This is a genomic window from Inquilinus sp. (assembly GCF_039594555.1).
Lineage (GTDB): Bacteria > Pseudomonadota > Alphaproteobacteria > DSM-16000 > Inquilinaceae > Inquilinus.
This window is the reverse complement of the sequence record NZ_JBCNNF010000003.1, coordinates 1-49451: the sequence shown is the minus strand read 5'-3', so window position 1 is coordinate 49451 and position 49451 is coordinate 1. Positions and strand designations below refer to the sequence as shown.

Genomic DNA, 49451 nt, shown 5'->3' with positions numbered 1-49451 from the left:
GCATGAGCAGGCGGCCGAGGCCATGGGCGTCTCGCGCGGGCAGTTCATCAAGCTCGAGCGCGGCGAGCGGCGGCTGACCGCCGACTATATCCGGCTGGCCGCCGACGCCTTCGGCACCAGCGAGCTCGAGGTGCTGAGCACGTTGGGCACGCCCCGCACCGTGCGCCTGGTCGGCAAGGTCGGCGCCGGGGCGGAGGTGCATCTGTTCGACGGCGACATCTCGTCCGAGCGAATCGACGAGGTCGAGGCGCCGCCCGGCGCCGACGAGGCCACCGTCGCCGTGATCGTCGAGGGCGACTCGATGTATCCGCGTTATCTTGAGCGCGAGACGATCTACTATCGCCGGGCCGATGCCACCGGCGACCCGGCCAGCCTGATCGGCCGCGAGGTTGTGGTCCGACTCGCCGACGGCCGCACCTTCGTCAAGGTGCTGCGCCGCGGCTCCAGCCCCGGCTACTTCACGCTCGACAGCTACAACGCCTCGTCGATGGAGGATGTCGTGATCGAGTGGGCCGTGCCGGTGAAATGGGTCAGGCGGGACTGACGGCCTCGCGAGGGGGACTTCGGATCATCCGGGGAAAGGCCGGTCCTCACGCCGCAGGACCCGCCGCGCCTCCCAGCGCAGCCGGGCCCAGCGATAGGCGTCGAGGATCGCCAGCGCCTGGACGAACAGGCCGCCGGCGAGGCGGCCGGCCGGTGACGCTGCGGGCGGCGCCAGATGGAGGCTGATCCAGCCGAACACCAGCACGAAGCAGGCGAAGGTCAGCGCCCGCTGCGGCATCCGCAACAGCAGATGGCCGACGCCCGGCAGCGCGGCGGCGGTCGCGAGCACCAGCCATGGATGCGGCAGCGCCTCCCCCGCGGCCGGGTCACGGTACTCGCTGGGTCGCCTCATGCCCGCAGCGCCTGCCTTTCGGGCGCCGCGGGCCTCAAGGCCCCGTCCAGCGCGTGCAGCCGGTCGAGCCAGTGCCCGAGCCGGCCCGGGTCGAGGCGGCCGGCGGCGAAGCGGGCTTGGCGGAACAGCAGATAGCCGCCGCGGTCGCCCTCATCCGCCTGCCACACCAGACGCAGGAAGCCCGGGGCGATCAGGACCTCCTTCAGCAGCGGGTCGCGCAGCAGCTCGGCGATCGCCTCCAGCGCCGCGCCGCCCGGCAGCGCGCCCGGGTCGTCGCATTTCACCACGGCCTCCCCCGGCCAGCCGGGCGGCGGGTCGATCCGGTGCGGCAGCCCGGCGGAGGGGGAGTAGAACTCGACGCCGAGCGGCCGCGTCAGCACGTCCAGCGTGCCGCGCGCGCCGGTCGGCCCGTCCAGCCGCATCGCCAGCCACAGCGACGGCAGCTTGCGCGGCGTCAGCGCCTCGACGAAGGGCAGCAGCGCGATCCTCCGGCCGCGATGGCGGCCGCGCAGCGTCGGATAGGCGCCGCCGCCGCGGATGACGGTGCCGCGCTGGAACAGCGGGCGGCAGTCGTCGAGGAAGCGGTCGCGTTGCCGGCGGGCGGCCGCCTGGTCGCGGCGCCAGGCCAGCCAGAGCGCCAGCAGGCCCAGCAGGGCGGTGGCGGGCGGGATGAGGTCCACGGCGCTCAATAGCCCTTCGGCCGCGGCCAGGGCATGGTGAACTGGTCGCCACGGCGGACGAACCTGTAGCGGTGGAAGGCGAACCAGGCCGAGGCGACGATATAGAACACCAGCATGGCCGCCAGCTGCGTGCCGTAGCCGAGGAAGATCGCGACATAGGTCGTCGCGCACAGCACCAGCAGCAGCACCGCCGGCAGCGGGTGGAGCGGATGGATGTAGCCGCGGGTGATGCTGCCCAACGGCCATTTCCTGCGGAACAGGATCATGTTGATCGGCATGAAGGTGTAGCCGAGCAGCCCGGACAGGATCGAGAAGGTGACGACCTGGTCGAGCGGCACGACATAGGCGAAGGCCACCGCGATCGGCACCAGGAACAGGATCGAGCGGTAGGGCGTGCGGTACCGCGGATGCACCGCGCCGAACCAGGAGGGCAGATAGCGGTCGCGGCCCATCGAGAACCAGGCGCGCGAGGCGTCGTTGATGCAGCCATTGGCCGAGGCGACGGCGGCGCACAGGGTGCCGACGAACAGCATCACCTCGAGCCAGGCATTGCCCGTCGCCAGCGCCGCGTCGTAGAGCGGCGTGATCGCTCGCCCCAGATACTCCCAGGGCAAGAGGCCGGTGCAGACATACCAGGTCAGGGTCGCGGCGATCAGCAGCGTGATCATGCCGCTCATCGTGCCGTAGGGCAGCGAGCGTGCGGGCGACCGCACCTCCTCCGCCGCCTGGCAGGTGCCTTCGATGCCGAGATAGAACCAGATGCCGAAATGCATCGCCGCCAGGACGCCGAGCCAGCCATAGGGCAGTTCGGTCAGCAGATCCTGGTGCCGCATCATGCCGCCGGCCTGCCAGGGTGCCGAGGCGAAGAAGAACAGCAGGATCGACAGGAAGGCCGCGGCGGTGATGACGAAGTTCACCGTCAGGGTCATGAACACGCCGCGATAGTTCAGCCAGGCCAGGACGGCGACGGTCAGCAGCACGAAGGGCTCGCGCTGCAGCACGTGGCCGGACTGCGCCGCCACGCTGGCCAGCAGGTCGCCGACCACCAGCGCGTCGCCGGCCTCCAGCATGGTGTAGGCCATCACCAGATACAGCCCGACATTGAACGCCATCAGCGGGCCGATGATGTGCTTGGCCTGGGCGTATTGCCCGCCCGCCGCCGCGACGGTCGAGGTGACCTCGGAATCGATCATGGCGACGCAGGTGTAGAGAATGCCGATCACCCAGCAGGCGATCAGCGCCCCGATGGCGCCGCCCTTGCCGACGGCGAAGTTCCAGCCCATGAACTCGCCGACCAGCACGATGCCGACGCCGAGCGCCCAGACATGGCCGGGGCCGAGCACGCGCAGCAGGCTGATCTTGCGGGTGTCGGCGGCGGTGTCCGGCACGCTGGTCATTCGATTTCGCCTTCGCGGGATGAGGTCAGCAGGTCCTCGTCGTAGCTGCGGTCGACCCGCAGCATGTCGGCCAGCAGCCACAGCAGGATCGCGGCCGACAGCGCCCAGGCGGCGTATTCCGCCAGGCTCCAGAAGCTCATGGTGCGCCCTCCCCTTCATCCTCGCCGAAGCGCTCGGCGATGACGTCCCGGTACTCCTTGCCGGAGAGGCGCAGGACGAAGCCGAAATAGGCGACCAGCAGGGCGGCGGTCAGGCCGAAAGCCAGCGGGTCGATCGAATAGTCGAAGCGGGTCAGGATTGCCGGCGCCGCCGTCTCCGGCGTCATGCCCAGGCTTTCCCAGGCCTGCTGCATCGCCGGCGTCTGGCCCAGATCCTGCCAAGTCGGGTCCGCCAGCGGCCGGGTCACGGTGCCGGCGCCGGTCAGGCCCAGGAATGCCGGGGCCCAGAGCGTGCCGAACACCAGCGCCAGGATGACGACGACGTCGATGACCTGGCCGGCCCGGCCCTGCTCAGGCGGATGGTACGGTCGGCGCGGCATAGGCTTCGCTCCCGGAAGCGCGGTCGGATCCGCGGGCTGCGTCGAGGTGGCGGAGATCGAGGCTGTAGATGGCCTCCTTGTCCTCGGCGTAGTGCCGCACCAGCGCCGAGATCGAGGCGCTGTTGAGGATCAGCACGCCGCCGCCCGCCACGGCCAGCAGCAGGCGGACCGGACCGTCGACCAGCGGCCAGATGGTGAGGAAGACGAACAGGATGGCGGCCCACAGGACGATGACGAACGCGACGGCGCCGCGGCAATCGGCGCGGAACATGGCTTCGATCCGAGGATCGGAGTTCGGCATGGACGGCCTCGCCCGTACGAAAATGGGGAAGTGGGCGCCGCGCCGGCGTGCCGGGCGGCGCCCGCGGTTGCTAGCGGCCGTGCGGCTGCCGGATCATCGGGTAATAGACGGGTGAGTTCCCGACCTGGACCTCGTCCACGACCCTCCATCCGAGGCTCTGGTACAGGCGCGCCGACCCGACCGTCGTTGCCTCCAGATACGAGACCCATTCCGCCCGGTCGGGACGTTGCAGCGCGTAGCGGAACAGCGACGTGCCCAGCCCCTGCCTCTGGAAATACGGGTCCACCGCGATGACCGAGACGTAGAAATACTCCGGCGGATGATACTGGTAGAAGCGATCGAACAGCTTGCGGACACTGTCGCGATTGGCCGGCAGCGTCGTCTTCACCAGAAAGTCGACCAGCTCGTGGTGATCGCCATGCTCGTCCGGCGTTTGCCACAGGATCGTGCCCTTGACCCCGTCCGGGATGTAGGCGCCGCTGCCATGCTTGTACGGCTCGCCGCAATACGCCCTGACGAAGCCCTCGAAATGCTCAAGATAGCGCTCCGGCTCCGGATAGATGAAGCGCAGAAGAGGACAGGTCGCGAAGCCGAGCTTCAAGGCAGAATTGCATCGGTCCTCGACCGAAATGGAAACATTGTCAATCGACTCGGTGCCGCTGAACGCATCCACGACGAAGCTCCTTTGATATCATTGCGCGAAAGACTTTGCTGTTCCGGCTGGAACGACAGTCATCGGATGGCGGATCCGGTGCCGAGGCGCTTCTTCGGGGAGCGCTCTGCCTGGCGTCCCAGCCTCGGATCGGCGCAACAGGCGTGATGACGCCGGCAATTCTTCACCTGATTCATATACAGAGAATGTGGATTAAGTTGCGATTCGACTGTCTTCAATCATCTAATTCTTCGGAAGAAACAGAGTCAACGAATCTTGATTCCAAGAAAATGCGATCAATTTACTTTAATGTATTGAGCATGCTGTCAGCTTGGATTTATGCAATTTTCTCTGAATGTGAAGGCCAATCGCGGCGACACGATCGCAACGGCGAATGGTTGATGTCGGGAAGGCGAGCGTCGGTCGCGGGCAGCACGGGCTCCGCGAACCCGCCCGAACCGCGGTCCGATCAGATCGGATATGGGAAGATGGCGACCCCGGCTGGACTCGAACCAGCGACCGTCCGCTTAGAAGGCGGAGCGAAGGTGAGCAGAATCAAGGGGCGCTCCAACAATTCCACCGGAAATGCCCATCAGCAAACCATTGATTCCGGGACGACTTTTCGGGCAGTTGGAACGCCATGCGTGCCTTGATCCTGCTTCTTCTCGCCCTCTCCTCCCCCGCCCTCGCCGCGGTTGAAGTGGTCGACGGCGACACCATCCGCGTCGACGGCCAGCGGGTCCGGCTGTGGGGCTATGACGCGCCCGAACGCCGGCAGATGTGCATGATCAACGGCGTGGAGCGTGCAATCGGCAATGAAGCGACCGAAGGGCTAAAGGCGATCCTGGCCGGCGGCGAACTCCGCTGCGTGACCAAGGATCGTGATCGCTATGGCCGGACCGTTGCCGAATGCTGGGCCGGGCAGCAGAGCATCGGCGACGCGATGGTGCGGTCTGGATGGGCTTGGGCATTGCCGCGGTATAGCAAGGATCGGTTCCTGCCGGCGCAGGAGGCGGCCGAGCGCGCCGGCCGCGGCGTCTGGGCCGGGCACGCCAGCTGCGAGGCACCGGCCCGTTTCCGGCAGGAGCATCGGCAATAGAAGCAGGCGTCGATCAGCTAGTTGATCGGCGCGACGGCTACCCCTCCAGCGTCCGCGCAAGCTTGGGCGGGCTTGGCGAGCGTCAGGGAGCCGACACGGCAGATGACGGCCCCCGAGGTGGCCACGGGTTTGCCTGGATCGATCTGCCGAGCAACGGCCGGGGATGCCGCGAGAATCGGACCGGCCTGCGGCTCCAGGGTCATAGTAAGCGTGGGCTCATACTTGTTCAGGGCGCCGGTGGCGTAGTCGATCAATCCGAAGTCGAGCGTCAGCGCTCCGGCAACTCCCCACCCGCTGGCAGAGGAGACTAGCGTCACGGTCTTGTCGCGGTAGCCTGGCGCCTTGCAGGTGAACAGGATGTCGTTGCGGCTCTTGTCCACCTTGTAGATGTGCGAAACAGGGTCATAGGTCCCGGTCGGGCTGCCCTTTCGGGCGCCGCTGCATGAGGCCACCGCCGGCGTGACATCCACCCGGATCTCTTGGCTCGTACCCTCAGTGATCGATGCGCAGCCGGACAGGCCAAGGGCTGCAATGGCAGCCGCCGAAAATCGCTTCATCGAAAGAGTTCCTAAAATGCGGTCGAACTTCTTCGAGAAAAGCAACCCGCAACGAAAAGCGCAAGGGGTGAAAATACCCGCCTATTCAGACCGTCGAGGCACATTACCCGCGGCCGAACCTCCGGTTCAGAGCCGCCAGGTCCGCCCGCGGCGGCAGGTTGCCGGGAAATCGGACAGCCTTCACTAGGTCGTCCACCTCTTCATCGAGGCTCTGGGCGCCGTCGCCGACGGCCGACTCGGGCGGGAACTCGCCCAGCGACTCACGCACGCGCCCGAGAAGGCTCCAGACCTCTTCCTCGTTGAGCATTGCTCCGGACATCGGCGCCTCCCATCGATGCTCGACCCGGGCCCACATTTTGTGCCCACACCCGATGCTACACCCAATCAATAGAATTTTATGAATCGATTCGACTCCGCGCCCTCCAAGGGCTAGAACATTTAGAGAACACGAACCGATCGAGGTGCGAGATATGGACTTGCTCCCACCGGTGGTCGCCAATGCGCTGAGAGGCCGCGCGCTCGACGCGGAGTGCCGAAATCTCGGGCTCGAATGCCTGAAGCTCATGGGCGACCGGATGCTCCTGGCGAAGGGCCAGGACCCGGAAGGTGATATCGACCCGCGCTACGCCCAGCCGCTCGGCGCCAATGAGCGAGCGACGATCTGGCAGGCTGCCCGCTGGATCAACGAGGGGGTCGACAGCCGGCAGCCGGCCAAGTTGCAGGAGGCCCTGACCGCGCTGCATGGGATGGCTCGGGCCGGCAGCCAACCAATCGACGTGGCCGCCGTCCCAGCGGAGGCACTGAGCTGCATGGATGAGGACCTATGGGAAGAGGTGCAGGCGTTCTGCATCGTCTTCGGAGCGCGCCTGTCCACGGGAACCTGAGCCATGTCCTATCAGGAGTTTCTGACCGGTCTGAAGTGGTCCATCTCGTTGGCCCTTCGCGGCCATGGGGTCGGACACCCGAGCCGCCGATCGCGGGGGCTGGATGAAGGCAAGGCGTCACTTCTCGCCTCAGCCGCCATCGAACAGCTTCGGGTGAGCGGCTACGTGCTTGGCCACCGTGAGCACCCGGTCGCGACATGGGTGAACGGCGGCCCCGACATCGCGGTCACCCCTCGCGAGAAGACGCCACCTCAGCCGACCGACTGGATGCTGCCCAGCTGCGCGAAGAAGGATTGAATCCATGCCGCGCGATCTGGAGACTAAGATCATCGACGCGGGAATCGAGGACGATATCCGTCGCAATGAGCTGCGGTGGGAGGCCCTGCACCTTGGCCTGCGTGAGGATGAAATCCGCAACCTGCTGGCCCAAGGGCTGGCGGTCGCTGAGCGGCACCTGGAGGCCCTGCGCATTGCCGGCCCTTACTGACACTAGAGCCGCTGCGGTCAAGGCTCGTTGCTTTTAAAAGGAGGCGCAATGTCTCGACGTTGACGAGCAGACGAGAATTACAAGCAAAACGGTGCATTTATTTAATTAATCAAGGAGCAATCATGGCAACAATTCATGGATCTACATCCAGCGACTTCTTTCATCCAGCAGGTGATGGCCTTGTCGCCCCTCCAGGTTATAACGATATTACCTATGGCCCAGGAGATGACATTTGGGGATTTACTGGCAACGACATATTCGTGGGGTCGGATATCAGAGCCTCTTACCATGGCGACGAAGATGGTGTTGAGACCGTTGATTACTCTCGCTGGACAAGCGCCATTATAATGGATGGAGGCGTTGTCAAGGACGCCGCCTCTGGTACCACAATGGCATATTACGATCCCATGTATCCGTCTGGTATAAAGCATCTTTCTGGAACTGCGTTCGCGGACACCATTGTTGCCAGAACTATTGAAAATTGGCCGTACCCATCCCCTCTATCCCTTCTCCAGGGGAATGGCGGAGACGACACATTAGTCGGCGCCAACAGAGGCGAGACGCTCGACGGCGGCTTGGGAGCCGACACGGCCGGCTATTGGTACTCACCTGCAGGTGTCACCGTCGATCTTGGCTTGAGCGGTCGGCAAATCTCGGGCGGCGAGGCCAATTACGACCTCCTGATCAGCATCGAGAACCTGGCCGGATCCGACTACAACGATCTCCTGCTCGGAGCCGATGGCGCCAACCAGCTGTCCGGACGGGACGGGAACGACACTCTGTATGGCCGGGAGGGATCCGATACCCTGCACGGAGATAGCGGCGACGACATCCTGGTTGGCGGAATCGGTGCGGATGTGCTCGACGGCGGTACAGGCATCGATACCGCGTCCTTCGCTGGATCCACGTCGGGCGTGACCATCAATCTGCAGACCGGCGTCGGCCTCGGCGGTGAAGCCCAAGGCGACGTACTGATCGCCATCGAACAGTTGAATGGATCGGGCTTCGCCGACACCCTGACCGGCGACACCGGCGCCAATCGGCTTTTGGGCAATGGTGGCGATGACGTCCTCACCGGCGGGACCGGGGCCGACACGCTGAAGGGGGGCGCCGGCAACGACAGCTTCGTCTACACCGCCGTGGGCGACAGCACCGTGGCCGCGGCCGGCCGCGATACGATCGAGGACTTCTCGACGGGCGACCACATCGACCTGTCCGCGATCGACGCCAACGGCTCCGGCGGCGCCTTCACCTACGGCACCGGCGCATTCACCGGCGTGGCGGGCGAGCTGCGGGTGGTGGCGCTGGCCAATGGCTACCAGACGGTCTATGGCGACACGAACGGGGACAAGAACCCGGACATCGCCATCATCGTCCTCTCGGATCACGCGCTGACCGCCAGCGATTTCGTGCTGTAACCCAGCGACCGGTTAGCCGCCGGCCCGCCGCGAAGGCAGGTCGGCGGGCCGTTTCCCTGTTAGGGCGCACTACCCGGATATGAGAAACGCATTTGCCTCCTGCCGTAGGAAGGCGGCCCTGTCGGCCGAGCCGCCCAGGAGGCGATCGACGCCGCGGTCCAGCCGCAGAGCGGGTCGTAGGCGAGACGCACCGCAGACGCTACAATCTCTCCCAGCGGACCGGCCATAAATGCCGGCCGCAGGAGACGCGCATGCCAGACGCTACGTCTGCAGAGCGGCCGCCGCGGCGCGCGGTACAGTATCTGAGGATGTCATCCGAGCACCAGCGCTATTCCCTGGAGCGCCAGGCCGCCGTGATCGCCGCCTATGCGGGTGCCCGCGGCTTCGAGATCGTCCGGACCTATGCCGACCCGGGGAAGAGCGGCCTGTCGCTGAAGGGCCGCAAGGCCCTGCAGCGGCTCCTTGCCGACACGCTGAAGGCCGACCGCGACTTCAACACCATCCTGGTGCTGGATGTGAGCCGCTGGGGGCGGTTCCAAGATCCGGACCAGGCCGCGCATTACGAGTTCATCTGCAAGCAGGTGGGCGTACAGGTCGCCTATTGCAGCGAGCCGTTCGAGAACGACGGCTCGCTGGCCAGCTCGGTCATCAAGGTCATCAAGCGGCTGATGGCCGGTGAGTTCAGCCGAGACCTGTCGGCGAGGCTCATGACGGCTCACCTCCGCCATGCGCAGCAGGGGTTCATCCAGGGCCAGAGCGCACCGTTCGGCATCCGCCGACAGCTCGTCGGCCATGACGGCCGGCCCAAGCAGATCCTGCTGCCCGGGCAGCGGAAGGCGCTGCAAGGCGATCGGGTCCAATGGATCCTCGGACCACGCTCCGAAATCGAGATCGTGCGGAAGATCTTCGACCTCTATGTCAACAAGAAGCTGTCCATGTTGGAAATCGCGCGCAGGCTGTCCACCATGCCGCAGTCAAGCATGTTCACGTGGAGCGATCATCGGCTGAGGACCATACTGTCGAACGAGATCTATATCGGCAACTATATCTATAATCGGACTGACAACAAGTTGCAGGGCAAGACCGTCAAAAACGATCCTTCCGCCTGGATCAGGAAAGCCATCGTTCCCGGCATCGTGCCGAAGCATCAGTTCGCCAAGGCACAGGAGATCCGCGCGCGCGCACATTTCATGCGACACACCTATTCCGACAATGACTTGAAGAAGATCCTGAGGGCGATCCTTGCCAAAAGGGGAGAGCTCTCCCACACGATCCTGCTGGAAGAACCGGATGCGCCCCATCCGGGGACCTTTGCCGCCCGGTTCGGCTCGATGGAGTTGGCGTTCCTGTCGATCGGCTATGTCCGGAACCACTTCAAGCGCGACGCGAACGGCAACCTGTGGACGGACGAGGCCATGCTCGAGGGGTTGCGCAGGCTCTACCGGCGGGACGGATATGTCTCCAAGGAATCGGTGACGAAATGCCCGGACCTCCCATCCTACGTCGCTTATTCCAAGCGCTTCGGATCGGTGAGGCTGGCCTCGGCCCGCGCCGGGATCCCCTCGCTGACGCCCCATCAGATTGGCATGATTGCCGCCTCCAGATCCCGCGCGATCAAGGAAGGCAAGCCGTGCCTCTCCTTCGGTGCCGATGGCCGGCGGATCTGGAAGCACTTCTCGTCCGAGCAACTGGTGCAACTGCTTGGCCAACTCCTGGACCGATATGCCTACTTGTCCGCAGAGTTGATCGACGCTTCCCCGGATCTGCCGTCACACGCCACGATCGCAAATCGCTTCGGCTCGCTGCCGAAGGCGTATGAAGCCGTGGGCTGGAAGGGGACACGATCCGAGATCGTGACCGAATCCCATAAGCGCAGGACGCCCGGTCAGCGCCAACCGCAGCGCCTCTGCCCGTAGTCGACGATCGGCACCAACCAGTCGCTACTGTGAGCATCCGGGCTGCACGGCCTGGGGCGCTTTCGGCACGCTAGGCCCGTGCGGAGAGACCGTCTGGCACTACCAGCAGTATGACCCGCTTGGTGGGAAGGGGAGCGATGGACGCAGCCATTCAGGACGAGCGTTCCAGGCTAGAACTGCCCCACCTCCTTAATAGCCACCAGAGACGACGATCTCGCCCTGACGTCAGGATCCTTATCATAGACCTCCGATATCCACTTTCGGACGCCGTCGCAGATGTCGGCGCAAAACATGTCGACCTGCAACTGCAGCGTATCATCGATCATGTTGCAATGCATTGTGAACCCCGGGCGCGGCGCGACTAGTACAAATCTTTCAAGTATTCTTCGTGCCCTCTGATCAAGTATCACATCAGTGCCCGCGTGGAGGTAAGCACATCGAAGTGCATAAAAGTCATCACCAGTCAAGAATACCGCCCTACCTCCGTACGCTCCAGCGCTATATGAGTATTTATCGCTCATAAAATCGTCAAACCAGGCTGCAAAGTTTTTGTGCCCTGATTTTTCCTCAAGTCCGATACATATATCCGGCAGCGTGAGTGCAAGAGCCAAGGCTGCATACCAATTTTTAGATGCCAAAGCTTGCTGCACAGCAGAAATGAACCTGTCCATCAATGCCTCCTATCCAAAGGCATCAATCATACTCGCGCGATCCGAAATGGCTAGGCGGGAGAGAATGGAGGATGTGACACCATATGCGTGGGCGCGACTTTCCACCCGCACACCTTGGCGCCGTTGTCCTGCAGCGCCAAGGTCCAGTCGACCTCGTCCTGCGTCATCGCCTCGACCGTGGCAGGGCTGACCGGTGGCGGGCCGCCCGTCAAGACGCAGAAGTCATGGACGACGCGCGGCTGCCCGCTGGCGCAGCAGCTCACGGCGAGCAGCAGGGGTAAGATGGCGAAGCGCTTCATCGGTCTTGACCTTGGTGGCGAGGGTGTTGAGCGCGTCGATCGAGGCCTGGGCCGCCTGGGCCGCGCGCTCGTCGTGGGCACCGGCGGCACGGATCAGGCGATAGCCGACCAAGGCCGCAGCGATGCCGAGCAGGATGCCCAGGGCCCAGCGGCCGGCGGCGGTGCCCAGAAGCTGGCTGGCGACCCAGGTCATTTCCGCCTCAGCACCAGCCAGGCGATGAGGCCGACCGCAGCGACGACACCGGCGACGATCAGCACCATCGGCGGCAGGCTCGCGACTTGCTGCACGACCGGCAAGGCTGGGGCGACCTGCTGCACGATGTCGACGGCCGCGGCAACCGTCACGGTGCCGCCGGCGGCCACCGCGACGGTCGTCTTGGCCCGGTCGGCCGCCTTGCTGACCACCGCCCGGCTCGGCGCCGCGATGCCGGCCCGCACCAGACCGTCGTCGATCTGCGCCTGGCCGTAGACGCAGCGCCCGTTCTCATGGGTGATGATGGCCTTCACCACCGGCGCCAGGTGGGCGTAGCTGTGCAGGTCCAGCAGCGTGTCCGGCCCGAAGCCTGTCAGCTCGGCGACATGGTCGACATAGGCCGACGTGTCGTTCGAAGTCTCGGCCGAGGGCGCCCACCGGCCGATGATACCGCGGAGGGTCCGCAGGCCGTGCCGGTCCTGATAGGCCACCAGCAGCACGGCCAGGGCGCGGATGCCGAACTCGACCTGATAGAAGACGTCGAACCGGCCGCCATTCTGGCGGGCCTCGGCGGTCTGCCGGTAGTCGGCATCTGACAGGCGCCCCTGCCACTTGTTCGCCGCGCTCCGCTCAATGTTGCCGGGGTTGTTGTTCCGCTCGCCGCGAGTGGGTCTAGCCATGTCGGTCTCCTGAAATGCGAAAGCCCCGCGCGATGGCGGGGCCGGTTGACGGATTGGGCTGCCGCGAGGCCGCGGCAGGCGGTAGGATCCCCTCGAGCATCGAGGGGGGAATCAGATGAGCGCGCTGTTGAGGATCGGGGCTGCCACGCTGCTGGTGGGGCTGTCGGGATGCTCCGGCGATTGGGGCCCTGCCCCGCCTCCGAAACCCAAGCAACCCTCCGTCGTTGACCGCGCCGCGGAGCCCCTGGTGAAGGACCTTGGCGGCAGGATCGGTCCGCAAGGCGGCATCGTTTTCGGGGGTCAGCCGCCGAAGTAGAGGGTCAGGAAAGGTCCTGGCGCGCGATCCATCGGTAGAAGACGACCTCCACCACCTGCGGGCCCAGGTAACCCAGCGTCGCCGCCAGGCCCCATCGCACCGTTTCGGCCGCGCCCAGCCAGTCGCCGAGGGCCCCGCCCATGATTCCCAGGCCGAGCACGCTCGGCAGCTCGAAGGACAGCCGCCGGAGCGAGAACGGCTTGCCGGTCGCCGCGCGCTGGGCGTGGCGCATCACCACACCTACGCCAGCCGAGATGACCGGACCGATCAGCGTGAGCACGAGCGATACCGTCCCGGGCGCGGGCGGCTGAGCGTCTGGCATGATGTTCTCTCCGCTATTGAAATGGGGCCACGCGAGGCAGGCGCGATGCTGCCCGACGTCGGCATTGCGATGCGCGCCCCCGCCTACCGCCGATACTTCCGGCGGCGCCGATCGAGGATCGCAGCGGTTCTGACCGTCCACGATGTCCAGCGGGCCGGATCATTCCGCCGGGAACGGTTGTTAGAGCATGGCAGCCGCCGACACCGGCATTGGCCGCACGCGCCAGGCTGCGATCGGTCGTCTGCTCTGGGCGCTTCAGGCGACGCGGTGCCGCCTGGTGTCAATCAGCCTCCGCGCCGCCTGCGTCAGCGGAACCTCTATGATTCGGTGAGCAATAAAGCCAGCCGCGATCGACGCCAGAAATGCAGCCAGTATGAACAAGGGCGGTGAGGCAAACCCGAGCCTCTGCCAGATGACGAACAGCAGCGTGATCGTGAAGGTGTGGCTTAGATATAGCGAGTAGGAAGCGTCGCCGAGGCGCTCCAGGAAACTGCTTATCCTGCCGCCTGCTGGCGACAGACCAAGGGCGGCGTAGACCATTAGGGAGGCCGGCACCCCCCAAAGAAGGAATCGAGCACTCCAGGCTGGACTCCATGGCCCTGCCGTTGAGAGCCAGATGACCAATCCTAAGGCTAGCGCCACAATGCTTGCAGCCGGACGCGGCCGCCCCCACCTCTCGACGGCCAGATAGAGGGCCATTCCACTTACGAATGCGAAGACGATAGTATTCCCAAAAAATGCGCCGAAGACAGGCCCAACATCAGCCATAACAGCCACCGCAAATAGACCAGAGAAAATAGCTATCATTGCAAGTGTTTTCTGCCATGCCGGCAGCCGCATCAGGAATGAGAATATTAAATAATAGAACATCTCATAATTTAGAGTCCAACCCACACCTAGTATCGGTTGAATATCACCCCCCGGTCGTTCGAACGGGATAAATAATAGAGATTTTGCAATAGCATCAACATTAATATCGACTGCCCTCAAAAGAGATGGGAGGGCCAATCCAGTCAAAACTAGAACCATCGTATAAAACCAGTAGTTTGGAGCTATTCTCGTAATTCGATCAATTAGAAAATCAATGCCGCCAGCATGTCGGCCAACACTAACCAGCATCATGATAAAGCCGCTGATAACAAAGAATATATCGACACCTATTCCAAGAAAGAGCCCAGATCGAGCCATCATTTCATCCGGCGGCCCTACTCTGCTATAGTATACAAAAATGCAGTGCAGCATGACAATAAAGCTTGCAGCAATGCCACGCAGTATTTGGATGCCGTGTATTTTACTCAAAGGAAACACCATGGAGTAATGCGAGCACGCTAATGTGTGACACTCTGCCATAGGCGCAGGAAATCAATCCATAACAGTTTCGGGTCAGGGCATCGGGTGATCGATAGGCAGTTCCCGCGAGTCAGCCGCCAACACCGACCACCGGTCCTGCTGGCCCTCTCCCGGCCGTCGGCTCGCTCAGCAATCCGGCAGTGGATGGCGCCAGCATCAAGGCTTTCAATCCGCCGGCGGCCGGGCGAAGATCGCGCGATTCAGAATGGACTATTGCCGATGGCCCAGCTTTCGAACTTCAGCCTGATCAACTCGCGAACGGTGACCCCGCTCAACGCGATCTTCGTGGCCTGTCTGGTTTGGGCGATTTTCTACCTGTTGGCGCCGATCAAGCTATACGTCGCGGCCTCAGGCTATCCCTACATCCTGCTGGGTGCTTGCTTCGTCGGCATGCTGCTCGGATTGACCCTCTTCGAGCCTCGTCACCGGCCTGCAGTGGTTGTCGATCGGGACGAGGCCACCCGTAGCCTTCGCAGGATCTACGAAGCCGCCTTCATGCTGGCGGCGCTCGGAATTGCCCTCCGGCTGGCTGACTGGATCTTCATTCGCGGCCTGACCATCGACACCGAGTTCATGCAGAATCGGGAGAAGATCGAAAGCGCGGGGTCCAACGCGATCTCGATGCTGTCCAGCGTGCTGGTTCCGTTGTGCCTTGTTCCCTACATGATGCACGCCGTCGGCAAGAGGAACGGCCTGCAGGTCGGGTCAGCGTGGAAGAGCATCGGCCTCGCCTGCCTTTGGCCCCTGCTCACAATCGTGATCGGCTCCCGCTCCAGCATGTTCATGAGCCTGGGAATGCTGATCCTGTCCAGGCTGATCATATTCCGCCGTACCTCCAAGACGGTGCTGGCCTTCTGCGCTGCGCTAGCCGTTGGGCTGGTCTACGTCGGTGGCCTGCTGTTCATTGCCCGGCTTGAGGACATTGGCCTGCGCGTCGAGAACGTGATCAGGCTGTCCGCCTTCACTCATCTGGCGCCTGTCACCCAGGAATACTTCAACATTCGATCCAATCTATCGATCTGGGGTCGCGACACACTTTTTATCATTACGACGTTCATTCAATATTATCTACACGGCGTCCCAGAATTCACATATCTCGTAGAGCATTACGATAAAGGAATGCAGCTCGGCACCTATACATTTACTGTTTTTGCACGGCTGGCATACACGCTCTGGGGAATCCCCTTCGACGGCAATGCAGCTCTCTCGCTGCCACCTCGTTCAGGGATCTACACCACACTGTTCGGGCCGCTCTACATTGACTTTGGCCCCTTCGTCCCGGTTTTCTGCGTAGCGTTTGGCGCAATGATTTCATGGACTCGCCGCAAAGTCCTGCTCGGCGAGGTCGCCGCCCTGCCCCTCTATATCTGCTTCCTGATGCAGGCCGGCTCAGCCATCGTGATCAACGCTATCCAGAGCGCCTACGGCATTTTCTACAACGTCGCCTTCATCGCGCTGTGGATCATCGTCGTGATCAATCGCCGCCGGCCCATCATGGCACCCCGGCCGGCCGAAGCCTAGCTACACCGCCATCGCGGTCACGAACCCTGGCCGCTTGTCCGGTCACGATCGAACGCGGCGGTACATCCTTGCTGACGACGGCGCCGGCCCCGATGATCGAGCCGGCTCCGATCGTCACGCCGCCGAGGACAATGGCATCAGCGCCGATCCAGACGCCCTCGCCGATGGTGATCGGCTTGTGCTGATGCGGATATGGCAGCGGCGCCGAGAAGTCGAGGCCGGCGGTCTCGATATAGACGCCTTTGGAGAGATGGACGTGGTCGTCCAAGGTCACCTGAGACGCGGCGCCGATCGTGCATTTAGGCCCGATGATGACCCCATGCCCCAGGGTCACCCGCTCCGGGAACTTTACCTCGGCCGACCAGTGGCAGAAGCAGTCTCGGGCGGACGGGAACAGCGCCGCCGTACGCGCGGCGCTGGCCAGGCGCCCCACCATACCGCCAGCCTTCATGGTCATCAGGCTGGCGGCGCGGATCGGGGCGGAGCGGAGGAGCGATTTCAGAAGGCTCAATTTGTGCTATCCCTTCAGCCGCGACCGCGCCTTCGCCCGGCCGCTGAAATGGATAGAGTATGAGCATATTCGCCGGCCTTTTCCTCATCGCATTTTCAGCCTGCGCGGCCTACATCACGAACCGGCACGGCTGGCTCCGGACCGCTCCGATCGAAGACCCTGACGAGGAATTCAACTCCCGGCAGTGGTGAAGAGACGTCGGCCTTAGGTCCCGTCGAACGTATTCGCCACCCAGGCCGCCACCACCTCGGCATACTGGTGCAGACCGGCTGGCGTCGGGTGCAGCATGTCGCCGTTGTCGAGGGTCTGCATGCCGGTGTCGGCATCGGTCGACACCACCACCTCGCTGCCGGCGAACGCCGTCACTTGGTTAATGTGCGCCCAGATGGGCAAGACCTTGACGTTCGGGTTGGCCAGCGTCCGCTTGTATTTTAGGAGCTTACGAATCGCGAGCCCATAGCTATCGTTCCAGCGGGAGTCGGCAGCCGCCATGCGCGGCAGTGTCGGCAGGGCGATGGCAACCTTGACGCCCGGCACCGCCGCCAGGATCGACGGGACCATGATCGAGATGCCCTTGTCGATCCAGTCCGCCGCAGTGGCGGGGTCGTAGCTCCCGATGTCGTTGGTCCCGAGGCAGATCCAGACATGCGTCGGCGCCGTGATGCCGGTGCCGGCCAGGTAGTAGGCGTAATCGAAGATCCGACCGTTATAGACGGAACCGGCCGGGTCGCTGCCGGTCGCCGCCCGAGTCCAGGGGTCCGCCAGCATCTTGGTCGCGTTGTCGGATGCCAGATAGGTGGCGAAGGAGGCGACCGGCGTCAGGTAGCCGGTACGCGCCCGGATGTGGTCGGTGATGGTCGAGCCCGGCCGGCCCTCGTTCAGGCCAATCGTGCCGGACATGGTCACAGTCATGCCGCGGGCCTGGAGGACCGACTGGACGTAGCTGGAGATGGTCTGCGACATGATGCTGTCGCCGATGCCCTGCACGCGCACCGTACCGGTGCCGGAGGCCGCGGCCTTGTGAACCGTGATGTTCGCCGATCGGTAAGACCGCCCCAGGCCGGCGCCGCCCGCGGCATCGCTGTACCGGTGCGACCAGATGTTGGCGACCGCACCCATCTCGACCGGGTCGATGACGAAGCTGCCGGCCTCCTTGGTCTGCTCGTAGGGCTTGGCCGCCAGATCGGCGACATTCGGGTTCGGCGCGATCAGCGTGGTCAGCACGCCTTTCCGCTCGGTCCGCTTCTCGAAGATGTTGTCGATGTGCAGCGACTGCTTGCGGCCCAGGATCAGCCACAGATCGTCACCGTAGAGGATCGACGGCACCGGATCGCTGACGGTCGCGGCGGCCTCCAGATTGGAGATCCGGATGCCGTTCGCCGGTGTGGTCGGGAAGTCGTTGCGCTCGACCCACTGCGCGCCCTGCCCGAACGCAAACTGCACGCCGGCGACGCGGACTTCCGTCGCGCCGGCGGAGAGGCCGGTGCCCAGCAGGACATAGGTGTATTCGCCGGCCGCCGGGTTGTTGGCCTGCCAGTCCGGCACGGCAGACGCCACGCTGTAGATCGCTGCCCGAGCGGAGATCGTCTTCTCCAGCACCAGCGGGATGCTCTGGAAGGTCGTACCGTTCGCCTTACCGAAGCGGATGGTCGGCGCCCCAAAGGTGCTGTCGACCGTCGCCTCGAGCCAGATGCGGGCGAAGAAGGGCTTGCCTGCGCGGCCGTCCGGCAGCTTGTCGCCGACATAGGGCCATGCCAGGTTCCAGTCGATCGACCGGATCGCCCGGGTGAAGCCGGCGGCGATCAGCGCGGAGTCGGCCACGTTGACCATCTCCAGCCGTGACGGCCGGTTCTCCCAGACGAATGGCGCCATAGCCAGACGGTCGCCGAACCCATAGGCGAAGTCGTTCTTGCCGGCAGCGACTCCCATCCGGCCGACATGGGGCCATTCGCTGAAGAACTCGTTGCCCCAACTCCAGCCCAACCGGATGCCGATCGTCGGATCGACCGTGAACGGCGCCGCGCCGCCCGCAGTCGCCTTGTATTGGTTCACCGCCGTCCGGAAGTCCCACCAATAGGTGATGCAAGCGGTGCCGGACGACGTCAGGCTGAATTCCTCGTATCGCTGGCTGCTGGCCACGGTGTGGCTGAAGACAGCGCCCTCGTTCCTCGTGCTGGCGCTGGGAATCAGCACCTTGTTATCGGCACGGGAATGCACGATTGGCGATGCGAGCATGAACGGGCCGAGCGCGGCACCCGGGTTGAGTTCGCGCAGCTTGTACGGCGACCACCAGCTCCCGGCATTGTTCGGGAACGTCAGCAGCGGCACGATCTTGTCAACATTGGTCGTCGGCAGCGTGAAGTCGCCGCCCGTGGCGGCAGCCATCTTGATCGTGTTGTCGGTCAGGTCGAGATATGCGAACCCGCGCAGCGAGGGGGAGAGAGGAACCGCGAGCTTCGCCGAGCCTGGCACCTCGGTTGAGTCCGCGTTCGCCGCGGTGATGTTCGAGGCCGTGTTGCCCGGCGTGTCGATGAAAATCCCGCGCGGGATGTAGATCTGCTGCGCGCCGCCGCCGAGCACGTTCAGGCGGTCGATGATGATCTCGCCACCCAGCACCACGACCCGCCGCATGACCAGATGCATCAGATCGACAAGATCCTTCAGCGACTGGATTCGGTCGGTCCCGGCGACCCAGACGTTCCCGGCGTCGTTCCAGATCCAGACGGTCGGGAAGTTGTTGGCCGGCGTCGGGTCGGACCACAGCAGCGCCGGTTGCCCGTCCGGCTGCGTCAGGTCGGCATCCATGGCCACCTTGTTGGGATAGGTCTTCATCCCGGCGGCCGACGCGATGGCCTCCAGGAACCGCCCCCACCGGCGGACGTCGACCTTGTTCGGCTCGTGGACAGACCCGTCCGGATTGTAGTCGGCCCAGATTTCGTCAACGTTCGGGGTGGCCATGATATGGCGTCTCCATCAGGGATGTCGGTAGGCCGCCGGAGCGGCGTTGATCAGACGGCGGCGCCGATCGCCGCGAGGTAGTCGTGCAGGGCGTTCCGCAGGGCCGTGACCTCGGTCCCGCTCAGGCCGGCGCCCCAACAGGCGGCAGCCACGCGCGCATTGCTGTAACCGGTACCGCCGCGGAGGATCCGCCAGGTGCCTGACACAAGGGCCGCCGACGTTCGGCTGACCGAGCCGAGGTCGTTCGTGTCCTGGTAGGCATGGTAATTGGCTGAGGCCTGCCGGCTCCAGGCGTAAAAGCCTGTGCCGTCGCCAGCCTGGGACGGTGTGTCGGCCGCAGCTGCATTGGCCTGGCACCACAGGACAGCGGTGGAGTTCTTGCAGGCGATCAGGGATTGGCCGCCGCCTGCTTCCCGGAATGTGCCGGCGCCGCTGCCCGTAGAGGCGAGATGGTTCCAGACCGCCAGGTGAGCGCTGTCCTGCGCGAGCTGGTTCGTGCCGACCGTGGCGTTGAAAGTGCTGTCCAGATAGCCGCCCACGGTGGTGCCGGAGCCGGTGCCCTGCCAGCCGCGGTCAGTGGTGAAGATCGGCGCGGTCGCTGGTGACCCGGCCGTGACCGGCGTCAGGCTGAGGGTCGGGTTCTTCCAGTTGAGGAGGCTGCCTTGGCTGTCCGCCGCCGCGAGCAGGAACAGTCGGTCCATCTTCGTCCACAGCCCGGCCGTCTTCAGCGTCTCGACGAGGTTCTTGATCAGCGTCTGGCGCGCATAGGGCGGCCGGGTAGTCATCGCCGTGATGACCGCCCAGGCGTCGCTGTCGATCGCCACCACCGTGATGGCCACCGCGCCCGACGCCACGCTCTCGTTGCCGGCCACGGTCTGCGTCGCTGTCATGCTGTTCGAGCCGATGCCGAGATCGGTGGACGGGGTCACCGACCACGCGCCGCCGGCGCCGGCAGTGCCGCTGCCGACCTGCACGGCGTTGGCGTAGAGCTTGATGGCTGCGCCGACCGTCGCGCCGTTGCCGGACACCACCGGCCGCCGGTCGTAGCTGCTGACCGGGCCGGGCGGCGTCGGGGAGAGGATGACGATGGGCTCCGGCGCCAGCTCGGCCAGCACACCCGGCGAGGTCTTCGCGCTCTGCACCCCGCTCCAGTTTTCGGAGGTGGCGAAATACCACCAGTCGCCGACTCCGGGGCTGTTGTCCTTCCAGGTCGCAAGGCTGTTGGCCGCCGTGAAGATCGGGCCGGAGATGTCGATGGCGGCGTTGCCGTTGTCCGTCGCCGCGCGCCAGAAGCGGATGGCCGACAGGTTCGCGTTGTTCGGCGCCGTCACCTGCAGCTGCACGTCGCCATCATCGACCATGGCCGTCAGGCTGATCGGCACGCCAGGCGCGTTCGGATCGGCCACCGCCGTGAACAGAGCCGACGCCGACCACTTGCCGGCGGAGCCTCGAGGCCCAAGGAATTGCCCCTGCGCCTCATAACCTTGCCCGTCTATCAGCGGCCCCTTGGTCTCCACCGAGAACTCGTCCTGTTCGGCGGGCACGATCTGCCAGGCCGACGCCGGCGTTGTCAGCGGCCGATATCGAGCGCGGCCGACATAGACTGACCGCGGCGGCGGATCCCAGCGGATGACGCCGACAGCGCCATAGGACTGGCCGTTGATTGCGCGGTGCTCGATGGACACGGCCACATGCTGCGGCACCGGCACTTCGTTGTCCTCGTCGGTATCCGGCGGCGGGATCGCCGGATCCATCTCATCGGTCGCCGCCGTCCAGGCCCACCAGTCGTCGTAGCTGGTGACCTCCATGTCGACCGTCATGGTCGTGCGGTCGATGCGCATGGACGTGATCTCGAACAGCATGCTCACGATGCCGAGCTCGGTGATCGTCAGCCGCACCCACCGCTCGCCCCAGGCGTCTAGCACCGCCAGCGTTCCGCGGATCTTGCCGGCCCAGGCCGGATTGCCGCGCTTCAGCACGTAGCGCGCTACCCGCTGCGCCTGGCTCTCGGACGGCACGAAGCGCAGCTTGATCTGGCTGCTCTCGACCCCGTTGCGGTCGATCGATGCTTGGTCCGACTGAATGCCGGCCTCGGTCTCCGCCCATTCCCAGATCTGGCTGACATAGGTTGCCCGGACCTCGTTGATGCGTTCGATCGCCGACTTGCCGGCCGAGAAGTCGAACTCGAGGATCTGGTCATCGTTCAAGGAGACGGACGCCTGCGGAACGCCGGCAGGAACCGTGAAGGGATCGGCCTCGACCGCTCGGTAGCGGTCCGCGCCCACGGTCAGTCCGATCCTGCCATCGGGCCCTTGAATCAGGCGACCGCAGCAGGCGTCCAGGAAGTCGGCCAGCACGGCCTTCCGATCCTCGGTCAGTTCGAAGGCGCCCCAGGCCCGCCAGCGCGGCTCCGTGCCGCCACCCTTCTTTGGGATTGACTGATCGCAGACGTCGGCCGCCGCGGCGAAGCTGGCAAGGTCGATGCGGGCGAACGGGAAGCCGAAGCCGACCGGGACACCCTGCTCCATCCGCGTGAGGTAGTCGAGCACCACCAGGGCCGCGTTGTCGGTCCAGGTCCAGGTGGCATCATTGAGCGGATTGTGCTGGCCCGGGCCGGTTCCCTGAATGCGGGGGTCGAACATCTTGGCGCCGCGCAGCACCGCGCGATAGGGAGGAGCGCCCGTGTTGAACACCCGCTGCTGATCCTCCATCTTGAGATCGGAATACTTGATGTAGCTGCAGCACAGGCCATGCCCCTTGTGATCGGCCGTCCACTTTGGGTCGAAGGACGGGATCACCTGGTCAGGCTTCCCCGGGTAGTGCTGGATCACCACCGCGCTGTCGTCGTCATCCTCCTGCCACCACGGGTCATCAAGGACATTGCCATCGCTGTCCCGCTGCACCCGCTCGTCGTTCAGCCAATCTTCCTCCCACCCGTCGACCTCGTGCGCGCAATGGCAGAGGAGGGTCTTGAGATCGCCGTCGGGCGTGGAATCGTAATAGAGGAAGTACCCGCCGGTGCGGTAGCGGCCGACAAGCCGGACGCGCGGCGGCAAGGCCTGCTTGATGCTGGCGTCGCCGTTCTGCATCCGCGGCTTATCGGGTGTCGGGGCCAGCGCCACGCCGGCCAGCGTGCCAACTAGGCTCAGCCCCACGCCGATACCCGCCATGAGCCCGGAGGAGATGCCCAGGGCAGCAGCGACGCCGGGAATGGCGGCGCCGCCGGTGACGACCGTCGCCGCCAGGCCGAGGACGATAGGAAGCGCCTTCGCCATGCGGTCAGATTCTCCAGGCGAAGGTGGCGTGAGGCGTGCGAGACAGCCGGTCGCCGGTCTTGGCATCCCAGCCCAGCTGCCCACGGATGGCGCAGGCCGGTCCCTTCTCGGTCATGATGATGCCGATGTCGCCTGGCGCGGCCTCGGCCGGTGCGACGACGCGCGCGCCTACCCGCTGCATCGCCCGGGCTACGACGCGCACAAGGCCGCCCTCGGCCAGCAGCAGGCGCCGATATTCGTCCTCGGTGCTGTAGCGACCGCGCCAATCGGCGGCAGGGTCCAAGCCGGTCCGCAGCCGCACCCAATCCGCAGCCCACATGCTGCAATCCATGGTGCCGAAGGCGAACAGCAGCGTGTTGCCCCGCCGCTGGTGAGCGGCGAGTTCCGTGAGCAGTGATGTCATGGTGCTCATTTCCGGGGCCAGGCCACGTCGCGGTCGACGAGCTTCGGCGGGAACTGGCAGGCGAGGTCGCCAGGAAAGCGGCGCTGGTGATCCCGATCGCTCAGCATCCCGAACGGCGCCCGGCTGCGCTGGGCGAACAACGTCTCGCAAGGTAGGGTGATGGTGCGGAGGGTCGGCCCGGTCGCGGTGAAGCTGGGCTTCTGCATCGACCAGACGCCGAGCGTCAGCATCGTATCCAGCGGCACCAGGCCGGGCAGCGATGCGTCGAAGAACCCGATCTGCACCGTCAGGTCCCTGCCCTCAATCTCGTCCGGATCATCGCTGGTGGCGGCGGTCACCACCGTGCTGTCGACGCCCGACATGGTCAGGGTCATCTGCGGCGCGTTGCCGTTGATGGCCTGCTCCAGCCCTTCGATCGACTGCAGTGGGTTGCCCTGCTTGTCCTGGCGATGGCCCATGCCGCGCCAGTCATGGCCGCCACGGGTCAAGGGACCATCACCCTCCCATACCCGCATCGGGCCGCTCTTGAAGTCGAAGGTCACGAACAGCGCGCAAATGATGTGCTGGCCGGCCGCCTGGGCTCGGATGGATGAGGTGAGGAAGGCCATTCACCAAACCTCGACTAGGTCGAGCGTCGCCGTGCCCATGCGGGCCAGCTGGACCTCAAAGGCGCCGCTGTCATCAGCCGCCAGGCGCATCGGCGCGCGGGCCTTGCACCATTCGACCGGGTCATCTTCCGAGACTGCGGTGCGGAGCTTCGGCCTGATGTCCAGGCCGGTCGTCTCGTCCGGATTGGGCGTCACGCCGACGACCACATAGAGGTAGCCGCCGACGCCGAGGAACGACCCCTCCAGCACCGGCAGCTGCGTGGAGCCATTCTGGATGGTGATCTGCGTCGAGCCCGCCGCCGCCGGCGCGGCGATCACCGGTGCGATGCCGCCCTGCATGAAGCCGGCGCCGTCGGTGTGCAGGGACTGGTCGCCGTAGGGGATGCCGCCGATGATCGGCACAAGCCGGTTGCCGTTCCGGCAATCGCAAGGCCCGACGCGAACGCCGTTGGAGCGGCCATCCAACTTCGCCAGCAACGAGCGCATCGCCCGGATCTTCGCAGGCGTGTTCAGCGGCACGGTCAGCGTGGCCACCCACCGCCCGAGCCCAGATCCCACGACCTGCTCCCGGCCGTTGATCGTCTCGCCGCCCGAGCGCGTCCGGGCGTCGATGTGGAAGCGCTCGGCGTTCGCCACCAGGATCGACGGCCAGTCGTAGATGATCATCTCCCCGCTCACGATTGCGAGAACCGGATCTGATGCTGCCGGTTGATCTCCGGCACCTGGGCGAGCCCCCGCTTGACCGCCGCCGCCGAGATCTCCGCAATCGCCCGGTCACCGTTGGCGCCGGCCAGGCTGATGTTGAACTGGATCGGCGGGCCCCCGCCTCCGCCACCGCCGGCCGCGGCCTTGATGACGCTGTTCGGGATCACCTGGCCGGGCACCTGCGGGGCGAACCATTCCCGGCCGGTCTCGCCCACCTCGTAGATATTGCCCGGAATGGCCTGGCCGCCGCCGGCACGGTGCGGCAGCAGCGCCACCGCGGCATTCGCGGCATTGGTCGCGCCGGCGACAGCGGAGGTGCCGCCGCCGCCGAGCAGACCGGCGAGGCCACCGGTCAATCCGGAGAGGCTGTCGAACAGCTTCCCGAGCGGGCCGCCACCCGCGCCCCCGCCGAACGCAGCCGCCTTAACCAGCATCTCCGCCAGGGCGATGCCGACCTTCAGCAAGGCGTCCTCGAAATCCTGTGCGCCCTGGATGCCCGACTGGAGCGCGTCGCCGATCCCCTGGATGGCTTGGGTGGTGCCGTTGGCCGTGTCCTTCGCCGCGGCGATCTGCATGTCGATCGCCTTGGTGGCATCGACGGCCGACAGCCCCTGCGCCTTCAGCGCCTCGACGATGGCGGGGTCGGTGAGCAGCCCCTTGAGTTCGTTCAGCTGCCGAAGCTGCTGCTCCATGCTGAACGTCGGCAGCTTGTCGGCGGCGATCTGCAGGATGGCGGGCACGCCCTCGAGCTGAGCCGCAGCCTCCTTGATCCGCGCCGATTCCTCCGCCGTCAGGTCGGCGGTGCTGCGCAGCTTGTTCTTGAAATCCTCCTTCGCCTTCGCCAGCGCCTGCGTGCGAAGCTCATTCTCCTTCAGCGCCACGCCATTCAGCGCGAGCTGCGCGACCTCGGCCTTCAGCTCATCCAGATACTTCGGAAGCGTCGGCTCCTTCGGCTGCTTGGCCTTGCCGCCACCACCAGCGGCAACGCGTCGCCGCGTCTCCGGCGGATCCGGCCGCTCGCCTGGGATCGGAGCGGTAGGCGTCGAGGGGGTCTCACTGAACCTGATGAAGCCGAACGAAGGAGTCGTCGGGAACGGCCGATTGAGGACGTCATCGAGGCTGTTGCGAGCGGCGATCGCTTTGGTGTCGAGATCGATGAGCTTCTCGACGATGGCGGCGATCTTGGCGAGGATCCCGGGCGCCTCCGGGGCGTTCCAGGTCGCCGTCAGCTCGCGGATCTTGTCGGCGGCCTCCTGCGCCGAGATCTTGCCCTGATCAAATTCCTGACGGATGCCTTGGGCCTGCGCGATCAGGGCGTCCGAGTTGACGTCGGGCAGCAGTTCCTCAAGCTTGGCAGTCAGCTCATCGGATTGCCGCTCCAGGTCGGCCTGTTCATCCGCGATGCTCTTGAGGTCGCTCTCCAGCTGATCCGCCTGCTCCGAGACGCCGGGGATCAAGCGCGACCCGACCTCGGCCGCGGCGTTGGCCGCATTCTGGAGCGCCCGCCTCACCGAGCCGGCGATCCCGTTGATCTTGGTGTTCAGCCGGTCGAAAGCCTCGCCGACGCTGTCGACGCTCCCGATGACATCCGCGAGGATGACGATCACCGAGGCAGCTACGGCCAGGATGGCCGTGAACGGGTTCGTCAGAGCGGCGACGCGGAGCGTCGTGAGCGCGGCCACCAGGTCGCGGATGAACGATACCAGCTTGATGGCAATGAACGCGGCCCCGGCCGCCTTCAGCACGACGAAGTTGCGCGCGACGAAGGCCAGCGCCCCGGCGGCTGCGTTGAGCGCCTGAGCGAGGAGCGTAACCACCTCGACGCCGGCCTGGATCACGGCCGGGTCCTCGAGCTGGGTGAGCGCGCCGCCGATCGCGTCGCCGAAGCCCTTGCTGGCGCCGGTCGCCTCGTTCAGCTTGCCGGCATAGCGGGTGACACCATTACCGAGCGCGGTGAGGCTGTCGGCGAACGTCGCGTTGGTCTTGGCGAAGGTCTTGTCCGCCTGGGCCGAGTAGGCCAGCAGCGCCTTGATGATGCGATCCGACGTCAGCTTGCCCTGCTCGCCGAGCTTCTTGAGGCCGCCAACGGTGGTGTCGAACTCCTTGGCGATGGCTCGGGCCAGTGCCGGCGCCTGCTCCCGGATCGACCGCAATTCATCGCCCTGCAGCACGCCCGAGCCGAGCGCCTGGCCGAGCTGGATGACCGAAGCCTGAAACTCGGCCGTGCTCGCGCCCGACGCCTTGAACGACTTCACGACGGTCTCGGTCAGGCGCAGGACATCGCTGTCCGCGGTGCCGAGATCCGAGGTCGCGATCTTCAGCCGCTGATACAGATCGGCCGTTGTCTCCAGCGGCGACCGCGAGCGCTGCGCGAGCTGATACAGCTCCTCCTGCTTCGCGGCCACCTGAGACAGCGGCACGCCAGCGGCGGCGACGCGGTTGGCCACATTCGTCCAGCCATCGGCGTAGGTGGCGAGCTGGGCCGCCCCGGCACCGACAGCGAGGCCGCCGATTGCGCCGCCGAGGGCGAGACCGCTCACGCCGCCCATCAGGCGGTCGCGCGCACTCGCGCCGGCGGCCTGCTGCCGCGCCAGGTTCCGTGACCTGGCAGCAACCTCCGCCGCCCGCGCCCGCTCAGCGGCGGCAACTTCCTGGCGCGCAGCACGCTCGGCCGCCGCCGCAGCCCTCGACGCGGCGCGGGCCTGCTGCTGCGCCTGCCGTTCCTGGGCCCGCTGCGCCTTGGCTGTGGCGCGCGATACCGCGTCCGCCTGCTTCTGCGCGACCCGCTCAGCGGCGGCGGCTGCGCGCTGCTCGGCCGCCTCCATCGCCGCGATGCTGCGCTGTGCCCGAATGACAAGGCGAGAGCGCTGCTCCTCGGCTCGCTGGGCGGCTCGCGTCTTCCGCTGCTCCGCCCGCTCGGTTGCCACCGCGCCGCGCTCCAGCGCCACCGCCTGCCGGGCAACGCTGCGATCGGCCACGGACGCCATGCCGCCGATGTTGCGGTCGAACTCCTCCCGGGCGCGGCGGCCGGCGCGGATGTGCTGGTCCACCAGCATCCGCAGCTCCACCACGACCTGGTCGGCGACCCGAGCGTTCATCAGAGCATCCCCTTCTCGGCCGCGGCGGCCAGCATCGCGTCGAAGTCGTCGTCTGACGGGGGAGGCTTGCCGGCGCCGTTCGGCTCGACCATGTCGGCGTAGGCCTTCCCGGCCATCAGGAACTCGGCCAGGCTCATCCGGCCGACTTCGAGCGGCGAGATCCCGACCGCGAGCGCTTGCCCGTAGAAGGCCGCGACGTCGATGAATCCGTCCCGTCGTCCGCCGCGGCCTCGGCTTTTCCCTCCGGTTCACCCGTCACGTCCTCGACGCCGAAATACACGGCGCCGATGACGGCCTGGGCCGTCACCTTGGAGTTGTTGGGGTCGCGCGGATCGGCGAGCGGCCGGCCGTCCACATAGGTGTCGATCAGCTCCCGGGCGCGCAGGGGCGGCGTGCCGCCCCCGATCAGCCCGAGGCGAAGCGTCTCGACGATGTCGCAGACCTTCCACCGCTCCTCGACGAGAAGCCGCTGGGCGATCTCCCCGAGGCCGGCGCCGCAGAGGCGCTGAAGCTCTTCGATCTGCTTCAGCTTGAGGGCGAACACATAGGTGCCGTCCGCCCACTTCAGCTCGACCTCTGCGGCGATGTTCGGCTGCCCGGTCATCAGGCGGCCGCGGTCCAGGTGGGCTTGCCGTTCAGGGTGATGGCGATCTGGACCGTCGCCCGCTGGCCACGCTGGGCGGTCACCTGGTAGTTCGTCAGGATGGCCGGCGCCTGGTAGTAGCCGCCGTTGTCGGCCGCGGTGACGTCGTACATCCACCGGACGTTCTTCTCGGCGCCCGAGAACGCCCAATCCTCCCACGTCTTGCGGGCGGCCCGGTCCAGCACCCCCTGCCCGCTCAGCGTCATCTGCAGGGCCGTGATGTCGGTGATCTTCCAGGCGGGGTCATCCGGGTTGTCGCAATCCGGGATCACCGTCTCATTGGTGTCGGTGGCGATCGTCATGCCGAGTTCGGTCAGGCCGCAGGGCGCGGCGAACACCTCGGTCGGCGTGGTGCCGTCGCCCAGCAGCAGCAGGACGTCCGAGAACTTGAAGGTCTTGGCCTGGGCCATCGGGATCTCCTCAAACGAAAAGACCCCGCCGGATGGCAGGGTCGGACATGCCCAAGGCGGGCTATGCGGGTTGGGTAGGGTCTAGACCGAGGCCAAGGCCTCGAACTCGATCACGCCGTGGTTGACGCCCTGCTCGTCCGGGTCGCCGAAGAACTGCGTCCGCCGCCACGTCAGGTCGATCAAGTAGCCCTCACCGAGATCGAGTTCAGCCTCGTTGAGGGCATCGGCGACGGCGGCGCTGAGCTGGCGCACCTGCTGCATGCCGTATTCCTTGGTGAAGGCGTCCACCTGCACCAGGATCAGGCTGCCCTTGACGCCGCCGGTGGCCTCGAACGGCGTGACGATCGTGGTCACGCAGCGCGTGAAGGGGAACACGGGGTTCGCCGAGACGTAGTCATAGGACCGCTGGCCGGCGATGCCGGACACCATCGTGTCGCCCTTCAGGCGTTCGGTCACGGCCTGCTGCAGCGGCCCGGAAAGGTCACGCGCCGGCATCGTCAGCCTTCGGCTTCTGGACGCGCTTGCCGGCGCCAGCGGACTCTGCCGCCTCCGCCGCGGCGGTAGGGATCATCTGCGTCGTGCCGGCCTTGTAGGCGAGCATCACGCGTCGCGTCGGCCGGTAATCGAAATCGGAGGTGAAGGAGAACCACGGCATCACGCTACCCCCTTGTTGACGGCGACGACAACACCCGCGATGACGGCCGCGCGCTCGCGCTGAACTGCCGGCCGGACGTGCGGGCGGGCCGCCATCTTCAGCGTCCCGTATTCGAGGGCGACCGAGTAGGGCGCGTCCTCAATCATGTCGACCTTGTACGGCGCAACCCGGTCGGTATGGATGGACCGGTCGAGCACATGGGTATCCGCATTCGGCGGCTCACCCGGCTTCGAAGGGACGTGCGCCGGTCCGCTCACGGCGCCGGCCAGGATGGAATCCCGCGTCGTCTTGGCGATGCGCCGGCCGCCCGCCAGCAGTGCCTTGTCGGCGTCGGCCGGCACCTTGCGGATAATCCGGTCCAGCCTGGCGAGGTGCTGCTTCACACCCGTGACGCGGCTCATGCGCGCCATCAGGCCGGCTGCCCCGCCATCGTCCAAGCCGCCTGCGCCGGGTCCCGCTCGATGTGCGAGATCCGCCAGCGCTGACCGGCCACGGTGATCTCGTCATCATCGGTCGGCTCCGCGGCGACGCCGGCCTGCAGCACGATCAGCAGCACGCCGCGCGAAGGGATGCCCCAATCCCGCCGCTGCTGGTCGGACAGCTCGTCCTGCTGCGCGCGGATCGGCACATCGGTCCAGGTCACGGGCGTGACCACCTGGCCTTCGGCGTCCTTGCCGATGCGGTGCAGGGTGCCGGCGAGATAGAGAGGCGCGAAGGCCGCGCCGAAGATGCCCTGCAGCCCGCCGTCGAGGAGACCCATTACGGTACCCAATCGTAGGTGGAATAGCGATAGTGGCAGGCCCGGACCAGGCGGACGGTCAACGGGTAGCTGAGAAGACCGAGGCCCGCGGCCGCCCTGATCAGCGGGACCGCCACCGGATGAAACCAGCGGCGGGCGATGTGGACGGTCTGCCAGTAGTGTCCGCCCACGGCCTACACCACAGCCACGGCCGGGAAGTTCCGGCGCAACAGCTCGAGGAAGCGGCGCCCATAGGAGGTCGAGCCGAGAACGCTGCCGTCGCCGCCGGCATCCGCCGCCGAGAAGCGCTCCAGCTCCAGCCGGCCGGACTTCATGCGCTTGAAGCCCATGGCGCCAGCGGCGGCCGCCTCCGCCTCTGCGCCCGTCCCGAGCCCGTCGAGGGTCAGGATGTGCGCCGCCAGCAGCAGGCGGCCGAGCCGGAAATCGGCCTCGGACACCCACGTCTCGTCCACCTGGAGGGCGGCCTCGTCCAGCGCGCCCTGCACGACGCTGTCGGACACGGCGGCGAAGGCCGGGAACCGGGCCTTCAGGTCGGCGGGCGTGGGAGGGTTCCAGGCCATGGTCAGCCCTGCGCCCCGCCGGCGCCCGCCTTGGCCTTCTCCTGGAGGGCAGCGACGATGTCCTCCTTCTTGCCCTGCGCCGGTGCGCCGAGCACCTTGGACGCGGCCGACTTGAACTGCATGAAGTTCATGCTCTCGGCCTGGGCCAGCAGCTGGGCCACGGTCAAATCGGGGCTCGCCTTGTCGCCGTCGCCGGCGTCCGCCTTGGCCTTCGGCGCCTCGCCGTCCCACGCCAGAACGCCAGCGTCGACCTGATGCTGGACGTTGGCGATCTCGGCATCCCGGAGCGGGAGGTCGCGGGTCTCGTTCCGCTCGAGAAGCAGGGGCTCGCCGTTCGCATAGACGAAGCGCGGCCCCCGGGTGATGTTGGTCACGCGGGCCATGATCTCTCCTGGTCAGAGGAAGTGGGCCGGGACCGAAGCCCCGGCCGTTGGGTTGGCCTCAGATGCCGTCGCCGTAGCGGAAGGCCTTCGGCCGCCGGATCTCGACGCCGCCGGTGCGGAAGATGCCCGGCACGTCGAACAGCAGCGGCCCGCGCTGCCAGGGCGCCAGGAAGCGATGCGGCATCGGGAGATGCAGCTTCACCACCTGCGGGTCGCGCCGATACGCCACCATGCGCGCGGTGTTGCCGGCGCCGGCCACCTCAAGGCCGCGCACGGCCCGGATAGTCAGCGGCCGGCCGGTGACCGCGGTATAGGTGTTGTTCTGGCGCAGGAACTCCAGGATCGTGGTCTCGGTCAGGTCGCTGCGCGGCATGGTGGCGATATAATCCAGCTGGGCCACCGGCAGCAGCAGGGTATCGGCCATCTCGACGGTCAACGACGTGGTGTAGATGCCCGTGAGCAGCGCGTTGACATCGCGGATGATCTGCGTCGGGGTCTTGTCCACCCACTTCGTCGAGTTGCCGCCGCCTCCGGCGCCGTCATTGGCGACATTGCCGGCGGTGACGTTCGGATCGTTGATCAGGCCCGTCCAGCCCTTGGTGTTGCCGCTGGGCGGCACGCCGCGCAGAGCGACACCGTCCATGAATTCCTCATAGGCCCGGATCGCAGCGGTGGCGCGGTCGGCCGAGAGGTTAAGGCCAGGGATCATCATGGCCTGGCCCAGCTCTTCGCTGGTGTACCCGTAGCCGATGGCCGCCATCTCGATCGGGTGCTCGAACTGCGAGCGCTCGACGTCGGCCTTCGGGATATCCAGGGCCTGATGGTGGAACCAGTCGGCCACGCCCGCCTTGTCGGTGGAGAAGAACGTCACGCTCTTCGCCCACGGGTTGGCCGAGCTGTCGACAGGGACCAGGTTCGGATACTGGATGTCGGGGTACTGGACCTCATAGGCGGTCGCCTCGATGTGCGACACCTGCGAGATGAGGTAGCCCAGGGCCTGCTGGGCATCGAACTGAAACATGGAAAGCTCCTTCAGGATCTGGGCTTAGGGAGGGTGGATGCCGGAGGCGCCTTACGCCGCCGGGGTGGGGCCGCGCAGCCGCAGCTTGGCGAGGCCGACGCCGCTGGTGGCGCTCATCCAGCGCGCACCTGCGATGGCGAACTGGCTGGCGCCGGCCGCGGCGCTGGACAGGACGCCGGTGGCGGCGTCGAAGGTGACATCCGCTCCGACGGCGACCGCGCCGCCGGTCTGGACCCAGATGTCGCCCCAGGTCATGACGCCCATGTTGGCGTTCTGCGGGTACTTGTCGCCGTCCCGCGGGTCGAGGGTGACATCCCGGATGGAGATGCCGACGAACGCCGCGGCGGTGGCAGCGCCGAGCACGGCGCCCTTGGGCGCGGTGCCCTGCCCCACGGCCAGGCCGAAGCCGATGCCGGCCGCCGTCTCCACGTTGCGCGTGTCGGCATCGTAGCCGGTCATGTCCGCGATCTGCCCGACGAACGCCGGGCGGATGTTCTCGGTGTAGGTGTTCTGCACGACGGCCATGACCGTCTCTCCTCTGCTGAGTTGCGCGTGGTGGAAGGGCGCGGCTTAGGCCTTGGCCGCCTCGCCCTTCCAGGCGTCGCCGATGCGCTTCTGGCGGGCCTGCCAGGCCGCCTCGCGCTGGTCCCCGCCGCCGGGCTGCTGGTCCGCCAGCGCGGCCCGCAGCGGGTCCTGGCGGGCCTGGCCGGCGCCGCCCTGGCCGGCCGGGACCAGAACGCGGAACGCGCCCTCGACCGCGGCATCCGCCAGGTCCTTGGCGGCGGCGTCGCCGATCTTGGCGGCGACAGCGGCCCGGCGGATCTCCGCCTCGGTCTTGCCGTCCACCACCAGCTTGTCGCCCGCGATCTTGCGGGCATCGGCGATGACCGCCGCCCGGGCCGCCACGGCGGCGTCGAGCTTGGCCGGGGTGATCTGGGCGTCGGCCAGCTGCGCCTTGAGCCCGGTGATCTCGCCGTCCTTGGTCTGAAGGCCGGTCTGCGCGGTAGCCAGGTCGGCATCGACCTTGGCCTTGACGTCCTTGAGCGTCTGGTGATCGCTCATCAGCTTCGACACCACCTCATAGGCCGTGTCGGACAGCTCGACGGTGATGCCGTCGATCTTGACCTGCTTGGTCATGTCGGTCCTCTCGGGTTTCGGGGTCGACCAGGAGTCGCCGATCCGGCAAGCCGGTCCGGCACGGGCCGCGTCGACGACGGCCAGATGGTTGGCGCGGATCCCGCGCTGGATGGCGTCATAGGGCTCGCCGGCGTCGGTGGTGCCGGCGGTCCAGTCAATCTGCGCGACATAGCCGACGCTGAGCTGGCGCTTGCCGGCCTGCACCGCGTCGATCGCGCCCTGGTCCATCAGCACCAGCGGCACGCGGACGAACTCGCCGTCCCGCGCCACCTCGCCGCCGACCTGGCCGATGCTCAGCGCCTTCCAGTTGGCGGAGGTGACCGGCTCGGACGGATGGTCGAGGGTGACCGGCCGATGCGCCATGCTCGACAGGGCGTCGGCGGCGAAGACCTCGTCCGCCGGCCGGTAGACGCGGACGACGGACAGGTCCGGCCGGCCCATCTCCGAGCCCAGATACTGCTGGACGCCGGTGCGAGCGATGCGAGCCGAGGCGACCAAATACCCGTCGGCGGTCGTCCGCTGGTCGCCCACCAGCGTGACCGTGTCGGTGATCAGCATGTCGGTGTCCTCAATCCTCGAGCCCGATCCAGGGCTCGCCCTTGCAGTCGCAGAACGGCGGGATGCCGGGCCGGTCTCCGGCCGGGATGTCGCGGGTCCGATAGACCTTGCCGTCCCGCGCCTTGTGCCAATGCCGCGGGTTCGGGTTGCCGCTGTGGCGCCACCGAAACCGATCCAAGCCGGCCTCGCCGCGCCGAACCTCATCGAACTCGGACGCGATCGTGTCCGTCTGGGCCCGCGCGAGGTTCAGCGCGCGCCGCCGGCCGGTGCCGATGGCGTCCCGCAGCGCCCGAGAGACCGACGTCACCGGCTCACGCTGCGCGACCGCGACCCACACCCGGCGCTCGACCGAGCCGCGCACCTGATCATCCAGGCTGCGCAGCAGCGCCAGGTTCCGTTGCAGGGCAAGCCCGCGCGCCGGCGCCGCCTCCAGCGCCGACATCATGGGCAGCGGATCGATGCCGGCCGCCGCGGCGATCGTCTGCGCGAAGCGCCTGGCGTGCCAGGTGTCGAACTCGGCCAGCCATTGGGCCATGCGGGGCCGCAGCTGCGCGGTCAGGCCGGTCATCAGCGCCGCCGCCGCGATCAGCGCCGCCTCAAGCTGATCCTGCTCATCATCCCGCACCAGCCGGTCGCGGAGCGTGCCATAGGCCGGCAGCACCCGCCCGCGCACCTGCGCCAGCCAGCCGCGTGGCACCTCCAGATAGATGGCGGCCAGCGCGTCGACCCGGGCCTGTGTCGGCACCACCGCCTTGGCCGCGACCGAGCGTCGGCGCGTCCTGCCGCGGCGGACCATGCCGACCAGATCATAGGCCATGCGGGGTCACCTCGGCTTGCCGGCAGGCGCCCGAGCGCCTATATTCTGAGGCGGAGCGGGCTTGGCCCCAGTACGTTTCGGACGTTCGCGGAAGGCTTCGGCAAAACCGCCCTGGGGGCCGCTCCACCCTCCCCCTCATCGCTTCCACATCGTGTGCAGCACGGCCTTCTTGTTGCCGCGCTGCAGCTCCTCCACGACGGTGAACGTGTAGCGGCCGACCTTCCGCGTGTAGACGACGGCCGGCAGCTTGCGGTGACTCGTCAGGGCGCCGCGCGCGATCGTGTCCGGCCGCTCGACCACGCCCCGCACCCGCTTGAAGTCCGACCGCGTGATGGCGGCCTGGCCGCGCCGCCCCTCGGCCGCCGGGTCGCCGTGGTCCTTCAGGATCTTGCGCACGGCGTCGGCCGTGATCTTGCGATCCCAGCCCCGCAGGTCATGCCCGGTCGCGGCCCGAACCGCCGCGTGGTTGCGCACCGGCCCGATCACGAGCCAATCCTTCGACGTCCTGTCCCGCGTGGCCCTATCGACGAGGGCTTTGGCCTTCTTGCCGCTGGCGCCGGTGCTGATCCACCGCCCATGCGGCCCGCGCGGCTGGTTGGGGTTGTAGTGGCCGCGGCCGCCGCCCCTGCCGCGACGAGCATCACCGAAAGGGCGATCGGCGTTCGGCCCACCTCCATCCTCGCCCGGCTGCCCGGGCAGGTCGTCCAGCTTGCGCGGCTCCCAGATCTCGGGCCCCAGCACGATCCGACCGCGATACGGCGTGACCTTCGACAGGTCGACCGGCGCCTTGGTCAGGCTGATGTGCGGCTGGTAATCCTCGAAGTCCCACGACGCGCCGGCGCCCAGGATCTGGCCGTGCCGCCAGGTCAGCGCCGACCAGGTGAACAGCAGCACCGCGGTCATGCCGCCCAGCGGCTCGACGATGCGGACGCCGCCGGGTGGGATGGTGATCCCACCGTCCGGGTTGCTGTTCCAGTCGCCGTCGATCTTCATCCAGTCGATCGCCGTCCGGCTGCTGGCGATGGTGACGTGCAGGTCGGGCAGCACTTCGATGATGCCCTGCCCCTCCGCCCAAGCCCGGATCTCGTCGGCGTTGACGACATCGCGCCGGACATAGAGCGTCCGCGGTGCCGCATCATCGACCGGCTGGCCGGGCTGCGGGCCGCCCGACGGCATCTTGGCTGCGGCGAGCGCCGCGGCCTGCTCGACCGGATCGGGGATCCAATCGGGATCCTCCAGCTTGCCGGCCTCATAGTCTTCCATCGCCGCCTCGAGGCCGGGATAGGTCCCGTCCTCGACGAGCTGGTTGGGGACAACCTTGGCCACCACCGCCGGCGGCAGGATGTCGTTGACGGCGTAGATCTGCGTCGCCTGGGCCTTCTTCAGCCCCACATCCGCGGCCTCGGCCGCACTCAGCTGCCAGAGCGGCGCCCACGCGTAATGAATCTCCTCCGGCCGGCTGCCGAGCGCGCTGGCGATCAGCGCGTCATCCAGCCGCCGCAGCGTCGGGGTCAGCAGCACGCGCTGCTCGGCCGCGATCCGGTCGTAGTAGTTCCGGACGTCGCTCTCGCCGGTGGCGTTCATGCCGGCCGGGGCCTGGCCGAGGAGCCGGGTCGCCGGGATGTCGGCGGCGCCGGCGGCGATCTGCAGGTATTGCTGCATGATCTCCGGCAGCTGGGCGAAGCTGATTTGCTTCCGGTCCCACTCCTCCACCTGGTCGAGGAGGAGGGTGTTGTTGAGCGACTTCATCGTGTTGGCCAGCGTGAAGCGCTTGATCAGCGTATCGGAATAGCCGGCGGCCGACAGGCTCTGGGACAGGTTCGGGATCCGGATCACATCAAGCTTGGCCTCGTGGATCAGAGAGGCCACTCCCTGCGCGGCCAGGCCGGCTTGCTTCACGGCATCCATCACCGCCTGCAGCACACTGTCCGCCCAGCCGTCATTGCCCATGTACAGCTCGTCCGGCAGCGGCGCGCCGAGCAGCCGGATCACCCGGCTCGGGTGCAGCCTGGCTGCCGTCTGCTGCGTGCTGCCGACCTGGTAGTAGCCGGGCTCGCCGAAGGTCGGCGACAGCACGTCCCGATCAATCTCGCCGGCCGTGATCTCCCATCGGTGCATGGCGTGCAGATACTTCAGGCCGCCCCGCCCGATCGGCGGCAACGGCTGCATCGGGTCGCCGTCGCCCACGCCAAGCACCAGCGCCGAGCCGCCGTACAGCCGCGCCAGGCGCAGCGCCTTGGCGACCTTCCGCTGCACGTCGAGGCGCTGTTCCTCCGCCTCGATCTGCTGGATCTGCGCCGGCTCCGCCTTCCAATCCCGCCATTCGCGGGTCATGTCGAAGGGCGGGACGTCGATGATCTTCCGGGCGATCCAATCGCCGCGGTAGGCGGCGTCCAGCTGCTCCCGGTTCTGGGTGACGAAGATGAACCGGTCGTGCGCCAGCTTGTCCTTGCTGGTGAACAGCCCGGAGACCAGATTCGCGAGGGTGTCGAGGAGCATTGCCGCGCCCTACCCGACCCAGGCCATGCTGGCGTCGTAGGTGGACCGGCGCAGCGTCTCTACGGCGTAGCGGAGCGCGTCGATCACGTGGTTTTTCCTGTCCTCGAGAACGGGCAAGACCTCGCCGGTCAGCTTGTCGGTCTTGTAGGAGTAGTGGGTCAGCTCATCGATAGTGTGCCGGCAGCGCGGATGCACGACGACGTCATGGCTCTGGAGGAAGGTGACGCCCTCCTCCACCGACCCGGCGCCCTTGATGGCCGGGGTGATGTTGCCGAAGCCGTGCCGCAGCATGTAGTTGATGGTCTCCGGCCGCGCGCTGTCGGCGATGATCGGCCAGCGGCGTGACCCTTCGATGCCCTTCCATTCCTGCCGCAGCGGCGGCGGCAAGGCCGCCAGCGCCTGGGCATTGAGGTTGTTCACCTCCGGGTCGGCGGTGCCGGCGAACAGGAACGGCGTCCGGTCGATCTCGCAGCCGATGGCGTAGACCTCCCGGTCGACATAGAGCGTCCGGCCGCTGATGAAGCAGCGGACCAGGACAGTCGGGTCTATGCTGAAGCCCCAATCAGCGCCGAAGTGGAAGCGGGCATCAGCCGGGGTCTCGAACTCGTCGACCCGCCAGTTCTTGAACACCCGCGCTTCGCTGAGCGTCTGATAGCCGCCGAGCCAGATGTGGCCGAACTTCTCCAGGTCACGCCGCCGATCGAATTCCATCTCGGCGCGCAGCACGTCCGGGAAGAAGGGGTTATCCCGGTAGTTGGCCTGGATCACCACCGAGCCCGGCGGCGCCCCGTCCGGGCCGCGCAGCAGCTTGTCGACCGGGTCGGTCGCCTTGTTCGGGTTCCAAGTGAACCAGATCTCCGAACCCGGCTTGCGGATGGTCGGGCGCAGCAGGTCCAGGCTGCGCTGCGAGAGCGATTGGGCTTCCTCAACCCAAGCGATGTCGTAGCCCTCAAGGGACTTGATCGACTCCGCCGTGTGATTCTGCATGCCCTGGAAGATGATCAGGCCGTCGCCCGGGGTGTGGATCTCGTTATTCAGCACCCGGAACCAGGCGCCGACGCCCATGGCCTGGATCTTGTCTTCGAGCAGCCGCTTGACCGACTGCTCCAAGCTCTTCTGGATCTCGCGAATGCAGACCGCGCGGAGGCCTTCTTGCAGGATGGCCCGCTCTATCAGCATCTCGGCGAAGAAATGCGACTTCCCCGAGCCGCGCCCGCCGTGCGCGCCCTTGTAGCGGGCGGGCTCCAGCAGCGGAACGAACGCCCGCGGCGTGGAAAGGTCGAGGGCATCGTCCTCGGCCTCGGGTGCAGGCGTCATTCCTCCGCCTTCGGGTCTACGATGGTCCGGCGGATCGTCCGGAACGGAATAGGGCCGCCGCCGGGGCCGCTGTGCTCGACCCGATCCCGGAACATGCCGAGGTGCTTGCCAAGCAGCTCCAGGGCCTTGTTGGCGCCACCGGCGTTGAAGGTGTACTCACCGGTCGGGTTGCCCTGGCGGTCGGTCACGGCCTCGTGCTGCATCGATCGCTCGACGACCTCCTGCAGCCGGTCCAGCACCCAATCCTGTGTGACCTGCGTCCGCTCAGACCGGGCCGCTTGGGCCGCCTCGATCGCAGCCGCGACCTCCGGCTTGTCCAGCAGCTCTGATGCCGTCTGCTTCGCGCGCCGCTCGCTGTACCCGGCACGGATCGCGGCTTGCGCGCCGTTCAGGTCGACCAGATACTCGTCGATGAAGCGGCGCTCCTTTGGGGTGAGCGCCATCCAAACCTCTTCTCAGACGGAGTCAAACATGCCGGGTGATTTCTGGGCCGTCGCTGGCTGGGTTCTTGGCCTGTACGGCGCCACTCTGAGCACCTGGACTGCGATCGAGAGACGGCTTGAGGCCGCGCCCGTATTTGCTCTGTCCAAGGACGATACCGAGGGGACTATGGCCAGCGGGAATTGGCTGCAGATCTCCATCTACAACCCCGGCAAGCATGCGATCCTCGTCCTGGATCTCACTTCGAACAATGACGCGCAGGGCGCTATTCGCTCATTGGGCACAGGCGCATCTGAGATCAAGGACATCGTCCGAATAGCAGCGACCCGGCGCCTCAACATGGTTGTTCAGCCCGGGCAGAGCGGGACGATCAGGTTTCTGCTGGACGACGATGCGAAGGCCATGGATCTGTTACTGCGGTGGCGCCGCGAGACCCCAGCACTTCGTCGCGTGCGGACGGTTCGCTTCCGCCGCACCAGAGATCAGCTCCAAGAAATTCAGAAATCCATGCTCTGAGCAGGGCCTGCGAAGTACAGGGCGAGATCTGGTGACGATGACGGGATTCGAACCCGTGTCTGCCGGTTCTTAGGCGGCTATCCTGACCTCTAGATGACACCGTCACGGGCTCATCAATACCGCTCGCAGCAGCCGAGGGCCCGTGAATTCGAAGTCATCTCCGGCTACGCAAAAAGCCCGCCACGGTTCCCCGGGCGGGCTGCAGAGCCAAGTCGGCCAATTGACACATTGGTCTCACGCGACTGTTTTTCGCGTCAAGCACAAAATACGGTGGGCGGTCACCCCGCCCGCCGCAACACCTCGCGCCGCTCCTTCATCGCGTCGATCACCGCGGCCGAGTAGTGGTCCGCCAGGGTCAGCAGCCCGACCTTCAGCACGCCGGTCAGCTCGCGCGGATGCTGCTCGGTCGCCTCGGCGATCTGGGCCAGGTCGCGGCCGTCGACGCAGACCGAGAACACGACCGGCGCCAGCCAGCGGCCGACCGCGGCCAGGGCCAGCCGGTACCGCGCCACGGCGGCGATGACCTCGACCGGGTAGCCGGCCGACCGGATGCCGCAGTCGACCCGCTCGGCCAGCTCGTCGACCTCCCGGGCGCCGAGGATCCCGACCTCGTAGTCGCCGAGCAGGATGTCGCCCGCTGTCCACATCACGCCGTCGATCGACTTCCGGGCGTGCAGGCGGTCCAGCGGCGACTGGACCTTGCGGATGTGCTGGCCGGCCCGGGCCGTCTCCAGCACCGCGATCTGCGTCCCGTGCATCAGCTCGCGCCACTGCGCCGGCTCCAGAGCCGCCGAGCGCCGGACCGCGTCGCGCTGGGCCCGCTCGATCTGCGCGCACCGACGCTCCACGGACTCGACCTTGGCCTTGAGCTCGGACCACCAGAGATCGCCCGCCACCATCGTCCTCATCGCCCATCCCTCCGGCCGTAGAGCCGCACCGCCTCAGCCGTCACGGCCTGGCGCAACCAGTCGTTCTCGATCTCCTCCGGCCGCAGCATGACGACGCCCTGCCGCAGCCAGGCCGCGCGCCGCATCCGGAGCAGCTGGTCCTCGGGTGCCGGCTCCTGCGGCACCAGCCGGCCGAGGGGTGAACGCAGCGCGGTCATTGGTGCCCCCATATGACTTGACCTATACTCGCGCCCGGATTCGTTGGAGATTTCCGATGGTTCGTCGCGATCTTGAGTTTCGTATCCGCTCCATGCTGGTGGACTACGATGGTGAGGTTCGGAGGTGGCACGCAGAAGAGCCGTCCGATGAACAAAGATGGCTCCTGAAAACATCCATTCGAAACCTTTGCAAATCCAAGCACAATGACGGGGACATCGATGAATCCTTGGTGGCTGGAGCACATAGTTTCCTCGATGTACTCCATCGACGTCGCCAGAATCTTCCAGATCCGCCGGACTTCCCTGCTAAATCGACAACTCAAGCACCTGACTACCATCTGGATGACTTCATCGCAGACCTGGACGCGGCGACGAGGCTGTTCGCATACCTGCCGGGTTGATTGAGACGCCAAGAACTTCATGCCGAGGCATCCGCGTCACGGTTGGTCACCCCGCGCATCTCGGCGTCGATGCGCCGGATCTCGGGCAGCGCGGCGGCCGGGTCGGCGAAGAACCGGTCCCGCAGCTCGACGGTCTGCTGGCCGTAGCCCTTGCGGGCCATGCGGCCGAAGACGTCGTGGGCGAAGGCGCCGTCGGGGAGATCGAAGATCGTGCGCTTGGGCTTCCCCGGCGCCGCGCCCTGGCCGTTCGGCTTCGGCCGATCGTTCAGCGCTTCGACCACGTCGGGCTCGAACGCCTTCAGCGTCGCCCTCGGCTTGTGGCCCTCGGCCTTGAGCTTGGCGTTCCGGCTGTCGAACACGTGCCGGCACAACGCCGGCGTGGCGCCCTGCTCGACAAGCCGCTGGGCGACGACGAGATCGCTCGGCGCCGGCCATGGCCGAGCCTGGGCCTCGCCGTAGACCGTGGCCCGGCTCTGGTCGAACTCGGCGATGATGGCGGTAGCCTCGTCCACGCCCCCGCCCTGGTCCGACGCGCTCGGACTCGCGGATCCTGGAACTGACGTAGACGGTAGATCTTCTCTTAAACTGGAACTGGTATATCCATGGGCCTTGGCTTGGGGGTTAACCCCCTGGTTGGCGTCAGGGGATATCCGGGAGGGTTTTCCGGGCTGGTTATCCTGCCCCTTGAGTTTCGGGTTGCCCCCTCCCCGCCCGTTTTCCCGGTCGCGCTCTTCCTTGGCCTTATCCCGAACCATCCGGCGGGAGAAGACGGCGCCGGTCTCCGGGTCGAGGCTGAAGATCCCCGCGTGCTCGAGCTCGGCCAGCAGCTTCCGGATCTCCTTCTCGCTGCCGCCGAGGAGGCTGGCGAGCTGGCGCGGGCTGGGCGGCTGGCCGGCGATGAGCAGGTGGCCAGGCCGGTCGCTCTCATGCATCAGGGTCAGGAGGTCGATCCAGAGCCCGCGGGCGGCGTAGGAGCACATCCGGAGCGGGATGTCGCCGCGCCAGTCGGTCGTATAGAAGCGGAAATAGGGGATGCGCTTCTCCTTGCTCACAGCATCTCTCCTTGGAACCCCTGCGCCAGGTTCTCGAACAGGCCACGCGCGCCGTCGAAACGGACCTTCGCGACGCCGGTTTCGCCCCAGCGGTTCTTCGCGACGATGATCTCAGCGAGGTTCTTCACGCGGTCGGCCCGGGCCATCCATTCGGTGAAGCTCTCGCCCTCGGTGTCGGCCGGCTGCTGCTGCGCGGCGTAAACCTCCTCGCGGTAGAGGAAGGCCACGATATCGGCGTCCTGCTCCAGCGAACCGGATTCGCGCAGGTCGGAGAGGAGCGGCCGCTTGTCCTGCCGGCTCTCCAGCGCGCGGGACAGCTGCGACAGGGCCAGGATCGGCACCTGCAGGTCCTTGGCTGCGGCCTTCAGCCCTTCCGAGATGGCGGACACCTCCTGCACCCGGTTCGGGTCGCGACTGCCGCGGTGGCGCTGGTCGCGCATCAGCTGCAGATAGTCGACGCAGACCAGGTCGACGGGACCGGTCTGCTGCAGCCGGCGGACGCGGCGGTGGAGCTGGTCGACGGTGAGGCCGGAGGCGTCGTCGATCTCGATCGGCAGCGACGCCAGCTCGTTCGCGATCTGCACCATGCGGCTGACGTCGGCCGGCGGGACGGTGCCACCCTTCATGGCGCTGATCGCCACGCCGGTCTCGCGCTGGATGTAGCCCATGCCGACCTGCAGGCCCGACATCTCGCAGGTGAAGACGACCGAGCGCTTGCCGCGGTGGGCGACGTGCCGCGTGACGTGCCGCATGAGGGTGGACTTCCCCATGCCCGGGCGGGCGCCGAGGATGACGAGGTCCGGCTGCATGATGCCGCCGAGGATCGTGTCGAGGTCGGCCAGGCCGGTGTTCAGCGCGTTGCGGCGCCGCTCCGGGCCCTCTGCGAGGAAGGCCTGGAACTCGTGCATCACCGACGCCAGAGGGCGCGGCCCGACCGGGCGCGCCGTTGCGGTGGTCTGCAGCGTCTCCAGTTCGCCGGCCAGTGCCGCCAGCGGCGCGTCGGCTGGCTCGACCACCTCGGGATAGGCGATCGCCACAGCGGCCGCGCTGATCGCGGCAAGCGCCTGGCGGCGCTTCCACATGTCGACGATGACGCGCGCGTATTCGGTGATGCTGCCGCTCGGCGTGAACTCGCCGGCGAGCTCCATGATGTAGCCGGCGCCGCCGACGTCAGAGAGAGCGTCGTCGGCCTCGAAGAACGGCAGCAGCGCGAGGGGATCGATGCGCCGGCCAGCCTGCGCAAGGGCGAGGCAGGCGCCGTACATGCGGCCAAGAGCCGGGAAGCCGAAATGCTGCGGCTGCAGCATGTCAGCGACCGAATCCAGATCCTGCGGACGGCCGAGAATGGCGCTGATCAGGCTCTCCTCGACATCCTGCATCAGGCACTGCTTCTGGAGCTCGTCGATCTTCGCCTGTGCGTCGCCGACGCGAGCCGAGCCAGGCCGGCGGAGGGGCGTGACGGCGGCGGTCATATGATCCGCGCTCGCACGATTCGGCGTGCTAAGCATCGATCGGGGTTGTGCCGATCTGGAGGGACAGCATGAACGTGTGGAGGCCAGCCGTGGCTGGCTTGTTCGCAGGGATCGCGCTTACCGTCGTCTACTTCAAGTACGACGCGGCAGGGATCGCCGCCGTCGAAAGATTTCAGCCTCTCATCGCAGCAATATTCGCACTTTTTGCCGGCTTTCTGGCTTATTCTTCCAACATAGAGAACATCCGTGTCACCGACCGAGCAAGGCGCATCGAGCGCAGAGCGCAATACTTGCTGGAACTTGAGCAAATAGAATCTGCTCTGGAAACAATCTGCAAATCTGCACAGTATCTGTTGGAGTTGAAAAATCTCACGCCGAAGGCAATCGCCGTTCTGATCGATGAGATTGACCAAACAACTGAGAAGATGAAGCCCGCCTTTGAGAAAGCGACTCCTATGATTGGCAGACGCTCGGGAGCGCTGTTCTCGGAAATTCAGAGGCGTACTGACTGGATCAAGGTCTCCGCTCTGACATTGACGATCGAGCCTCCGCAAGGCGAGAGCGCACAAAGGGCGGCACCGCATGCCAAGGAGATGAGGACCGCAGCCAGTCAGCTCCTGACCATGACGCGCAAATCGATCGACGCCCTCTTCGAGGACACTTGACGCGCTCACGGCAGCCACCCGATCTGCGCCGGCCCGCGGTGGCCGTGCTCGAAGACCAGCCAGCAGAAGGCGACCGCGCCGCCCTTCGGCTCGACGAGGCCCTGCCGCAGCAGATGGCCCGGCGGCATGCTGAGCCGGGACGAGGACACCCACACCCGGGCTAGCGGCGAATCCTCGAACCAGCCCTTCCGCCGTTTGCCCTCCAGGAAGGACAGCCGCACCAGCGCGCAGACCTCCCACCGGGCGACTGTCATGGCGCGATCTATGAACTCGACCGCGTGCTCGAAGGGCGGGTTCATCATGATCCAGACTGGGTAGGCGAAGGGCCAGGCCGCCGGAGCTAGGAAGTCGTGGACGACGCCATAGCCGCGGTCGACCAGGTCGGATCCGGTGCAGTCGAGGCCGCCGGCGATGCAGGTCTTCGGGATGTTGCCGCGGCCGCAGCAGGGATCGTGGCCCGGGCCCCATAGCGGCTCGGCGTCGATCAGCGCCTCGACGGTCGAGGCCGGCTCGCAGTACCAGCCGTGCGGATCCTGTTCCCGCGGCCGCGCCTGGTTCTCGGTGGCGGTGCTGACGGTGGCGAGGGTCATGCCGCCACCGCCTGCGCGACGCGCTCGACGGGCACTTGGCCCAGGTTGGCCAGCACCAGCGCCTTGGCCATGGGCGGGCACACGGCATTGCCGCAGCAGCGGCCCTGCTGCTCGGCCGTGATCGGCTTGCCGTTGACCAGCACGTCGATGATGTAGGTTTCGGGGAAGCCGTTGGCCCTGAACCTCTCGCGGACAGTCAGCATTCGCATGCCGATGTCCACGATCTCGTACGGCTCGCCGTGGATCACCACCAAGCCGAACCGGGGCTTGGCCGTGTCGGTGTGCAGCGGGTCGCGCAGGCTCTGGCCGTGCGTCGCGGCCGAGAAGTACTTCACCAGGAAGGCCCGGACCTCGCCGGCATGGTTGCCGTTCGCGCAGAGGGCCGGCACGCCCTCGGTGATGGCCCGGGCGCGGCGGTCGCTGCCCTTCAGGTTGATCTGGCCAGCCGAGACCTGCACGACGGCCTGGTGGCCCGTGCCGGCCAGCGTGGTCGACACCGGCTCGCGGGCATCGTGGCCGACGACGCCGGTGTTGTGCTGGGCCAGGAAGGCCGAGACGACGGCGGTCTTGCCGGTCCCGCTGTCGGTCGCCACCGGCTCGCCGGCGCCGTCCGGCGCGCTGCGGCCATAGTGGCGGTCCAGGAACGCGGCGACTACGGCGTGACGCGGTCCCGTTGTTTCCGTCCCGACCGGCTGCCCGGCCGGTGCCGATCGCTCCGCGCCGCCCTCGCCGCCGTAATAGGACATGAGCACGGGCGCGACCACCGACGCTTCGTTGCCGGTCGGGACCGGCGTCGGCATCGGCTCAACCACCGGCCGGCTGCGCGGCTCCTGCCCGTCCCGCTCGCCATAGCGCGGCACGAGATAGGGCGCGACGAAGCAGAGGTCCGGCTTGGCAGTCTGCGTCAAGAGCGGGTCGGCACCGGAACGCGGCTGGCTCTGTGCGGCGCGGCCGCCGCAGCCCACCAGCACCGGCGCGACAAGGCCGATCGGCGCGGCGCCGCCAGGATGCGTCGCCGAGCTGTGCGCGGCGTTCGTGTGGACGGGTTCGGTCACCTCATGCCCGACACTGTTCTGCCGGAACTTGGTGACGAAGGGCGTCACCAGAGCGTGCTCGCCGCGCTTGGCCGCGGTGATCGTGCGCAGGCCCTCGCTGACCGGGTTAGAGCGGGTGTCGCCGCTGTGGGTGATCGGGATGATGAAGGGCTCGGCCGCGTCGATGACGTAGCGCCACACGCCCTTGCCGATCCGGGCCATCGTGTTCTCGACGAGCGGCCGTTTCGCCCGGATCCCGTACTTCGCCCAAATCTCCTCGGCGGTGTCGAAGATGCTCGGGCACGGGAGGCTGAAATCGATGATGTCGGCGGCGACCGGCCAGGGCAGCAGCTTGCCGGAGATCACCTCTGCCGAGCCGGGCCGGCCATGGGTCGGCTTCGGCCAGACGATCGGCAGGTTGTCGTTGCGCGCGATCAGGTACAGCCGCTTGCGGATCGTCGGCGTGCCGTAGTCACAGGCGCGCAGCTCCCGGAACTGCAACCGATAGCCGTAGCGCCGGAGCATCGCGCACCACTGCGCGAAGGTCTCGCCCTTGCGCTTCGGGTCCGGGATCATCTTGCCGTCGGCCCGCTTGACCAGCGGACCCCAATCCCGGAACTCCTCGACGTTCTCGAGGAGGATGATCCGCGGCGGCCAGCGCTTCAGCCACACCTCAACTACATGGGCAAGGTCCCGGCGGCCGCTCTCGACCGGCTGCGCGCCCTTGGCCTTGCTGTGGTGGGTGCAGTCCGGGCTGAACCACGCCAGGCCGAGCGGTCGGCCGTCGTTCTTGCGCCGAAGGTCGTCCGGGTCCACCTGCCAGATGTTCTGGTTGAGGTGGAGCGTCCGGGGATGGTTGGCCGCGTGCATCGCCACCGCGGCCGCGTCGTGGTTGATGGCGATGTCGACATGCCGCGGCGCCGGCAGGAACCCGGCCTCGTGCAGCTGCTGGAACGCCTGCTCGATGCCCTCGCTGGCTCCGCCGCCGCCGGCGAAGTTGTCCACGATCATCTCGTCCGGGTGGAGCCACATCCCGCCGACGCCGAAAGCTGGCGCTCCGGCTGCAGCAGTGTCGTCGAACAGCCTCACCGCCCCCTCCCCCACCACCGCCGCAGCGCCCCGGGCCGGCCGCGGCGGATCTCCACCTCGCGCCGCAGCTGCTGCGTCATGAGCCGCTTGCTCTCCTCGGTCGCAGCGTGGACTGCGCGGTTGTCCCGCCGGCGCTTCGCGTCGGAGAGGCGCGCCTGGGCTTCGGCGTAGACGCTCATTGCGCACCGAACTGGTAGCCGTTGAGGGAGATCGACCGGTCGCCATCGGAAGACGGCATGGCCTTGACGTCGCCGGCCAGGGTCTTCTCGTCGACGAACTGACGCACGGTCTCGCGCAGATCGCGGTGGTCGGTTGCGTCGTTTCCGCCCCACAGCGCCGCATCGTTGAAGCGCCGTGCCAGCGCTTCGGCGGCGCGCTTCGCCGGCTCAATCTCCGAGAAGTCGCCGATCACGGCCCCTATCGCCAAGCCCGTCGGAACATGGGTGATCCGCCACGCGCGCTTCCGCCCCTCGCCGACGCGGAGATGAACGGCGAAGCAACCGAACACCTCCGCATCGACCAGCCTGAAGCCGGAGTGTTGCTGAATCGTGATCACCTGCGTCTGCCAGAGGCTCATGCGCCCACCTTCCGGGCGAGCCCGCCCATGATCCGGTTGAGCGGCGCCGAGATGTGCTCGGGCCGCCAGGCGCGGCGCTCCCGCAGCAGCAGGATGGAATGATCGAGCAGCGCGAGCGCGTCGGCCTCGTTGTCGTCCTTCGGATCCCAGCCGCGCGCCTGGCACGCGCGGAGCATGTCGCCTTTCTCGGCCCGGCCGGAGCCGGCGAAGGTCTTCTTCACCGAGTTGTTCGCAGCCTCGAAGCACTCGACCTCGCGGCGGTAGCAGACCAGGTCGGCAACCGCGGAGAGGCCGAGGGAGCGGCGGGCCGCCTCGGCGCCGCCGTTGATCCGCGGCAGTGGCGCCTCGATGATGACGATGCGGGGCGCGTGGATGGTGATGGCGTCTGCCAGCCAGTCGGCGAACGCGGCGTAGAGCCGGCCGTGCGTCGCCGCTGGCTGGGCCAGCATCACCGAGCCGGAGCGGACGCCGCTCCAGTCGTGGCCGCGCGCCTCCAGCTGGGTCCGCGGCCAGGCTCGGCAGGCGTCGGCCGTGGCGGCAGCCCAGCCGAGCTGCCGCGCGATGTCGAGGGCGAGGATGCCGCCCATTAGAGCGTCCGCTCCTCGCGGTCGTCGTCCGCGTCGATGTCAGCCGCCGGCCGTTCGGGCTCCGGCAATGCTAGCCGGACGACGGGCGGGAGATCCCAGCGATCCCGGAGCTGCTTGCGAGCGGTCGCCTCGTCGCAGGGCGTCAGGCAGTAGATCGACGAGCCGCCATAGAACTGCGTCGCGACCACATCATCGCCGTTGCCGGGAATGTCGACCCGCAGCAGCGCTGCGCCAGCGATGACCTGCTCGCTGACGCGCCCCGCGATGACGCGGCGGCCCATCAGCTCAACGATTGCCCAACCAGCCAGCGCCGGAGCTTCGCCCTCGGCACCCTCGATGCGCACCGCCTCCTCCATCACTGCACCGTCGGGACGGCCGGCGCGCGACCGCTGCGCCGGCGGGCGGCAGCACCGGGGCGTCGGTCGAGGAAGGGCGGGATCTCCAGAGGGTCTGCCGCCGGCTCCGTCGCGGCTTCAGCAGCCGGAGCGGTTTCCGGCGCCGCCGTGGATTCGACCTGCTGGGCCGCCGGCTCCGCACCCGGCGCGGCGAACCGCCCGGCCAGCTCGTTCTGCCCCTCGCGCCAGCCGTTGGCCCAGAACGGCCGGGCCGGGTCGTCCTCGGCATAGGGGTTGCTGTCGAGGTTGGCTCCGTCGAGCCCGGCCTGCTTGCCCTGGGCCTCAGCCACCTCGTTGCGCTTCTCCGCGGCGGCGGTGTCGGCCGGGGTGATGGTGTTGTCGTCGAACATGTCGGCCTGGGCGAAGACCTGGAGGTCGCCGACGTATTGGTTCAGCTCCTTCCAGAACGCCTGGGCCTTCACCGGCTCCATCCGCTTGAGCTTCCGGGCGAGCTTCAGCGCCTGCGTATTGCCGCCGATGTCGTTGAACTGCTTGTTGAACTGGCCGACCTCGCCGCGGGCATCGTCGAGCCGGCTCTGGGCCTCGCCGATCTTGCGGTCGTAGCTGATCACGACGTCGCGATTGACGCCGCGCTTCGGCTGGTCGGTGGCTTCCTTCAGTCTGCGCGCCATGGGCTCTCCTTCTCAGCGCTGTTGAGGATTCCGTCCCGAATGCGCGCCTCGGCCTTAGCCCTCTCCGCGTGGTATGCCGCCCGAGCGTTGTTCTTCTCGGCGCGCCACAGGTGCCAATGCACCAGCCACGCGGCGATGAGCTTCCGCATGCCGCATTCTCCTGATCTCGGCCTGGAGCGCCGCGATGTCGGCGAAGACGCGATCCAGGCGGGTTTCCAAATCTGGGGCGCCGGTGATCGGCGCATAGACGAAGTCGAGGAAGCTGTTGCCCCACCGAGCGATCATCCGGTCCATGTGCCGGTTCGAAGGCCGGCTGCCGGCCAGCCAGCCTCGCGCGGTCACCTCCTCCACGCAGAAGTCGGACGCCAGGCGCTTGGCCGCGTGCTTCGGGTAGAGCCAGG

Annotated in this window: 59 protein-coding genes and 1 tRNA gene; 11 read left to right on the top strand and 49 right to left on the bottom strand. The window is 66.9% G+C overall.

Annotation, left to right across the window (positions count from 1 at the left end; translation table 11 throughout):
• A partial coding sequence (locus tag ABDW35_RS00825; RefSeq protein WP_343711940.1) for a S24 family peptidase occupies nt 1–544 on the top strand: 544 nt, incomplete at its 5' end.
• A gap of 24 nt (nt 545–568) precedes the next feature.
• Here ABDW35_RS00825 and ABDW35_RS00820 read toward each other — a convergent pair.
• The 7 genes from ABDW35_RS00820 to ABDW35_RS00790 all read right to left on the bottom strand — a co-directional run bounded on the left by ABDW35_RS00820 (nt 569) and on the right by ABDW35_RS00790 (nt 4412).
• Nucleotides 569–895: a hypothetical protein gene (locus ABDW35_RS00820; protein WP_343711939.1), complete on the bottom strand. Its 327-nt coding sequence runs from the start codon at nt 893–895 to the stop codon at nt 569–571.
• Complete coding sequence (locus ABDW35_RS00815) at nt 892–1575, bottom strand: hypothetical protein (RefSeq protein ID WP_343711938.1); 684 nt, start codon at nt 1573–1575, stop codon at nt 892–894. Before ABDW35_RS00815 ends, ABDW35_RS00820 begins: the two co-directional genes overlap by 4 nt.
• 5 nt (nt 1576–1580) lie before the next feature.
• Nucleotides 1581–2972, bottom strand: a complete 1392-nt coding sequence (locus ABDW35_RS00810) for an amino acid permease (protein WP_343711937.1) — start codon at nt 2970–2972, stop codon at nt 1581–1583.
• A complete protein-coding gene (locus tag ABDW35_RS00805) occupies nt 2969–3112 on the bottom strand; it encodes a hypothetical protein (protein ID WP_343711936.1) in 144 nt (47 codons plus the stop codon). The genes ABDW35_RS00810 and ABDW35_RS00805 overlap by 4 nt, the downstream gene beginning before the upstream one ends.
• Nucleotides 3109–3510, bottom strand: coding sequence for a hypothetical protein (locus ABDW35_RS00800; protein ID WP_343711935.1), 402 nt, complete (start codon nt 3508–3510; stop codon nt 3109–3111). Before ABDW35_RS00800 ends, ABDW35_RS00805 begins: the two co-directional genes overlap by 4 nt.
• The gene (locus ABDW35_RS00795) at nt 3482–3781 is read right to left on the bottom strand and encodes a hypothetical protein (RefSeq protein WP_343711934.1); all 300 of its coding nucleotides are present in this window, start codon (nt 3779–3781) and stop codon (nt 3482–3484) included. Before ABDW35_RS00795 ends, ABDW35_RS00800 begins: the two co-directional genes overlap by 29 nt.
• A 100-nt stretch (nt 3782–3881) precedes the next feature.
• The gene (locus tag ABDW35_RS00790; protein WP_343711933.1) at nt 3882–4412 is read right to left on the bottom strand and encodes a GNAT family N-acetyltransferase; all 531 of its coding nucleotides are present in this window, start codon (nt 4410–4412) and stop codon (nt 3882–3884) included.
• A 691-nt stretch (nt 4413–5103) separates the two neighbouring features.
• Here ABDW35_RS00790 and ABDW35_RS00785 point away from each other — a divergent pair.
• Nucleotides 5104–5562, top strand: coding sequence for a thermonuclease family protein (locus tag ABDW35_RS00785; RefSeq protein ID WP_343711932.1), 459 nt, complete (start codon nt 5104–5106; stop codon nt 5560–5562).
• Between the two features lie 17 nt (nt 5563–5579).
• Here the strand turns inward: ABDW35_RS00785 and ABDW35_RS00780 are convergent, their stop codons facing one another.
• Together ABDW35_RS00780 and ABDW35_RS00775 are read right to left on the bottom strand one after the other, a co-directional pair.
• Entirely contained in the window at nt 5580–6119 is a 540-nt protein-coding gene (locus ABDW35_RS00780) for a hypothetical protein (protein WP_343711931.1), read from the bottom strand.
• A 103-nt stretch (nt 6120–6222) separates the two neighbouring features.
• The gene (locus ABDW35_RS00775; RefSeq protein ID WP_343711930.1) at nt 6223–6438 is read right to left on the bottom strand and encodes a hypothetical protein; all 216 of its coding nucleotides are present in this window, start codon (nt 6436–6438) and stop codon (nt 6223–6225) included.
• A gap of 151 nt (nt 6439–6589) precedes the next feature.
• Between ABDW35_RS00775 and ABDW35_RS00770 the strand changes: the two genes are divergently transcribed.
• From ABDW35_RS00770 to ABDW35_RS00750, 5 genes are all read left to right on the top strand, one after another.
• Complete coding sequence (locus ABDW35_RS00770; RefSeq protein ID WP_343711929.1) at nt 6590–7003, top strand: hypothetical protein; 414 nt, start codon at nt 6590–6592, stop codon at nt 7001–7003.
• Nucleotides 7004–7006: 3 nt separating this feature from the next.
• On the top strand, nt 7007–7300 hold the full coding sequence (locus ABDW35_RS00765; protein WP_343711928.1) for a hypothetical protein: 294 nt from the start codon (nt 7007–7009) through the stop codon (nt 7298–7300).
• 4 nt (nt 7301–7304) lie between these two features.
• Complete coding sequence (locus ABDW35_RS00760; protein ID WP_343711927.1) at nt 7305–7490, top strand: hypothetical protein; 186 nt, start codon at nt 7305–7307, stop codon at nt 7488–7490.
• A 575-nt stretch (nt 7491–8065) separates the two neighbouring features.
• Entirely contained in the window at nt 8066–8908 is an 843-nt protein-coding gene (locus ABDW35_RS00755; protein WP_343711926.1) for a hypothetical protein, read from the top strand.
• Between the two features lie 251 nt (nt 8909–9159).
• Nucleotides 9160–10824 (top strand): recombinase family protein, encoded by a 1665-nt coding sequence (locus ABDW35_RS00750; protein WP_343711925.1) that lies wholly within the window; start codon nt 9160–9162, stop codon nt 10822–10824.
• Between the two features lie 170 nt (nt 10825–10994).
• Here ABDW35_RS00750 and ABDW35_RS00745 read toward each other — a convergent pair whose 3' ends face one another.
• From ABDW35_RS00745 to ABDW35_RS00725, 5 genes are all read right to left on the bottom strand, one after another.
• Nucleotides 10995–11495: a hypothetical protein gene (locus ABDW35_RS00745; protein WP_343711924.1), complete on the bottom strand. Its 501-nt coding sequence runs from the start codon at nt 11493–11495 to the stop codon at nt 10995–10997.
• A 222-nt stretch (nt 11496–11717) separates the two neighbouring features.
• Nucleotides 11718–11987, bottom strand: a complete 270-nt coding sequence (locus tag ABDW35_RS00740) for a hypothetical protein (protein ID WP_343711923.1) — start codon at nt 11985–11987, stop codon at nt 11718–11720.
• Nucleotides 11984–12667: a structural protein gene (locus ABDW35_RS00735; protein WP_343711922.1), complete on the bottom strand. Its 684-nt coding sequence runs from the start codon at nt 12665–12667 to the stop codon at nt 11984–11986. Before ABDW35_RS00735 ends, ABDW35_RS00740 begins: the two co-directional genes overlap by 4 nt.
• Nucleotides 12668–12987: 320 nt before the next feature.
• A complete protein-coding gene (locus tag ABDW35_RS00730; RefSeq protein WP_343711921.1) occupies nt 12988–13446 on the bottom strand; it encodes a phage holin family protein in 459 nt (152 codons plus the stop codon).
• Between the two features lie 114 nt (nt 13447–13560).
• Nucleotides 13561–14616 (bottom strand): acyltransferase, encoded by a 1056-nt coding sequence (locus ABDW35_RS00725; protein ID WP_343711920.1) that lies wholly within the window; start codon nt 14614–14616, stop codon nt 13561–13563.
• Between the two features lie 258 nt (nt 14617–14874).
• Here ABDW35_RS00725 and ABDW35_RS00720 point away from each other — a divergent pair, with 258 nt between their 5' ends.
• Complete coding sequence (locus ABDW35_RS00720; RefSeq protein WP_343711919.1) at nt 14875–16176, top strand: hypothetical protein; 1302 nt, start codon at nt 14875–14877, stop codon at nt 16174–16176.
• On the opposite strand, the gene ABDW35_RS00715 is transcribed toward ABDW35_RS00720, so the two are convergent.
• The 23 genes from ABDW35_RS00715 to ABDW35_RS00605 form a co-directional block, all read right to left on the bottom strand.
• Nucleotides 16148–16687, bottom strand: coding sequence for an acyltransferase (locus tag ABDW35_RS00715; RefSeq protein ID WP_343711918.1), 540 nt, complete (start codon nt 16685–16687; stop codon nt 16148–16150). The genes ABDW35_RS00720 and ABDW35_RS00715 overlap by 29 nt on opposite strands.
• Nucleotides 16688–16891: 204 nt before the next feature.
• Nucleotides 16892–19492: an SGNH/GDSL hydrolase family protein gene (locus ABDW35_RS00710; protein WP_343711917.1), complete on the bottom strand. Its 2601-nt coding sequence runs from the start codon at nt 19490–19492 to the stop codon at nt 16892–16894.
• 203 nt (nt 19493–19695) lie between these two features.
• Nucleotides 19696–22920 carry a hypothetical protein gene (locus ABDW35_RS00705; protein WP_343711916.1) on the bottom strand — a complete coding sequence of 1075 codons (3225 nt, stop codon included), beginning with the start codon at nt 22918–22920 and terminating at the stop codon, nt 19696–19698.
• A 4-nt stretch (nt 22921–22924) separates the two neighbouring features.
• Complete coding sequence (locus ABDW35_RS00700) at nt 22925–23323, bottom strand: hypothetical protein (RefSeq protein ID WP_343711915.1); 399 nt, start codon at nt 23321–23323, stop codon at nt 22925–22927.
• A gap of 5 nt (nt 23324–23328) precedes the next feature.
• Nucleotides 23329–23931 (bottom strand): hypothetical protein, encoded by a 603-nt coding sequence (locus ABDW35_RS00695; protein WP_343711914.1) that lies wholly within the window; start codon nt 23929–23931, stop codon nt 23329–23331.
• Nucleotides 23932–24597, bottom strand: a complete 666-nt coding sequence (locus ABDW35_RS00690) for a hypothetical protein (RefSeq protein ID WP_343711913.1) — start codon at nt 24595–24597, stop codon at nt 23932–23934.
• Between the two features lie 8 nt (nt 24598–24605).
• Entirely contained in the window at nt 24606–27734 is a 3129-nt protein-coding gene (locus tag ABDW35_RS00685) for a tape measure protein (RefSeq protein WP_343711912.1), read from the bottom strand.
• The gene (locus ABDW35_RS00680; RefSeq protein WP_343711911.1) at nt 27734–27871 is read right to left on the bottom strand and encodes a hypothetical protein; all 138 of its coding nucleotides are present in this window, start codon (nt 27869–27871) and stop codon (nt 27734–27736) included. The genes ABDW35_RS00685 and ABDW35_RS00680 overlap by 1 nt, the downstream gene beginning before the upstream one ends.
• Complete coding sequence (locus ABDW35_RS00675; protein ID WP_343711910.1) at nt 27868–28338, bottom strand: gene transfer agent family protein; 471 nt, start codon at nt 28336–28338, stop codon at nt 27868–27870. The genes ABDW35_RS00680 and ABDW35_RS00675 overlap by 4 nt, the downstream gene beginning before the upstream one ends.
• Nucleotides 28338–28787, bottom strand: coding sequence for a phage tail tube protein (locus tag ABDW35_RS00670; RefSeq protein WP_343711909.1), 450 nt, complete (start codon nt 28785–28787; stop codon nt 28338–28340). The genes ABDW35_RS00675 and ABDW35_RS00670 overlap by 1 nt, the downstream gene beginning before the upstream one ends.
• An 81-nt stretch (nt 28788–28868) precedes the next feature.
• Nucleotides 28869–29282 carry a DUF3168 domain-containing protein gene (locus ABDW35_RS00665; RefSeq protein ID WP_343711908.1) on the bottom strand — a complete coding sequence of 138 codons (414 nt, stop codon included), beginning with the start codon at nt 29280–29282 and terminating at the stop codon, nt 28869–28871.
• Nucleotides 29269–29442 carry a hypothetical protein gene (locus tag ABDW35_RS00660; protein WP_343711907.1) on the bottom strand — a complete coding sequence of 58 codons (174 nt, stop codon included), beginning with the start codon at nt 29440–29442 and terminating at the stop codon, nt 29269–29271. The genes ABDW35_RS00665 and ABDW35_RS00660 overlap by 14 nt, the downstream gene beginning before the upstream one ends.
• Nucleotides 29442–29843, bottom strand: a complete 402-nt coding sequence (locus ABDW35_RS00655) for a hypothetical protein (protein WP_343711906.1) — start codon at nt 29841–29843, stop codon at nt 29442–29444. The genes ABDW35_RS00660 and ABDW35_RS00655 overlap by 1 nt, the downstream gene beginning before the upstream one ends.
• A gap of 8 nt (nt 29844–29851) precedes the next feature.
• A complete protein-coding gene (locus ABDW35_RS00650) occupies nt 29852–30202 on the bottom strand; it encodes a hypothetical protein (RefSeq protein WP_343711905.1) in 351 nt (116 codons plus the stop codon).
• A 173-nt stretch (nt 30203–30375) separates the two neighbouring features.
• Entirely contained in the window at nt 30376–30762 is a 387-nt protein-coding gene (locus ABDW35_RS00645) for a DUF4054 domain-containing protein (protein ID WP_343711904.1), read from the bottom strand.
• Between the two features lie 2 nt (nt 30763–30764).
• Complete coding sequence (locus ABDW35_RS00640; RefSeq protein WP_343711903.1) at nt 30765–31145, bottom strand: hypothetical protein; 381 nt, start codon at nt 31143–31145, stop codon at nt 30765–30767.
• A 58-nt stretch (nt 31146–31203) separates the two neighbouring features.
• Nucleotides 31204–32166: a major capsid family protein gene (locus ABDW35_RS00635; RefSeq protein ID WP_343711902.1), complete on the bottom strand. Its 963-nt coding sequence runs from the start codon at nt 32164–32166 to the stop codon at nt 31204–31206.
• A 51-nt stretch (nt 32167–32217) separates the two neighbouring features.
• Nucleotides 32218–32691, bottom strand: a complete 474-nt coding sequence (locus ABDW35_RS00630) for a hypothetical protein (RefSeq protein WP_343711901.1) — start codon at nt 32689–32691, stop codon at nt 32218–32220.
• Between the two features lie 45 nt (nt 32692–32736).
• On the bottom strand, nt 32737–33861 hold the full coding sequence (locus tag ABDW35_RS00625) for a DUF2213 domain-containing protein (protein WP_343711900.1): 1125 nt from the start codon (nt 33859–33861) through the stop codon (nt 32737–32739).
• A 10-nt stretch (nt 33862–33871) separates the two neighbouring features.
• Nucleotides 33872–34678, bottom strand: coding sequence for a minor capsid protein (locus ABDW35_RS00620; protein ID WP_343711899.1), 807 nt, complete (start codon nt 34676–34678; stop codon nt 33872–33874).
• 135 nt (nt 34679–34813) lie between these two features.
• The gene (locus tag ABDW35_RS00615) at nt 34814–37177 is read right to left on the bottom strand and encodes a phage portal protein (protein ID WP_343711898.1); all 2364 of its coding nucleotides are present in this window, start codon (nt 37175–37177) and stop codon (nt 34814–34816) included.
• 9 nt (nt 37178–37186) lie between these two features.
• Complete coding sequence (locus tag ABDW35_RS00610; protein WP_343711897.1) at nt 37187–38494, bottom strand: PBSX family phage terminase large subunit; 1308 nt, start codon at nt 38492–38494, stop codon at nt 37187–37189.
• Nucleotides 38491–38937 (bottom strand): terminase small subunit, encoded by a 447-nt coding sequence (locus ABDW35_RS00605; protein ID WP_343711896.1) that lies wholly within the window; start codon nt 38935–38937, stop codon nt 38491–38493. Before ABDW35_RS00605 ends, ABDW35_RS00610 begins: the two co-directional genes overlap by 4 nt.
• 28 nt (nt 38938–38965) lie before the next feature.
• Between ABDW35_RS00605 and ABDW35_RS00600 the strand changes: the two genes are divergently transcribed.
• Complete coding sequence (locus ABDW35_RS00600) at nt 38966–39451, top strand: hypothetical protein (protein WP_343711895.1); 486 nt, start codon at nt 38966–38968, stop codon at nt 39449–39451.
• 29 nt (nt 39452–39480) lie between these two features.
• On the opposite strand, the gene ABDW35_RS00595 is transcribed toward ABDW35_RS00600, so the two are convergent.
• The 3 genes from ABDW35_RS00595 to ABDW35_RS00585 all read right to left on the bottom strand — a co-directional run bounded on the left by ABDW35_RS00595 (nt 39481) and on the right by ABDW35_RS00585 (nt 40556).
• Nucleotides 39481–39555: transfer RNA gene (locus ABDW35_RS00595), tRNA-Leu, on the bottom strand.
• A 174-nt stretch (nt 39556–39729) separates the two neighbouring features.
• Nucleotides 39730–40359, bottom strand: a complete 630-nt coding sequence (locus ABDW35_RS00590) for a DUF6456 domain-containing protein (RefSeq protein ID WP_343711894.1) — start codon at nt 40357–40359, stop codon at nt 39730–39732.
• Nucleotides 40356–40556 (bottom strand): hypothetical protein, encoded by a 201-nt coding sequence (locus ABDW35_RS00585; RefSeq protein WP_343711893.1) that lies wholly within the window; start codon nt 40554–40556, stop codon nt 40356–40358. The genes ABDW35_RS00590 and ABDW35_RS00585 overlap by 4 nt, the downstream gene beginning before the upstream one ends.
• Before the next feature lie 56 nt (nt 40557–40612).
• Between ABDW35_RS00585 and ABDW35_RS00580 the strand changes: the two genes are divergently transcribed.
• The gene (locus tag ABDW35_RS00580; protein WP_343711892.1) at nt 40613–40957 is read left to right on the top strand and encodes a hypothetical protein; all 345 of its coding nucleotides are present in this window, start codon (nt 40613–40615) and stop codon (nt 40955–40957) included.
• A gap of 17 nt (nt 40958–40974) precedes the next feature.
• On the opposite strand, the gene ABDW35_RS00575 is transcribed toward ABDW35_RS00580, so the two are convergent.
• Both ABDW35_RS00575 and ABDW35_RS00570 read right to left on the bottom strand, forming a co-directional pair.
• Nucleotides 40975–42009 (bottom strand): hypothetical protein, encoded by a 1035-nt coding sequence (locus ABDW35_RS00575; protein ID WP_343711891.1) that lies wholly within the window; start codon nt 42007–42009, stop codon nt 40975–40977.
• Nucleotides 42006–43481: a replicative DNA helicase gene (locus ABDW35_RS00570; RefSeq protein ID WP_343711890.1), complete on the bottom strand. Its 1476-nt coding sequence runs from the start codon at nt 43479–43481 to the stop codon at nt 42006–42008. The genes ABDW35_RS00575 and ABDW35_RS00570 overlap by 4 nt, the downstream gene beginning before the upstream one ends.
• A gap of 89 nt (nt 43482–43570) precedes the next feature.
• On the opposite strand from ABDW35_RS00570, the gene ABDW35_RS00565 reads away from it, so the two are divergent.
• Nucleotides 43571–44146, top strand: coding sequence for a hypothetical protein (locus ABDW35_RS00565; RefSeq protein ID WP_343711889.1), 576 nt, complete (start codon nt 43571–43573; stop codon nt 44144–44146).
• 5 nt (nt 44147–44151) lie between these two features.
• On the opposite strand, the gene ABDW35_RS00560 is transcribed toward ABDW35_RS00565, so the two are convergent.
• The 7 genes from ABDW35_RS00560 to ABDW35_RS00530 all read right to left on the bottom strand — a co-directional run.
• Nucleotides 44152–44736, bottom strand: a complete 585-nt coding sequence (locus ABDW35_RS00560; protein WP_343711888.1) for a hypothetical protein — start codon at nt 44734–44736, stop codon at nt 44152–44154.
• Nucleotides 44733–46859, bottom strand: a complete 2127-nt coding sequence (locus ABDW35_RS00555) for a DNA cytosine methyltransferase (RefSeq protein ID WP_343711887.1) — start codon at nt 46857–46859, stop codon at nt 44733–44735. The genes ABDW35_RS00560 and ABDW35_RS00555 overlap by 4 nt, the downstream gene beginning before the upstream one ends.
• Nucleotides 46860–47034: 175 nt before the next feature.
• Nucleotides 47035–47436, bottom strand: a complete 402-nt coding sequence (locus tag ABDW35_RS00550) for a hypothetical protein (protein WP_343711886.1) — start codon at nt 47434–47436, stop codon at nt 47035–47037.
• Nucleotides 47433–48023: a hypothetical protein gene (locus ABDW35_RS00545; RefSeq protein ID WP_343711885.1), complete on the bottom strand. Its 591-nt coding sequence runs from the start codon at nt 48021–48023 to the stop codon at nt 47433–47435. Before ABDW35_RS00545 ends, ABDW35_RS00550 begins: the two co-directional genes overlap by 4 nt.
• On the bottom strand, nt 48023–48379 hold the full coding sequence (locus tag ABDW35_RS00540; protein ID WP_343711884.1) for a hypothetical protein: 357 nt from the start codon (nt 48377–48379) through the stop codon (nt 48023–48025). The genes ABDW35_RS00545 and ABDW35_RS00540 overlap by 1 nt, the downstream gene beginning before the upstream one ends.
• On the bottom strand, nt 48379–49050 hold the full coding sequence (locus tag ABDW35_RS00535; protein ID WP_343711883.1) for a hypothetical protein: 672 nt from the start codon (nt 49048–49050) through the stop codon (nt 48379–48381). The genes ABDW35_RS00540 and ABDW35_RS00535 overlap by 1 nt, the downstream gene beginning before the upstream one ends.
• A gap of 54 nt (nt 49051–49104) precedes the next feature.
• The coding region (locus ABDW35_RS00530) for a hypothetical protein (RefSeq protein WP_343711882.1) at nt 49105–49451 on the bottom strand (347 nt) is incomplete at its 5' end.

What these genes read in the sequence shown, in the direction of transcription:
- ABDW35_RS00635 (WP_343711902.1), bottom strand. Translation starts at nt 32,166, where the DNA reads ATGTTTCAGTTCGATGCCCAGCAGGCCCTGGGCTACCTCATCTCGCAG.
- ABDW35_RS00560 (WP_343711888.1), bottom strand. Translation starts at nt 44,736, where the DNA reads ATGACCCTCGCCACCGTCAGCACCGCCACCGAGAACCAGGCGCGGCCG.
- ABDW35_RS00795 (WP_343711934.1), bottom strand. Translation starts at nt 3,781, where the DNA reads ATGTTCCGCGCCGATTGCCGCGGCGCCGTCGCGTTCGTCATCGTCCTG.
- ABDW35_RS00645 (WP_343711904.1), bottom strand. Translation starts at nt 30,762, where the DNA reads ATGGCCTGGAACCCTCCCACGCCCGCCGACCTGAAGGCCCGGTTCCCG.
- ABDW35_RS00660 (WP_343711907.1), bottom strand. Translation starts at nt 29,442, where the DNA reads ATGCCGTGGTTCTCCTTCACCTCCGATTTCGATTACCGGCCGACGCGA.
- ABDW35_RS00600 (WP_343711895.1), top strand. Translation starts at nt 38,966, where the DNA reads ATGCCGGGTGATTTCTGGGCCGTCGCTGGCTGGGTTCTTGGCCTGTAC.
- ABDW35_RS00740 (WP_343711923.1), bottom strand. Translation starts at nt 11,987, where the DNA reads ATGACCTGGGTCGCCAGCCAGCTTCTGGGCACCGCCGCCGGCCGCTGG.
- ABDW35_RS00545 (WP_343711885.1), bottom strand. Translation starts at nt 48,023, where the DNA reads ATGGGCGGCATCCTCGCCCTCGACATCGCGCGGCAGCTCGGCTGGGCT.
- ABDW35_RS00535 (WP_343711883.1), bottom strand. Translation starts at nt 49,050, where the DNA reads ATGGCGCGCAGACTGAAGGAAGCCACCGACCAGCCGAAGCGCGGCGTC.
- ABDW35_RS00605 (WP_343711896.1), bottom strand. Translation starts at nt 38,937, where the DNA reads ATGGCGCTCACCCCAAAGGAGCGCCGCTTCATCGACGAGTATCTGGTC.
- ABDW35_RS00615 (WP_343711898.1), bottom strand. Translation starts at nt 37,177, where the DNA reads ATGCTCCTCGACACCCTCGCGAATCTGGTCTCCGGGCTGTTCACCAGC.
- ABDW35_RS00765 (WP_343711928.1), top strand. Translation starts at nt 7,007, where the DNA reads ATGTCCTATCAGGAGTTTCTGACCGGTCTGAAGTGGTCCATCTCGTTG.
- ABDW35_RS00725 (WP_343711920.1), bottom strand. Translation starts at nt 14,616, where the DNA reads ATGGTGTTTCCTTTGAGTAAAATACACGGCATCCAAATACTGCGTGGC.
- ABDW35_RS00735 (WP_343711922.1), bottom strand. Translation starts at nt 12,667, where the DNA reads ATGGCTAGACCCACTCGCGGCGAGCGGAACAACAACCCCGGCAACATT.
- ABDW35_RS00665 (WP_343711908.1), bottom strand. Translation starts at nt 29,282, where the DNA reads ATGCCGGCGCGTGACCTTTCCGGGCCGCTGCAGCAGGCCGTGACCGAA.
- ABDW35_RS00800 (WP_343711935.1), bottom strand. Translation starts at nt 3,510, where the DNA reads ATGCCGCGCCGACCGTACCATCCGCCTGAGCAGGGCCGGGCCGGCCAG.
- ABDW35_RS00625 (WP_343711900.1), bottom strand. Translation starts at nt 33,861, where the DNA reads ATGCTGATCACCGACACGGTCACGCTGGTGGGCGACCAGCGGACGACC.
- ABDW35_RS00540 (WP_343711884.1), bottom strand. Translation starts at nt 48,379, where the DNA reads ATGGAGGAGGCGGTGCGCATCGAGGGTGCCGAGGGCGAAGCTCCGGCG.
- ABDW35_RS00670 (WP_343711909.1), bottom strand. Translation starts at nt 28,787, where the DNA reads ATGGCCCAGGCCAAGACCTTCAAGTTCTCGGACGTCCTGCTGCTGCTG.
- ABDW35_RS00570 (WP_343711890.1), bottom strand. Translation starts at nt 43,481, where the DNA reads ATGACCGCCGCCGTCACGCCCCTCCGCCGGCCTGGCTCGGCTCGCGTC.
- ABDW35_RS00675 (WP_343711910.1), bottom strand. Translation starts at nt 28,338, where the DNA reads ATGACCGGGCAGCCGAACATCGCCGCAGAGGTCGAGCTGAAGTGGGCG.
- ABDW35_RS00680 (WP_343711911.1), bottom strand. Translation starts at nt 27,871, where the DNA reads ATGAGCCTGGCCGAGTTCCTGATGGCCGGGAAGGCCTACGCCGACATG.
- ABDW35_RS00690 (WP_343711913.1), bottom strand. Translation starts at nt 24,597, where the DNA reads ATGATCATCTACGACTGGCCGTCGATCCTGGTGGCGAACGCCGAGCGC.
- ABDW35_RS00630 (WP_343711901.1), bottom strand. Translation starts at nt 32,691, where the DNA reads ATGGCCGTCGTGCAGAACACCTACACCGAGAACATCCGCCCGGCGTTC.
- ABDW35_RS00780 (WP_343711931.1), bottom strand. Translation starts at nt 6,119, where the DNA reads ATGAAGCGATTTTCGGCGGCTGCCATTGCAGCCCTTGGCCTGTCCGGC.
- ABDW35_RS00805 (WP_343711936.1), bottom strand. Translation starts at nt 3,112, where the DNA reads ATGAGCTTCTGGAGCCTGGCGGAATACGCCGCCTGGGCGCTGTCGGCC.
- ABDW35_RS00650 (WP_343711905.1), bottom strand. Translation starts at nt 30,202, where the DNA reads ATGGGTCTCCTCGACGGCGGGCTGCAGGGCATCTTCGGCGCGGCCTTC.
- ABDW35_RS00610 (WP_343711897.1), bottom strand. Translation starts at nt 38,494, where the DNA reads ATGACGCCTGCACCCGAGGCCGAGGACGATGCCCTCGACCTTTCCACG.
- ABDW35_RS00685 (WP_343711912.1), bottom strand. Translation starts at nt 27,734, where the DNA reads ATGAACGCTCGGGTCGCCGACCAGGTCGTGGTGGAGCTGCGGATGCTG.
- ABDW35_RS00785 (WP_343711932.1), top strand. Translation starts at nt 5,104, where the DNA reads ATGCGTGCCTTGATCCTGCTTCTTCTCGCCCTCTCCTCCCCCGCCCTC.
- ABDW35_RS00655 (WP_343711906.1), bottom strand. Translation starts at nt 29,843, where the DNA reads ATGAGCCGCGTCACGGGTGTGAAGCAGCACCTCGCCAGGCTGGACCGG.
- ABDW35_RS00770 (WP_343711929.1), top strand. Translation starts at nt 6,590, where the DNA reads ATGGACTTGCTCCCACCGGTGGTCGCCAATGCGCTGAGAGGCCGCGCG.
- ABDW35_RS00720 (WP_343711919.1), top strand. Translation starts at nt 14,875, where the DNA reads ATGGCCCAGCTTTCGAACTTCAGCCTGATCAACTCGCGAACGGTGACC.
- ABDW35_RS00580 (WP_343711892.1), top strand. Translation starts at nt 40,613, where the DNA reads ATGGTTCGTCGCGATCTTGAGTTTCGTATCCGCTCCATGCTGGTGGAC.
- ABDW35_RS00550 (WP_343711886.1), bottom strand. Translation starts at nt 47,436, where the DNA reads ATGAGCCTCTGGCAGACGCAGGTGATCACGATTCAGCAACACTCCGGC.
- ABDW35_RS00640 (WP_343711903.1), bottom strand. Translation starts at nt 31,145, where the DNA reads ATGGCCCGCGTGACCAACATCACCCGGGGGCCGCGCTTCGTCTATGCG.
- ABDW35_RS00745 (WP_343711924.1), bottom strand. Translation starts at nt 11,495, where the DNA reads ATGGACAGGTTCATTTCTGCTGTGCAGCAAGCTTTGGCATCTAAAAAT.
- ABDW35_RS00775 (WP_343711930.1), bottom strand. Translation starts at nt 6,438, where the DNA reads ATGTCCGGAGCAATGCTCAACGAGGAAGAGGTCTGGAGCCTTCTCGGG.
- ABDW35_RS00585 (WP_343711893.1), bottom strand. Translation starts at nt 40,556, where the DNA reads ATGACCGCGCTGCGTTCACCCCTCGGCCGGCTGGTGCCGCAGGAGCCG.
- ABDW35_RS00695 (WP_343711914.1), bottom strand. Translation starts at nt 23,931, where the DNA reads ATGGCCTTCCTCACCTCATCCATCCGAGCCCAGGCGGCCGGCCAGCAC.
- ABDW35_RS00590 (WP_343711894.1), bottom strand. Translation starts at nt 40,359, where the DNA reads ATGAGGACGATGGTGGCGGGCGATCTCTGGTGGTCCGAGCTCAAGGCC.
- ABDW35_RS00810 (WP_343711937.1), bottom strand. Translation starts at nt 2,972, where the DNA reads ATGACCAGCGTGCCGGACACCGCCGCCGACACCCGCAAGATCAGCCTG.
- ABDW35_RS00750 (WP_343711925.1), top strand. Translation starts at nt 9,160, where the DNA reads ATGCCAGACGCTACGTCTGCAGAGCGGCCGCCGCGGCGCGCGGTACAG.
- ABDW35_RS00710 (WP_343711917.1), bottom strand. Translation starts at nt 19,492, where the DNA reads ATGGATGCCGACCTGACGCAGCCGGACGGGCAACCGGCGCTGCTGTGG.
- ABDW35_RS00820 (WP_343711939.1), bottom strand. Translation starts at nt 895, where the DNA reads ATGAGGCGACCCAGCGAGTACCGTGACCCGGCCGCGGGGGAGGCGCTG.
- ABDW35_RS00705 (WP_343711916.1), bottom strand. Translation starts at nt 22,920, where the DNA reads ATGGCGAAGGCGCTTCCTATCGTCCTCGGCCTGGCGGCGACGGTCGTC.
- ABDW35_RS00700 (WP_343711915.1), bottom strand. Translation starts at nt 23,323, where the DNA reads ATGACATCACTGCTCACGGAACTCGCCGCTCACCAGCGGCGGGGCAAC.
- ABDW35_RS00760 (WP_343711927.1), top strand. Translation starts at nt 7,305, where the DNA reads ATGCCGCGCGATCTGGAGACTAAGATCATCGACGCGGGAATCGAGGAC.
- ABDW35_RS00620 (WP_343711899.1), bottom strand. Translation starts at nt 34,678, where the DNA reads ATGGCCTATGATCTGGTCGGCATGGTCCGCCGCGGCAGGACGCGCCGA.